The sequence below is a fragment of the Streptomyces sp. NPDC054866 genome (assembly GCF_053610745.1).
On record NZ_JBSGZA010000011.1, the window covers coordinates 56,998 to 112,406 of the forward strand.

Genomic DNA, 55,409 nt, shown 5'->3' on the forward strand with positions numbered 1-55,409 from the left:
TCTGACGTGTCGGTTCTGGTCCTCGTCCTCTCCGTGTCGGCCGCCTGCTGCCTGGGCTTCGGCTTCGTGTTCCAGCAGCACGCGGCGCAGCGCGCCCCGCTGAGCGACTTCCTCTCGCCGCGGCTGCTGCTCGATCTGGTGCGGGTGCCGGAGTGGCTGGGCGGGATCGGGCTCATGGTGTGCGGCATGGTCCTCGGCGCGCTCGCGCTCGGCCAGGGCGAGATTTCCCTGGTGGAGCCGCTCCTCGCCACGAACCTGATCTTCGCCCTCGCGCTCTCCCGCCATCGGACGAAGCAGTCCCTGGGGCGTCAGGGCTGGGCGGGCCTCGCGCTGCTCGCGGGCGGGGTCACCGCGTTCATCGTGGCGGGTGAGCCGCGGGGCGGGGACTCCGAGTCTGGTCCGCTGCGGCAGTGGCTGATCATGGGCGTGATGGTGGGCGTCGCGATGCTCCTCACGGTGTACGCGAAGGGGTCCCGGCACCGGTTCACCGCCGGGCCGGTACTCCTTGGGGTGGCGGCGGGGCTGCTGTACGGGGTGCAGGACGCGTTGACGCGGGTGAGCGGGAAGCGGCTTTCGGAGGAGGGGTGGGTCGCGCTGTTCACGGGGTGGCAGCCGTACGTGGTGCTTGTGCTGGGGGTGACCGGGCTTCTGCTGGTGCAGAGCGCCTTCGAGACGGCGCCGCTGCGGATGTCGCTGCCCGCGCTGACCGCCGCGCAGCCGCTGGCCGGGATCGTGTGCGGGGTGGGGTTCATGGGGGACCAGCTGCGGATGGACGCTGTCGCTTTGACGTGGCAGGTGGTGGGGCTTGCGGCCATCGTGGGCGGGATCGTGCTGTTGGGATTGCATCCGGCTATGCCGAGGGCTGAGGGGCGGTAATTTTCCCCAACCCCGCCCCTTCCCGAAAACCGTGCCTGCGCCCCGGACCTACCTGGGGCTCCGCCCCAGACCCCGGACAAGATGGCCTCAAACGCCGGCCGGGCTATCTCTAGCCCGTCCGCAAGGCCCCCGCGCCAGCGGGTTTTCGGGAAGGGGTGGGGTTGGGGACTGTCTCGCTTTTAATAATGGCCAGCATTAGCATGCCCCCCATGGCCAGGACCTCCGGACCCGAGACCCGGGACAAGCTGATCCGCGCAGGCGAGGAAGTCTTCGCCGCGCAAGGCGTGCACGGCGCCCAGCTGCGCGACATCGTCCGGCTCGCGGGGCAGAGCAACCCCTCCGCCGTGCAGTACCACTTCGGCAGCCGGGCAGGCCTTCTGGACGCCGTCATGGCCGAGCGGCAGAGCCGTACGGAGAAGGTCCTCACCGCCGAGCTGGAGCACACACCGGACGCGCCGGACGGACTCCGCGGCCTGCTCACCGCCCTCGTGGCCGCCGAGGCCACCGAGCTGCGCACCGAGCGAGGCCGCCGCTGCCTCCGCATCTCCACCCAGCTCAGCCACGAGAGCGGCGTACGCACTCGCACCCCGCATCCGACCCTCGACGGCACCGTCTACTGGGAGCTGATCGGCCGCGTCGAGGAGTGCCTCGCCCCGCAGCTCTCGGAGCCGGTCCGCCTGGAGCGGCTCGACCTCGCCCTCACCCTCGTCGGCGCCGCCATGGCCGACCGCGCGGGCCAGTACCTGGCCGGTACCACCCCCCTGACCGACGAGGACCTCTTCCTCGCCGACCTCGTCGAGACCACCACGGCCCTGCTGCGGGCCCCAGTCCCACGGAGAGAACCATGAGCCGAGCGCACGACCTCACCGGCAAGACCGTCGTCATCACCGGAGCCGCCCGGGGTCTCGGCGCCGAGGCCGCACGCCAGGCGGTCGCCGCCGGTGCGAACGTCGTGCTCACCGACGTGCTCGACAAGGAAGGCGAGGTCACCGCCGCCGAACTCGGCGAGCGCGCCCGCTTCGCGCACCACGACGTGACGTCGGAGGAGGACTGGCAGCGCGTCGTGGAGCTCGCGGTCAGCGAGTTCGGCGGGATCCACGGCCTGGTCAACAACGCGGGTATATCCACGGGCCAGTTCCTGGAGTCGGAGTCGGTCGAGCACTTCCGCAAGGTCCTCGACATCAACCTCACCGGCGTCTTCATCGGCATGAAGAGCGTCGTCCCGGCCATGAAGGAGGCCGGTGGCGGGTCCATCGTCAACATCTCCTCCGCGGCCGGGCTCATGGGCCTCGCGCTCACCGCCGGTTACGGCGCGTCCAAGTGGGGCGTACGCGGCCTCACCAAGATCGGCGCCGTGGAGCTCGGCACCGCCCGCATCCGCGTCAACTCCGTCCACCCGGGCATGACGTACACCCCGATGACCGCGCAGGTGGGCATCGAGAAGGGCGAGGGCAAGTACCCCAACACGCCGATGGGACGTGTCGGCGAGCCGCACGAGATCGCGGGCGCCATGGTCTTCCTGCTCTCGGACGCCGCGTCGTACGTGACCGGCGCCGAGCTCGCCGTCGACGGCGGCTGGACCGCGGGACCCACCGTGAAGTACGTCATGGGGCAGTGAACTCCCCCGCCGGGCGTTGAGATTGGATGGTCGGCATGACGACCGACAGCGTGCCCGTGCCCGACCCCCGTGAAGAGATCCTGTCCATCGTCGACGAGAACGACGAGGTCATCGGCGAGGCCCCGCGCGGTGAGGCGTACGCGCGGGGCCTGCGCCACCGCTGCGTGTTCATCCAGGCACGGGACGCCGAAGGCCGCGTCTTCGTGCACCGGCGCACGCCGGTCAAGCTGGTCTTCCCCTCGATGTACGACATGTTCGTCGGCGGCGTCGTCGGGGCCGGCGAGTCCTACGACGACGCGGCCCTGCGCGAGGCCGAGGAGGAACTGGGCGTCCACGGACTCCCGCGCCCCACACCGCTGTTCAAGTTCCTGTACGACGACGGCGCGGGGCACACCTGGTGGTCGTACCTCTATGAGGTGCGCTGCGACCTGCCCGTGAACCCTCAGGCCGAAGAGGTCGCGTGGCACGCCTTCGTCACCGAGGACGAGCTGGCGCGGCGGCTCGGCGAGTGGGACTGGGTGCCGGACGGGCTCGCCGCGTACGAGCGGCTGCGGGAGTTCCGTGCGCGTTAGTGCGCGTTAGCGCCCGTTAGGGTGCGGCGAGTGAGCAACTTCGTACAAAGCCTGCGCCTGTGGTTCGCGCCCGAGCGGATCCGCGACGAGGGCGACACCCCGGACTACCGCTTCTCGCTCGCCAACGAGCGCACCTTCCTCGCCTGGCTGCGCACCGCGCTCGCCCTCATCGGCGGCGGCTTCGCGGTGGACCAGTTCCTGCCGGACCTGCGCTGGGGGTGGCGCATCGGGCTCGCCCTGGCCCTGCTCGCCGCGGGTGTGCTCAGCTCGCTGCGCGCGGTCAACCACTGGGTGCGCTGCGAGCGGGCCATGCGGCGCGGCGAGGATCTGCCCGTCTCGCGCTTCCCGACCGTCCTGAGCCTGGCCGTCGCGGTCGTGGCTCTCGCCATGGTCGTCGTCGTGCTCTTCGGGTGGGAGGGGTGACGGACCAGGGCGAGGTGGCCGTCCCCGAGCGCGATCCGGGGCTGCAGCCTGAGCGGACGAGGCTCGCGTGGCGGCGTACGACCCTGTCCTGCACCGTCGCGGCGGTCCTCGCGGCGCGGGCCGCCCTCCAGGAGGGGACCACCCCGGTGGCCGTCATCGCCTGCGCCCTCTGCCTGCTCCTGTGGCTCGGCTTCCTGGGCGTCGCGCACCGCAGGATGACCGAACTCGCGGCCAGCAGCAGGCCGGTCAGGCTCCCGGCGCGAGCCGCGGCGACGGCAGCGCTGTGCACGATGGCGCTCGCGGCGTGCGCGAGCGCCATGGTGTTCTGAACCCTCGGCAGACGCACGCCCTCAGTGCCTGGAGGGCCCGTCCTCGGCCGTCCAGTCAACGGTGACGACGATCTTGCCCCGGGTGCGGCCCTCCGCGTTCAGGCGGTACGCGTCCGCCGCCTTCTCCAGCGGGAACGTCTCGGAGACATGGACCGTGACGACGTCCTGCTCCACGAGCTGCGTCAGGCGCTGGAGATCGTCGGCGTCCGGACGTACGAAGCAGTAGTGGCCGCCGAGGCCGATCACCGCGCCGTCCGCGATCGAGGCGAGACGGCCGTCGGGCGCGAGGAGTTCGGCGGACGCCTTGAGGGTGTCGCCGCCGATCGTGTCGAAGGCGGCGTCCACCCCCTCCGGTGCGAGGGCCCGTACGCGCTCGGCCAGGCCGTCTCCGTGGGCGACCGGTTCCGCGCCGAGTTCGCGCAGGAAGTCGTGGTTGTGCTCGCTCGCGGTGCCGATGACGCGGGCGCCCGCGTGCCGGGCCAGCTGGACGGCGATCGAGCCGACGCCGCCGGCCGCCGCGTGCACGAGGACGACGTCACCCTCCGTCACCGCGAGCGTCTTGACGATCACCTGATAGGCGGTGAGCCCGGCGAGCGGCAGGCCGGATGCCTCCTCGAAGGTGAGGTTCCGCGGCTTGCGGGCCAGGGTGCGCACGGGGGCGGCGACGTACTCGGCGAAGGTTCCGCGCGAGAGGAAGTCCTCGCGTACGTAGCCGATGACCTCGTCCCCCACCACGTACTCCGGGACGGAGGCGCCCGGCTGCACCACGACGCCCGCGACGTCCCATCCCGGGATCACCGGGAAGACGGGGTCGAGGATGCCGTCGAGGTGACCCGCCATGCACTTCCAGTCGACGGGGTTCACCGACGCGGCGCGGACTTTCACCAGGACGGAGTCGGGGCCGACCTTGGGGTCGCGCACATCTCCGTACTCGAGGACTTCGGGGCCGCCGTACCGGCGGTAGCTGATCGCCTTCATGGGGTCGGCTTCATGGGAGTGCCTTCGTGGGGTCGCCCTTGTGGGGCAAAGGTGAGGGGCTGGTCCGGTGGGGTCAGGTGGTGGAAACATCAACGAGGCTTCCATATCCCCATCAAAGGGGCATTGAGTACTAGCCTGAGAGGGTCACCCCCTCCCACAGAAGGTGCAGTCGCCATGACCACGCTCCACCGCGAACACTCCGTCCACGAGCACGTCCACGGCCCGGCCTGCGGACACCCCGAGGTGCCGCACGGCGACCACGTCGACTACGCGCACGACGGACACATGCACCGCCTGCACTCCGGCCACTGGGACGAGTGCGAGCCGGACGAGCACTCCGTCCACGAGGGCCACGACCACCGGCACGGCGAGGGCTGCGGGCACAGTTCGGTGCTGCACGGCGACCACGTCGACTACGTCCACGACGGTCACCGGCACGCGGAGCACGACGGCCACTGGGACGATCACTGAGGCCACCGGGCCACACCGCGCGGCACCGCCTCGGCCGACTTCCCCCGCACGGGCGCCAACTGGCAGTCTGTGGCGGGGGATCGGCTTGTGCGGGCGCCTTCGCGCCATAGCGATCCTGATCACGTTCTCACTGCGCTCTGGACGACATACCGACTGGTCGGCATCATGAACGTCAGCGCGACGCCGCGCGGCATTCGACGACGACCGTCCGACCAGGAGCGAAGATGAGCTCAGACCATCCACCCGGCCTCGATCTCGACCAGTTGCGCGGCCATCTGGACCGCGAGCGGCCGGGCCTCGTCGGCGGACCGCTCACCGCCCGGCTGATCGAGGGCGGCCGGTCGAACCTCACGTACGCCGTGACGGACGGCACCGCACGCTGGGTCGTACGCCGGCCACCCCTCGGGCACGTGCTCGCGACCGCGCACGACATGAAGCGCGAACACCGGGTGATCAGCGCCCTGCACCACGGGACCGACGTGCCCGTGCCCGAGCCCTTGCTGCTCTGCGAGGACGACTCCGTGATCGGCGCGCCCTTCTACGTCATGGACTTCGTGGACGGCACGCCCTACCGCACCGCCGAGGAGCTGGCACCGCTGGGCGCCGAGCGCACCCGGGCGGCGGTCATCGGCCTCGTCGACACCCTCGTCGACCTGCACTCCGTGGACCCGGAAGCGGTCGGCCTCGGTGACTTCGGGCGGCCCGACGGCTTCCTCGACCGGCAGCTGCGCCGCTGGGGCAAGCAGCTCGACGCCTCGCGGAACCGCGACCTGGCGGGGATCGACGAGCTGCACGCCGCCCTGGGACGCCAGCTGCCCGTCTCCCCCGCGCCGACCGTCGTGCACGGCGACTACCGGCTCGACAACGTCCTGATCGGCGATGACGACCGGATCAAGGCGATCCTCGACTGGGAGATGTCCACCCTCGGCGATCCGCTCACCGACCTGGGGCTGCTCGTCATGTACAGCACCCGGCTCGAACTGCCCGACTCCCCCATCAGCACCACCGCGGGCGCGCCGGGGCACCCGGAGGCCGCCGAGCTGATCGAGCGGTACGCCGCGCGCTCGGGGCGCGATGTCTCCGCGGTCGCCTGGTACACGGCGTTCGCGTGGTTCAAGCTCGCCGTGATCCTGGAGGGCATCCACTACCGGTACACGCTCGGCCAGACGGTCGGCGCGGGCTTCGACCGCATCGGGGAACTGGTCCCCGTCTTCATCGAGCACGGCCTCACCACCCTCCAAGGACGACAGGAAGGCTGAGACAGCCATGGACTTCGCATTCGACGCCCGCACCGAAGAGCTGCGCGACAGGCTCCTCACCTTCATGGACGAGCACGTCTACCCGGCGGAGAAGACCGCCGAGGAACAGCGCGCCCAGCTCGCCTCACCCTGGGACACCCCGGCGATCGTCGGCGAACTGAAGGCCGAGGCCCGCAAGCAGGGCCTGTGGAACCTCTTCCTGCCGGACGCCGAGCACGGCGCCGGGCTCACCAACCTCCAGTACGCCCCGCTCGCCGAAATCACCGGCCGCTCCCCGCACTTGGCGCCCACCGCGCTGAACTGCGCGGCCCCGGACACCGGCAACATGGAGGTCCTCGCCCAGTTCGGCAACGACGAGCAGAAGAAGCGGTGGCTGGAGCCGCTGCTCGCCGGTGAGATCCGCTCGGCGTTCGCGATGACCGAGCCCGAGGTGGCCTCGTCCGACGCCACCAACATCACGACGCTGATCGAGCGCGACGGTGACGAGTACGTGATCACCGGGCGCAAGTGGTACATCTCCGGGGCGATGAACCCGGACTGCCAGATCTTCATCCTGATGGGCAAGACGGACCCCGAGGGCTCCGACCCGCGCCGCCAGCAGTCGATGGTTCTCGTGCCGCGCGACACCCCGGGTGTCGAGGTACGGCGCGCGATGCAGGTGTACGGCTACGAGGACCACTCCCACGGAGGGCACGCGGAGGTCGTCTTCGACGGGGCCCGGGTCCCCGTGAGCAACCTGGTCGGCGAGGAGGGCGGCGGCTTCGCCATTGCCCAGGCGCGGCTCGGTCCCGGCCGCATCCACCACTGCATGCGCCTCATCGGCATGGCCGAGCGTGCGATCGAGCTGATGTGTCAGCGGGCGGTGGCGCGTACCGCCTTCGGCAAGCCGCTCGCCCAGCAGGGCGTCGTACAGGAGTGGATCGCGGACGCGCGGGTCGCGGTGGAGCAGCTGCGGCTGCTCGTCCTGAAGACGGCGTGGCTGATGGACACCGTGGGCAACAAGGGCGCGCACACGGAGATCCAGTCCATCAAGATCGCCACCCCGCGGACGGTCGTCGACATCCTCGACCAGGCCGTGCAGCTGCACGGCGCGGGTGGAGTGAGCCAGGACTTCCCGCTGGCGGAGCTCTGGGCAGCTGCTCGTACGCTGCGCTTGGCTGACGGGCCCGATGAGGTGCACCAGCGGTCGCTGGCGCGGCGGGAGCTCAAGAAGTACTTGTAAGGACCCTTCCGGGGGACTGTGCGTCGCTGCGGGTTCGTCGTGGTTGCTCGCGCAGTTCCCCGCGCCCCTTCGGGGCGCCTCCCTCGGGGCAGCTACTTCACGGTCGTAGCGCCCTCAGCAAGAGATCCGCCAAGTGGTCGGCGACCTGCTGCGGGGTGAGCGGGCCGTTCGGGCGATACCAGGTGGACAGGTGGTGGACCGAGCCGAAGTGGTAGTCCACCACCAGGTCCGCGGGCGTCGCCTTGGAGAAGACGCCGGCCTCCTGGCCCTCCTCGATCAGCGCGCGGAACCGCTCGTGGTACCGGCGGCGCTCGGACCGTACCTGCTTGTTCTTCTCCGGGCTCAGGTGGTGCATGGAGCGGAAGAAGATCGAGGCGTCGTCGAGGTTGTCGATCGTCGTGACGACCACGTCCGCCGCCGCGTCGCGCACTCGCTGCTCGACGGGGGCGTCGGCGTCCGCGAAGGCGTCCAGACGCTCCTGCTGTACGCGCAGGACGCGGGCGTAGACCTCGTGCAGGAGGTCGTCCTTCGATCCGAAGTAGTGGTAGAGCGCGCCCTTGGTGACGCCTGCCGACTCCACGATCTCCTGTACCGACGTGCGGTCGTAGCCGCGGTCGGCGAAGAGCCGCGTGGCGGCGGCGAGCAGCCGCTGAGGGACGGGCGTGCCGTCACCGTCCGTCGTCCTGGCCACTGCCGCCACCTGCCTTTCGAGGTTGCTAGCTCTCGTCGTGCCGAGAGCTCGTGTCGTTGCTCGTGCTGTGGTGGGAACGCAGTTCCCGCCGGAGGATCTTCCCACTTGTCGTCTTCGGCAGCTCCGGCAGGATCTCGACCGCGCGGGGGTATTTGTACGCCGCGAGCCGTTCCTTGCAGTACGCCGCAAGCTCGTCCGGCGCCACGTCGGCCTGCGGGCGCAGGCTGACGAAGGCCTTGACCGTCTCGCCGCGGTAGCTGTCGGGGACGCCGATGACCGCCGCCTCACGGACGGCTGCGTGACTGTAGAGGACGTCCTCCACCTCGCGCGGCCAGACCTTGAAACCGGACGCGTTGATCATGTCCTTCTTGCGGTCGACCACGTAGAGCCAGCCCTGCTCGTCCATGAAGCCGATGTCACCGGTGCGCAGCTCCCCGTCGGGGAACGCCTCGTCCGTGGCCTCGGGGCGCTTCCAGTAGCCGGGCACGACCTGCGGTCCGCGCACCGTGATCTCGCCCTGCTCCCCGAAGGGGACCTCCGTGCCGTGGTCGTCGACGATCCTGACGACCGTCTCGGGGCCGGGGACACCGACGGCCAGGGTGCCGGACACCGGGTCGACCGGCGCCTCCTGGCCCGGCGGCACGGAGGCGCAGGGCGCGGTGCACTCGGTGAGGCCGTAGCCGTTGTGGATGTAGGGGCCGAAGCCCGCGCGGAACTTCTCCACCAGGGCGGGCGGCAGCGGGGCGCCGCCCGAGGAGATCATCGCGAAGGAGTCGAAGTGCTCCCGCGTGACGGAGGGGTGGGCGGCCAGGGCCATGAAGGCCGTGGAGGGGCCCACGGTGTACGCCGGCTTGTGCTCGGCGAAGGCGTCGAGGACGACCCCGGCCTCGAAGCGGTACGCGAGCGCGAGGGTGCCCGCGTTGGTCAGACAGGCCACGACCTGCGCGACCATGCCCGTGATGTGGAAGAGCGGCGCCATCGCGAAGTAGCAGGCGCCTTCGGGGATGCCGGAGCCCGTGCGCTGCCGCTCGGCGTTGTAGGTGATGTTGCCGTGGGTGTTCATGGCGCCCTTGGGCGTGCCGCTCGTACCCGACGTGTAGCTGATCAACGCGACGTCGGAGGGGCCGAGTTGGCAGTCCCCCGGCGCCGGGATCCCCTGCCGGGCGACCGTCACCAGATCGTCGGCGTCGGCGGCCTGCGGGAGGCGTTCGAAGTCGAGGACGCGGGTGTCGTTACGGGTCTGGAGGTCGAGCTGGCACGCGGTGAGCACGATGCGTACGGGAGAGGCGGCGGCCGTCTCGCGCAGATACGTCTCCCATGCGCGGTCCGAGCAGATCAGCGCGGTCACGTCGGCGTCGTCGAGGACGTGCCCGACCTCCGCCGACTTGTACATGGGGTTCACCGGCACGACCGTGGCGCCCGCCTTCCACGCGCCGAGCAGCGCGATCACGAAGTGCGGGGTGTTCTGCAGCAGGATCGCGACCCGGTCGCCGACCGCGAGCCCGCGGGCGGCCAGGTGTCCGGCGACGGAGTCGGTGAGGGCCTCCACCTCGCGGTAGCTCAGGCGCCCGTCGAAGTAGGCGAGGGCCGTGTGCTCGGGGGCCCTGAGCACCGCGGCGCGGAAGGCGTGCACGACGGAAGCGGCGGGTTCGACCGGGCCGCGCTGGGCCTCGGTGAGGCGGGCGAGCCAGGGTTGGGCGGCGTATATGGACGCGGTGGGCGCGGCCTCGGATGCGGATGCGGTCGGGGTCGCCTCGCTCACCGCTCCGTCGCCTCCCACTTCTGCTGGATGTGGTTCATGCCGGTGAGCCATTTGTCGGGCTCGGCGGCGCGGATGCGGTAGTACTCGGCGACTTCGGGGTGCGGCAGGATCAGGAAGCGGCCCTCCTCCATCCCGGCGAAGAGCGCGTCCGCGACGTCGTCGGGCTCGATCGCGGTCGGGGTGAGCACGAGGTCGCCCGCGGTGCCGGTGGCGGCGAGCATGTCGGTGCGCACGCCCTGGGGGCAGATCGCGTGGACGTCGATGCCGCGGTGGCGGTAGGTCAGCGAGAGCCACTCGGCGAAGGCGTACGCGCCGTGCTTGGTGACGCTGTAGGGCGCGGCGCCGATCATGGTGAGCAGTCCCGCCGCCGAGACGGTGGAGACGAAGCGGCCGCTGCCGCGCTCCAGCCAGTCGGGGAGCAGCGCGTGGGCCGCGCGGACGTGGGCCATGACGTTGACGTCCCAGGCCGTGTCCCATACTTCCTCGGGCGCGGCCTCCGAGCCGCCGGAGCCGAGGCCCGCGTTGGCGCAGTACACGTCGACGGTGCCGCTGAGCGCCTCTCTGGCCTCCGGCACGATCGTGGACGCGTCGCCGGGCACGGCGATTGCGCCGATCTCGTCGGCCACCGCCTTGGCCTTGGCGGCGTCCAGGTCGTTGACCACGACGCGCGCCCCGGCTGCGGCGAACCGGCGGGCCAGCGCGGCCCCGATCCCGCCTCCGGCACCGGTGACGACAACTCCCTTGTCCTGCAAGGTCTCCACGATCAGTCTCCTTCGACTGCGGCTCCGCTGTGATCGCAGACTAACCAGTCGGTATGTACGGATGGAAGGGGGTCGGGCCGTCAGGTTCGTTCCCCGGCCGGAGTCCGCGCGCTAGCGTGCGTGGCCATGACAGCCACCGCGCTCACGGAGGTCTCTGCATGAACCTGTCCCGCCGTAGTCTGTCCAGACGGGGCCTGCTGGCCGCCACCACCGCCACGGCTCTCACCTCCGCGGCCCCCGCGGCCGCGGCCGGAGGAGGGGGCGGATCGGGCGGCGGCCGGCGGCTGCGCACCGGCTTCGAGCGCCTGGCCACCGACGGCTACGCCCTCCTGGACGGTGAGCGGGTCGGCGTCGTCACCAATCCGACCGGCGTCACCAGGGACGTACGCCACATCGTCGACGTCATGCATGCCGACGAGCGCGTGAACCTGGTCGCGGTGTTCGGCCCCGAGCACGGCTTCCGGGGGACGGCCCAGGCGGGCGGTTCCGAGGGCCGGTACGACGACCCGGCCACCGGGCTTCCCGTCTACGACACGTACCAGAAGAGCGGCAAAGCGCTGGCCGACATCTTCACGGCCTCCGGCGTCGACACGATCGTCTTCGACATCCAGGACGTGGGCGCGCGCTTCTACACGTACATCTGGACGCTCTTCGACTGCATGGAGTCGGCCGAGCTCGCGGGCAAGAGGTTCGTCGTCCTCGACCGGCCGAATCCGGTGACCGGACGCGGCGCGTACGGCCCCGTCCTGCACAAGGAGTTCGCGACGTTCGTCGGGCGGCAGCCGATCTCGCAGGCTCACGGGATGACCGTGACGGAGCTCGCGCTGCTGTTCAACGGCGAGTTCCTCGAGCGCCCGGCCGACCTGGAGACCGTACGGATGACCGGGTGGAAGCGCTCGGACTTCTACGACGCGTCCGGGCTGCCGTGGGTGCCGCCGAGCCCGAACATGCCCACGGCCGAGACCGCCCTGGTCTACAGCGGCACCTGCCTCTTCGAGGGCACGAACCTCTCCGAGGGGCGCGGCACGACCCGCCCCTTCGAGCTGCTCGGCGCGGAGGGCATCGACCGGAAGTGGGCGGCGTCGGCCAATGAACTGGGCCTGCGTGGCGTGCACTTCAGGGAGGCCTACTTCGCGCCGACGTTCTCCAAGTTCCAGGGCAAGACGATCGGCGGCGTGCAACTCCACGTGCACGACAGGGAGTCGTACGACCCGGTGCGCACCGGAATCGCTCTCCTGGTGACCGCCAAGAAGACGTGGAGCGGCTTCGCCTGGCGCTCCGACAACTGGATCGACAAGCTGACGGGCACCACGCGGGTCCGCACCATGATCGACGCGGGCGCGGACACGGACGAGGTGGTGGGCGGCTGGCAGGAGGATCTGGCGCGCTTCCGTGCGGTGCGGAGGCAGTACCTGCACTACCGGTAGGTGGGGAACGCCCCACCGGCGAAAGGGGTGCCTGTCGGATGGCAGGCACCCCTGGCGAACCGGGATCGTGATCTTTGGCTCTGTACACCCGAGTTGAGGAGATCCGCATGGTTCGCACAGCACGCCGCACGGTTCCGCTCGCACTGGCCGGGACGCTCGGTCTGGGAGTACTCATCGCTCCCCAAACCGCCCGGGCCCAGCCAGGCAGCGCCGATCCGCTACCCGCGATCGAACGCGCGGCCCACCCTCTGCGCTCGACCGATCCGGGCGGCTCCACGAAAGATCTGCGGCCGATGGGCCGGATGGTGGGCGACGCCTCGGTGGTGGGCCTGGGCGAGGCCACACACGGTTCGCACGAGTTCTTCACCATGAAGGACCGGGTGTTCCGCTATCTCGTGGAGGAGAAGGGGTTCACCACCTTCGCGCAGGAGGTCAGCTGGACGACGGGGCTGCGTTTCGACGCGTACGTGCGCGGGGGCGAGGGGGACGTGCGCGAGCTCGTCCACAAGGAGCTGGCGAAGACGCCCTGGGACACCGAGGAGTACGTCGAGCTCCTGACGTGGATGCGCGCGTACAACGACAAGCATCCTGACCGCCAGGTGCGCTTCATGGGCAATGACCTCAACTACCCGGAGATCGGCGCGGAGTTGCTCGGCGGTGTCGAGGACTACGTCCGCGCGCACAAGCCCAGCCTGCTGCCGCGGATCACCGAGCTGTACGCGCCGATCCGCCGCCTCGCGGACGGGGACACGTACATGGCGAGGCCCCTGGAGGAGCGGCAGAGGCTCGCGGGGAAAGCGCGGGAGGCGCTGAAACTGGTGGAGGACATCCAACCTGCCACGTCTAACCGGGAGTTCACGACAGCACTGCACCACGCCCGCTCCGTCTCACAGACGGCCACGATCTACGCCTTCCCCCTCGACACCCCCGAGGGCATCAGGGACGGCATGCTGTACCGCGACCGCCTCATGGCCGAGAACACCGCCTGGTGGCAGCGGCACACCGGCGGCAAGGTGCTCCTGTCGGCCCACAACGCCCATGTGGGGTACGAGAGTTACGACCCGAACTATCCGAAGATGCAGGGGGCCTTCCTGCGGGACCGGCTCGGCAAGCGGTACGTGAGCATCGGGTTCACCTTCGACCGGGGCTCGCTCATGGCACAGAGCGCGGACTCCGAGGTGTGGAAGCCGCGTTCGGTGGGCGCGGCCACGCGCGGCATGAACGAGTACACGCTCGACAAGGTGCGCCACGACGACTACTTCCTGGACATGAGGACCGCTCCGACGGCCGCCCGGAAGTGGCTGGGCAAGGCCCGGATGACCAAGAACATCGGCACGGCCTTCCCTGACGGCCCCCACAAGATCCGCCTGGCGCCCTCGCACGACATCCTCATCCATCTGAACCGCGTCACCGCAGCTCACCGCCAGTCTCAATGACCGAGACGAGCCGTCCCAGGTATTGACTGGCCCATACATCCAACGCGACAGTGCCGGTCGTGCGGAGTGAAACGACAGCAGCAGAGAAGCAGCAGGCCCAGGACGCGGACGCGAGCCCCGAGAGCATGCGCCGCGTGGCGGTGGCGTCGTTCATCGGGACGGCCATCGAGTTCTACGACTTCTACATCTACGGCACGGCGGCCGCGCTCGTCCTGAACGACGCCTTCTTCCCGACCCTGGACCCGGTCAACGCCACCCTCGCCTCCTTCTCCACCTACGCGGTGGCGTTCGCGGCGCGGCCCATCGGCTCCGTGGTCTTCGGGCATTTCGGTGACCGGGTCGGCCGCAAGTCGGTGCTCGTGGCCTCGCTGCTGCTCATGGGCCTCTCGACGGCGCTCGTCGGACTCCTGCCCGGATACGGCACGTTGGGCATCTGGGCGCCGGTCCTGCTGATCCTGCTGCGCTTCCTCCAGGGCATCGGGCTCGGCGGCGAGTGGGGCGGGGCCGCGCTCCTCGCGGTGGAGCACGCACCGAAGAAGAAGCGCGGCCTGTACGCCGCCTTCCCCCAACTCGGCCCGTCCGTGGGCTTCTTCGCGGCGACCGGAGTCTTCTGGCTGCTCTCCGCCGCCCTCTCCGACGACGCGTTCCGCACCTGGGGCTGGCGCGTGCCGTTCCTGCTCTCCTTCCTCCTTGTCGGCGTCGGACTCTTCGTGCGTCTGCGCATCAGCGAGACGCCGGTCTTCGCGAAGGTCATGGACGCGCAGGAGGCCAGCAAGGTCCCCACGCTCGACGTGCTGCGGCGCTATCCGCGCGAACTGCTGCTCGGCGCGGGCGGGATGATCGTCGCGTACGGGCTCTTCTACACGGCGACGACGTACTGCCTCGCCTACTCCACCGGCACCCTGGGCGTCTCGCGCGACACCATGCTGGGCCTGTCGCTGGTCGCCTGTCTCTTCCTCGCGGCCGGTACGTGGCTCGCCGCGACCCGCTCCGACGGTGCGGGGCGCCGCAAGCTGGTCCTCGTGGGCGCCGGGCTCGCGGTGGTGTGGGGCCTGGTGCTCTTCCCGCTCCTGGACACGGAGCAGCCGGTGCTGATGGCGCTGGCGCTCGGCGGCGCGCTGTTCTGCATGGGTGTCGTCTACGGGCCGATGGGCGCGTATCTGCCGGAGCTGTTCGGTACGAACGTGCGCTATTCGGGCGCCTCGCTCGCCTACAACCTGGGCGGTGTGCTCGGCGGCGCGGTCTCCCCTCTGGTGGCGACGCGGCTTCAGTCGGCGTTCGGTTCCTCGTCCGTTGGCTGGTACGTGAGCGCGATGGCGGTCGTGTCCCTGGTGTGTGTTCTCGCGCTGCCGGAAACCCGTGAGCGGGAACTGTCATGAGACCGGCGTGAACTCGATAAACGTAATGCGGTGCGCGCGGGGAGTTGTGGGCGAGGGAGTTGAGGGCGAGTGAATTCATCACATGTCTGGACCACATACTCCGGTCATATACGGAATGGCCAATTCACCTGCTGAGCCACCATCGTTCATTGTCCTTCGCCAATGCGTCCCAGAGCAGGTTCAACGGGTGTCCGGAATCACAGGAATCGCGGTCGCCGCGCCGCGTGAACACTCCGACGAGCACATCGGTGCGCGGGCCGGTGTCGCCGACGACATCGAGCCGCCGCAGCCCCCCGGCCTCCGGGAGGCTGCCGCTCTCGGCGGCCTCCGCGATGCCCCTGGTGACGAGCATGGCCCCGCTCACGACGCCCGAGCGAAGGAGTTCGAAGCCGTAGTGCGCGGCTTCTATCTCGGCGGCTATGGACAGCTGCTGGCGGTAGTCGGGGCCGTACCAGGAGGTCAGGAAGCGGCCGATGAGGCCGCCCGCCGAAACCACGAGCGGCAGCTCGGGCAGTTGGCTCGCGCCCACGGAAGGCCCGGGGAGCCGGTCGCCCGGGAGGTTCGTGAGCAGCGAGAGTCCGCTGCGGCGCCACTCGATGACCTCGTACGGATCGAGCTCCGCCTCCTCGCCCTCGATGACCACGACACTGCCGCAGACCAGGTCGAGTTCCTTGGACCGCAACTTGGCGAAGAGGCCGCCGGTGCGGACGTGGGTGACCTTCAGGTCGACGCCCCGTCGTTCGTAGGCGTCGCTCACGCGTTCCACGGCGTCCAGGAGAAACCCCAGCGTGTAGCGGGTCGAGCCGACGGACAGGGTGCGGCCGAGGCGCCGGCGCGCGTCGTGCAGGCCGTCGTGCCACTGGCCGAGCGTGCGCCGCGCCAGGTCGACGAGGGCCTCGCCCGTGGGGGTGAACAGGACGTCCTTGCCGCGTCCCCGCTTCAGGACGAGGGCTTCTCCGCACAGTGCGCCGAAGGTGCGGTTCATCGTGTCCAGTTGCTTCTGCACGCTGGACTGCTCACGTCCGAGCCGGCGGGCAGCGGCGAGCGCCGTGCCCGTCTCGTGCACCGAGAGCAGCGTACGCAATTGATCCATCGTGGTGTCCAGCAGCTCCGTGGGGTACTGCTGCGGACCGGATAAGGCCATGTTCGGCTACTCGCTCTCCGACTCCCTTTGCTTTTACGGCAATGGAGCATAGCCGCCACGGAAACTGCCGCAGAAACTGATCCGGAGAACACCGGAAATTATCTGGCGATTTCTTCCGGAAAAGGCTGGATGCGTTCCCGGTACCCGTGGAATGGTCGAGCCAATCCCGATCGGCCCGCCATCTCGGCGACCCGTCATCTCGGCGTCAACCCACCATCTCTGCAAGGAGACTTACGCTCGTGAGCCATTACCAGGCCGCACCCGCGCATCCGGGCCACCACCGCACGGGCCCCACCCGCCGCGCGGTCAGGCGACCCGGCACCCTCACCGCTCTGGTGTGGACCTCGGTCCTCTCCGCGGTCGCCGCGCTCATCGGCGCGGTCCTCGTCTTCGCCGGCGGCGACGACATGGCCGAGGACAACATCAACGACGTCATCCATGACCACCCGGACGTCGTCGGACTTCCCTCGGGGACCTCGGCGGCGGACATCAAGGCGCTGTCCGGGCCCATCTGGGACGAGCTGGTCAGCGACCGGGCGGGCACGCTCGCCGCCCGTGCGGGGTTCGCGGCGTTCACCGCGCTCTGCCTGCTGATATTCGCCCTCGCCGCGCGCGGGAGCGCCGCGGTCTGGGCCCGGGTGCTCGTCACCGTCTCGGCCGTCGTCGCCCTGTTCCCGCACTTCCTGATCCTCGGGGGCTACGAACCGGACTCGGTCTTCGCCCTGAGCTTCGTCTCGCTGCTCACGGCACTCGCGGTGATCGTGCTGTGCTGGCTCCCGCCCGTGAACCGCTTCGCGCGGGAACGGAAGGCCGTCGGCTGACCGACGGCGAAAGGACCGCGTTGGGGCAGGTGCCGCCGGGGGTGGGCGCCTGTCCCAACGTGTTGTGCGGGACATCTGGTCAGTACACCGGGGCCGCAGGACGATGGGCCGCGTGGAGCCCTACTGGGAACTGACCTTCGACGCCGACGGGGATGTCGACACCACGCAACGCGACCATCTCCTCGCCGAGGTGGCCGACGAGCACATCACCGATCTCCTCGTCCTCGCGCACGGCTGGAACAACGACCAAGACATGGCGACCGACCTCTACCGGCGGTTCTTCGCACCCTGCCAGGGCCTCGCCGGCCCGCGCGTACGCCTGGGATACGTGGGTGTGCTCTGGCCCGCCATCCGCTTCCCCGACGAGCCGATCCCGGACTTCGAACCCTCGCTCACGGCCACCGGGCCGGGCCCGGCACCGGGCGCGGGACCCCTGCTCGACGAGCCGACCCGGCTCCTGCTCGCGCGGACGTTCCCCGACCACGAAGACGAACTCCACCGGATCGGCACGCTGTTGGCGGAACGCTCCGAGGTCCCGACGCGCCTCTACGAGTACGGACGCCTCGTACGCAACCTGGTCGCCGTGCACCAGAACAGCGCGGCCCAGCGCTTCGCCAACGACACCTGGGCGGGCGAGCCCGCCATGCTGACCGACGACGCGGTCGAGGTCTGCCAGATGTTCGCCGCAGCGATGGAGGGCACCGGCCAGCAGGAGCTCTTCGGCAGCCTGCGCAAACGTCTCTGGAACGGGGCGCACGAACTCCTGCGCCAGGCCAGCTACTACGCCATGAAGCGCCGGGCGGGCTCCGTGGGCCAGCTGGGCCTCGGCCCCGCGATCGGACTCCTCGCCCGCGAGGCTCCGGACGTGCGGGTGCACCTCATCGGGCACAGCTTCGGCGCGCGGCTCGTGTCGTACACACTGCGCGGCATGCCGGCGTCGGTGCGCAGCGTGAAGTCCACGACGCTGCTCCAAGGGGCCTTCTCGCACTACGCGTTCTCCAAGCGCCTGCCGCACGCGCCCACGCGCAGCGGCGCGCTCAACGGCGTACAGCGGCGGATCGACGGGCCGCTGGTGTCCTGCTACTCCCGGCACGACGACGCCCTGGGCAAGATCTATCCCCTGGCGTCGAAGATCGCCGGTGACTCCTCGACCTTCCTCGGCCTGTGGGAGCGCTGGGGCGCCATCGGGTACGACGGCATCCGGGCGGTGGACGGTGCCAGGCGCGTCAAGCTGGGCCGGGCGATCCCCGCCAAAGGGTGCGTGAGCGTGGACGTCTCGTCGGTGGTGCGGCGCGGCGGTCCGCCCTCCGGCGCGCACAGCGACATCTGCCACGAGGAGCTGGCGCGTGTCGTGTTCGCCGCAGGGCGGATCGCTCTGGCGTAACTCCCGTTCGTCTAGCGGTGCTCGGGGAACTCGACGACCTGCTGGTAGGTGGGCCGGTTCTGCCATTGGATCGGCCCGTGCGTGATCCCGCCGAGCGCGCGGTGGATGATCGAGTCCGCGCACCACTGCTCGCCGGGCTTGCAGCTGTCGTCGCCGGGATAGACCTCGGTCGCGGGCTTGGCGACGGCCTGCGTCAGGGTGGCCAGGAGCACGTCACGGCAAGCGTCTAGCTTGCCCTCGCCGCAGTACGCGTCCCCGAGCTTCCCCTCCACGGGCTGCCCGAGCACGGCCCGCAGATCCTTGTCCGCGTAGCCCCACCAGCCGTACTGGAAGGCCGATCCGGCGTGCGCCCCGGTCGGGCCGTGCCCGGCGGAAGGTGACTCGTCGGTGCCGAGCTGCGCCGTCAGAGCGTCGTACAGTTCCTTGCCCATGCCCGGCTTGAACTCGGCCTCGATCAGCAGGGGCCACCAGGCGTCCATGATGCGTACGGCGTCGGGGTGTGCGTACGTCTTGGAGCCCGCCGCCGTCTGATTGCGCTGCGAGCCCGCCTTCCGCCAGGCCTCCAACTGCTGGATGGCCTTCGCCTGTTGGGGGTCGGTGACGGGCTTGCTCCGCACCACCTTGAGCAGCTCGGGAAGGACCTGTTCGCCGCGCAGGTCGGTGACCGCCGCCTCGGACATGGCCTGGGTCAGCGAGGCCCGCGTGACGCCGCCCTCCTCGGTGAGCTTCTTCACCCGTCCGTCGAGCAGGTCACCGCGGTGCACGGCGCTCAGGCCGAAGCCCGCCGCGCTGAAGTCCTTGGCCTGTTTGTTGTTCCAGGAGATGTAGTAGTCCTGGTTGACGGACTGCGGATGCTCGGCGGCCGGGGTCTGTGCGGAGGTGTTGTTCTCCGGGTCGAAATCCCGCCATTCGTACGTCTGTTGGGCCTTCACCGGCAGGGCTGGGTCGATGTCTTTGGCGCGCTCCGGGTTGGCGCCGCTGTTGTAGTACGCGGTGTCGCGCGAGTCGGCGTAGAACCAGTTGAAGGCGTAGCTGATGTTCTGGGCCGCCTTCTTGAAGGTCGAGGCGTCCTTGACGTATGTCGGGTCGTTCAGCATCTGGAAGCCGATGATCGAGTCGGCCTCGTGGCGGTAGGTGGAGCGCAGCGAGACGTACGCGACGGGCTTGCCGTCGACGCTCGCGCGGTGCGTCACGACGCCGTACTTCGTGCGGAACACCTGCATGCGGTAGGAGCCCGCCGCGGTGGAGTCGGCGAGGGTCGGCTTCCAGGCGTTCTTGCGCTCCAGCTTCTCCATGGGGGTGCAGGTGCCGTGGTGGAGATAGTGGGCGGACTGCTTCGTGGGGGCGCCGCCGCCCGGTTCGCAGAGCTCCACGGCGTACGTGTCCGTGATGTCCTGCCCGGCGGACGTCGCCGACCAGGCATAGTCCTGACCGCGCCCCAGCTGGACGTACATGCCGACGCCCGCGAAGGAGACGCCGCGCGCGCTGATGCCGGGGCCCTGGAGCTCCTGCTGCATCAGGAGTTGAGGGGCGAAGTAGCCGGTCTGCGGGCCGAAGACGGCGACCGGGTTGCCGCTCGCGGTGTGCTTGCCGGAGACGAGGAGGGCGTTCGACATGCCCTTCTTGTGGCCGTCGGCCTTGAACAGGTCCGAGGGCAGGACGCCCTTGTCGTACATGCCCTGGAGCGGCTTGAGTTTCTTCGGCGCCTTCACCGGGTCCTTGGCACCGCTCTTGGCGCCGCCCTCCCGGTCGTAGACGAGCTGTTCGCGCTCGACCGAGCCCGCGTCGGGCATCGCGGTGCCGCGCGCGTTCTCCGGCTTGCCCGCGTACGGGAAGCTCGTGCCGTCGTGGATCGTCTGGACGGCCTCGGGGTCGTTGCGGGCGCGGAAGGACTCCCAGACCTTCGTGCCCTTCTCGATGCCGTACTTCTCCTGGGACTTGAGGAGGGAGAGCGCCGAGTCGACCTCTCCCCCGCCGCCGTTGCCGAAGAGCCCGCCGACGACGGACGCGAGGGCGATCATGTCGGTGACCTTGAAGGGCTCTATCTCGCCGATGTTGGTGATCGCGTCGATCTTGCCGGTGAGGACGTACTCGCCGGGGAAGTAGCGGCCGTTCTTCGCCTTCACGCGGTAGGCGTTGAGCCCGTCGATGTAGGCCTGGGCGTCCTCCATGGCCTGCTTGCCGCGCTCGCCCTGCGTCGACTTGATGTACTCGACCTGCTTCTCCAGGTCCTTCTCCGTGTACGGGGCCTGCGGCCAGAACTGCTGCTCCAGGCCCTGGTTGGAGGGTGCGCCGCCCGCGAACGGCGTGAGCTGACCGCGGCCGATGTGCCGGAACAGGTCGATGAGCCAGAGCCGGTCCTGCCCGGCCGCGAAGCCCGCGCCGAACTCGGTGCCGTAGCGCGTGGAGCCCTTGATGTGCGGGATGCCGTACTTCTTGTCCCGGGTGATCGTCACGTCGTCGCGCGGCTTGGTGACGGAGGCGACCTGGCCGTCGCGGACGCCGAAGGAGGCGTCGTTGAAGAACTCCGTCAGCTTGTCGTCGGTGAGGGACTGATAGCCGGAGGAGAGTGCGTCGTAGGGCCCGAGTTGGTCGTTCGCGTGCTTGGGCTGGGTGCCGAGGACGCGGTGCGCGAGGATCTCGGCGAGCGTGGCGTTGCCGTTCGCGCCGGGCGGCAGCACGTCGGCGCACTGCCCCTCGCAGTGGTCCGTGGCGGTGACCGGTGGTGGCTCGTCGGCTGCCGTCCCCGGCTGCGGCGCGAGGAGAGACGCGGCGAGCGCGAGCGCCGCGGTGGCGGTGAGGGTTCTGAGCCGGACGATGCGTCGTCGCATGTGTGCTCCTCTGTGCTCCGCTTGTGCTCCTGTGGGAGGGAGTTGGGGCGGAGGTTACTGGCGGGTTGCCCAACCCGGAAGATGAGCATGCGTCGCCTTTTCAGAACCGCCACATAGCTCCAGCTCACGGCCGCCTTATGTCAGGCATCGAAAATCGAATGGAAGTCGAGGGAGCCGAATCGCGTGTCGATACGTCTACTCGGCAACGTCCGAGAACGTGCGACGGAGGTGCAGGGCGATGGCCGGATTCCGGAGTCTCGCGAGACAGGTGCGCGATCCGCTGAGCGATTTGGCACTGCGACGGTACTCACTGCGCAAGTGCCTGGAGAGGTTCGCCCCTTACGGCCACCGGGCGACCTGGGACCATTTGTGCTCCCGGGCGGGCTTCGGGCCCGAGGACCGCTCACCCGACCCGGCGCGGCTCGTGGCCGCGCTCGATGAACTGGAAGCGGCGCGTGCGGTCTGGCTCGCCTACGAGGAGGGGTTCGCGGAGCGCCGCCGCAAGGAGAAGCACGACGGTCTGCGAAGTCCCGGCAGCGTGGACGACTGGCACCGGTGCACCTGGGGAGGGTTCGGGGTCGCCTGGTGCGACGACCCCTGCGTGTATCCCTCCGGACCGCTCGCCGAGGTGCTGCGGCGGCTGATCGCGGCGCTGGAGCGGGAGCCGGGCACGGACTGCCCGGTGTGCGACAGTTCCGACCTCGTCTGGACCCACGGCCTGGCGCACGAGCCCTCCGCGGGCGCCGTCTGCACGGGCTGCGGGATCGTCGTGCCGGCCCCGGTGCTCACGCCCGCCGCGATGGCGAGGGCGCGGGCACGACGGGCACGGCCGCTGGTCTCGGCATGAGGTCCGGCCGGACGGGATCGCGGTGTACGGCGGCTACGGCGGCTAGGGCGTCGCCACGTCGGACTGTATGGCCAGCTTGAACTCGGCGAACATGAGCGGCGCGGCGATCTTCACGTCGCCGGGGCCGCGCGCCGATATCTTCAGGCCGACCGGTGTCTGCGGGTGGACGAACATCTGCCAGATGTGTGTCCGGTACTGCCCGCCCCTGGTGGGAGCCCAGTCGGTGGTGGCCGTCGAGTCGTACCCGGTGGAGAGGCCGAGCGGATCGCGCACATAGCGCGCGCGGTACTCGGTGGGCCGGTCGTCCGGCTCCCAGAAGATCATCGCCGACAGGGTGCCCCAGCCGTCGTGGCTCGGCCAGATCAGCGCGGACCGGGCATCCGGGAACTTCGACGGGCTCGTGCCCCCCTTGCCGGGGTGGTGCATGTGCCACGGGTCGTACGACTCCTCGGCGTCCTCGTACGGGAACCGCACGAGGTGGTAGCCGTCGCTGTCGTACCTGATCTTCTGCGGCCCTGAGTGCGCGGAACTCCACAGCAACGAGCAGATGGCGATTCCCATCGGGCTTTCCCCCTGTGTGTCGTCGTCTGTACTGTCCTGTCGTGATGCAGGTATGTGTGAACGGCGCCCGCGGCGCGAGCGATGGTGCGGTGATCCCGTTGTCGCCCGGGGCGATGGCCGAGTCCGTGGCGGAAGCCGTCGCGGCCGGTGCTCGGGATGTTCATGTACACCCCAAGTCCCCTTGTGGGCAAGACACGTTGGCGCCACGTGCGGTTGCGGCCGCGCTGGAAGCGGTCCGTTCCGTGACCTCCGTACCGGTCGGCGTGACCACGGGCGCCTGGGCCGACCCGGACCCCGAACAGCGGGTGGCGCACATCCGCGCGTGGACGGTACTGCCCGATCACGCGTCGGTGAACTGGCACGAACCGGGCGCGGAGGCGGTGGCCGAGGCGCTCCTGGACCGGGGCGTGGGCGTGGAGGCGGGCATCTGGTCCGGCACGGACGCGGCGGAGCAGTTCGCGGCGTCCCCGCTCGGCCCGCGCGTCCTGCGGGTCCTCGCGGAGGTGACGGACCCCGACCCGGCCACGGCACGCGACTCGGCCCGCGCCCTTCTCGCCGCGATCGGCCGGGCGCACGGCCGCCCCGTCCTGCTGCACGGCGAGGAGGGCGGCACCTGGCCCGTACTGCGCCTCGCGGGACGCCTGGGTCTCGCGACCCGCATCGGCCTCGAGGACACGCTGGCCCTGCCGGACGGTGAACCGGCCACGTCCAACGCCCAGTTGGTCCGGGCGGCGCTGTCCGCGTCTACCTAAGAACAGCCCGAGGTCACGTCCGGGGTCGGCGCTCGACCAACAGACGGGAGCCGGTGAGGCGTTCACCGAAGACGTCGTCGGGGTTGGAGAGCACGCACGTCTCCAGGGAGAGGCAGCCGCAGCCGATGCAGTCCGTGAGGTGATCGCGCAGCCGGCCCAACTGCTGGATGCGCTTGTCCAGTTCCGAGCGCCAGGTCTCCGAGAGGCGTGCCCAGTCCTCGCGGGTGGGGGTGCGCTCCTCGGGGAGCGAGTCGAGCGCCTCGCGGATCGTGGCCAGCGGGATACCGACGCGCTGGGCGGCGCGGACGAAGGCGACGCGGCGCAGCGCGTCACGGTGGTAGCGGCGCTGATTGCCCGAGGTGCGGCGGCTGGTGATCAGGCCCTTGGACTCGTAGAAGTGCAGGGCGGAGACGGCTGCGCCGCTACGGGCCGAGAGCTGGCCGACCGTGAGCTCGTGGATCTTCTCTGGGATCTGGGGCACCCCTCCAACCCTAATGGCAGATCCGCCGGCCCTGGCGCCTGTCCGTTGACACACGTCGGCGCACACAGCATGCTGAGCAAGCGCTTAGTTCGAATACTTTGAGGAGGCCAGGGACATGGCAGAGCCGAGGATCTTCGCGTCGGCCGACGACCTGCGTGCCGGAGTCGGCGAGCAGCTCGGGCACAGCGAATGGCTGGAGGTCGACCAGAAGCGGATCGACCTGTTCGCCGACGCCACGGGCGACCACCAGTGGATCCACGTGGACGCGGAGAAGGCGGCGCAGGGCCCCTTCAAGACGACCATCGCGCACGGCTATCTGACGCTGTCGCTGCTGCCCAGCCTGGTGCCCCAGGTCATGCGGGTCGAGGGCATGAAGATGGGTGTCAACTACGGCACCAACAAGGTCCGCTTCCCCTCGCCGGTGCCCTCGGGCTCCCGGGTGCGGGCGACCGCCGTACTCAAGGAGGTCGAGCAGACCAAGGACGGCGGCGTGCAGGTGACGGCCGTGGTCACCGTCGAGCGCGAGGGCGCCGAGAAGCCCGCCTGCGTCGCGGAGTCGGTGTCCCGCTACTACTTCTGAGGCGGGCAGGCATACGGGCCCGGGGCTCTGGGCTCAGGAGGCCTGCTGCCGGGCCCCCACCATGCGCAGCACGAGGTCGGCGTAGAGCGCGCCGACCTCGTCGGGCGTCCGGGTGCCCGCGACGTTGAACCAGCGGGCCACGTCGATGCAGAGCGAGAGCACGGCCAGCGTGGTGCCCGGCACGTCGGGGACGTCGAACTCCCCGTCCCGGACCCCGTCGTTGATCATGTCCCGCACCGCCGCGTCCGACTGGCGGCGCAGCGCGACGATCTCCGTGCGGTGCTCTTCGCCGAGCGCGTCCAGCTCGTACTGGACCACGCGGGCGGTGGTGTGATGGTCGGCGTGCCAGCGGACGAAGGACCGTACGGCGTCGGCGAGCCGCTCCGCCGCGGTGCCCGGACCGTCGGCCGCGTCGCGCAGGAGCCGCAGGGCCTTGTCGTGGCCGATCCGGCTGATGCGGTGGAGCAGCTCTTCCTTGGTCTTGTAGTGGATGTAGAGCGCCGCCGGGCTCATGCCGGCGCGGCCCGCGATGTCGCGGGTCGTCGTCGCGTGGTACCCACGCTCGGCGAAGGCCTCGACGGCGGCGATCAGCAGCCGCCGCGCTGCATCAGGCGTGACCTCGCCCCATGGCAGGTCCTCGCCCTCGGTCTTCTCCGCCGTGCTCATCGCCCACTCCTTCCGCCGGTCGGGAGGGACACCATACCCCTGACGGTGAGCAAGCGCTTAGGACGCGGTCAGGCCACCGGCTTGAACGGGTCGTGTTCGGCGAGGATCTTCTCCAGGCGGGCCTGGTCGACGCGGCTGACGAGCTGACCCGCCTCCTGTCTGTCCCTGATCACCTTGGCGAGGGTGAACGCGGACGTCGTCAGGTACAGGACGGAGATGGCGAGGAAGGCGCGGATCCAGCCGCTGACGTCGAGGCTGTAGATGCCGATCGCCGTCGCGGCGAGCGCCACGGCGAAGGACGCGACCGCCTGACCGTAGTAGGCGGTGGTGTTCTGCTGCTTGACCGGTGTCTCACTCATGGTCAGAGCCTCACCCGGGAGCGGCGGCGCCACATCCGCTCCCGTACTCAGTTCGCGTACTCAACTCGTCCGCGTGCCACCCGCGTTCAGAACGCGGAGACCCCCGTCAGCGCGCGCCCGATGACCAGCTTCTGGATCTGGCTCGTGCCTTCGTAGAGCGTCATGACGCGCGCGTCGCGCAGCAGCTTGCCCGCGGGGTACTCGTCGATGTAGCCGTAGCCGCCGAAGACCTGGAGCGCGTTGTTGGCGGCGCGCACCGCGGCCTCCGAGGCGAACAGCTTGGCCTTGGAGGACTCCGTGGTGAAGGGCTGGCCGCGGTCGATGAGGTCGGCGACCCGCCAGGTCAGCAGGCGCGCGGCGTCCACGTCCACCGCGATGTCGCTGATCAGCTCCTGCACCAGTTGGTGTCCCGCGATGGGCTTGCCGAACTGCTCGCGCTCGGTCGCGTACGTCACGGCCGCGTCGAGGGCGGCCTGGGCTATGCCCACGCAGCCCGCGGCGACCGACATCCGTCCCTTGGCGAGCGCCGACATGGCGACCGAGAAGCCCTTGCCCTCGGGCGCGATCATGGCCGATGCCGGGACGCGGACGTCCTCGAGGACCAGCTCGGCGGTGGCCTGGCCGCGCAGGCCGAGCTTGCCGTGGATCGTGCGGCGGCTCAGGCCTGGGGTGTCGGTCGGCACGAGGAAGGCGGAGACGCCCTTGTGTCCGGGGGCGTCGTTCGTCCGCGCGAAGAGCAGCACGACATCGGCCCACGTGCCGTTCGTGATGAACATCTTGGAGCCGTTGACGACGAAGTCGCCGCCGTCGCGCACGGCCTTCGTCGAGAGGCTCCCCGCGTCGGACCCGGTGCCCGGCTCGGTGAGCCCGAAGCAGCCGACGTACTCACCTGAGGTGAGCCCCGGCAGCCACTGCCGCTTCTGCTCCTCGCTCCCCCAGTACGCGATGGTCTTGGCCACGAGCCCCAGCGAGACCGACACGATGCCGCGCACGGAGGAGTCGCCGCGGCCCAGCTCCTCGGTCACCAGGCAGTAGGCGAGGTGGTCGCCGCCCGAGCCGCCGTACTCCTCGTCGACGGTGAGCCCGAGGAAGCCGACCTCGCCGAGCTTCTTCACAATGCCCCGGTCCACGCTCTCGGCGCGGTCCCACTCGATGACATGGGGCGCGATCTCGCGGGCCACGAAGTCCTTGGCGAGCTGCCGGACGGCGGACTGCTCCTCGCTGAGCTCCAGATTCATCGCGTGGCACCTCTTCGGGTCGGATCTTCGGTCGGATCTTCGGGCGGGATTTAAATTAGCACTGCTAGTTTCTTACGGCAGCCCTACTATGTGCCGCATGGCCCGACCGCGCAAGCCCCTCCTCAGCAGAGAACGCATCGTCGAGACGGCGCGCGCACTCGTGGACTCCGAGGGCCTCGCCGCCGTCTCGACGCGCCGCCTCGCCGCCGAGCTCGGGGTCAGCGGGCCCTCGCTCTACAACCACTTCCGCACGAAGGACGAGATCCTGGAGGCGGTCGCGGACTCGGTGAGCGCGCAGGTCGACCTGTCGATGTTCGAGGCCGCCGACGAGCGCGACTGGCGCACGGCGCTGCACGACTGGGCCGTCTCGTACCGCGCGGCGCTCACCCTGCACCCCAACATCGTTCCGGTGCTCGCGAGCGGCCCCGGCCGCCGCCCGGCCGGACTGCGGCTCGCGGACGCGGTGTTCGGGGCGATGGTCGACGCGGGCTGGCCCGCCGCGCAGGCCACGTCGATCGGCGCGCTGATGCGGTACTTCATCATGGGCTCGGCGCTCGGCTCCTTCGCCGGCGGCTTCGTGGACGACGAGACCGCATACGATCCGGCCGACTATCCACACCTGGGCCAGGCGCACCTCCTGGCCGAGCGCCAGCAGCAGATCGACGAGCGGGCCTTCGAGGCGGGCCTTCGCGCCCTGCTCGACGGGCTCGCGCTCCAGTACGCGCAGGTGGCGGCGCCCACGCGGTGACGCTTCGGCGTGGGGCAGTTGCACCTCGGTATGGCGCACCTCGGTATCGCGGACTCGGCAGGTAGATGTAAAGTCCATCCGTCTTGCCGGGCGAAACATGGATGTAACACGGGAGTGAGCCGTGCGGCACTCAACAGCTGCCAGTCACCTGCCTTTCGGCGCGCCGGCCTTCGCCGCCCAAGTCCTGCGCGGCCAGGCGCAGGTCACCTTCCTGCCCAGCGCGGCGGCGGGCGCGGTCTTCTGTGCGGCGCTCTTCGCGGCGGGCTGGGAGTACGGGCTCTACGGCCTCGCGGGAACGGCCGTCGGCACGGCCACGGCGCGGCTCCTCGGGGCAGCGCGGGACCGCGTGACGACCGGGCTCGAAGGCTTCAACGCCTGCCTCACCGCGCTGTGTTTCGCGGTGTTCCTCGGTGCCGGTCACCTGTCCACGGCCGTGCTCGCTCTCGCGGGCTGCGTGGTGGTCACGGTCGTGACAGCTGCGGCCACCAACCTCCTGACCGTCTGGGGCCTGCCCTCGCTCACACTCCCGTACTGCCTGCTCGCGAGCGTGACGACCATGGCGGCACCCGGCTTCGAGCGGGTCTGGCACCACAGGGTCGACCCGGCGGCGCTGACGCAGGCGGCGAGCGGTCCGACAGCGCTCCAACTCACCGATCTTGCGCGCGCGTTCTTCGCGGGATTCGCCCAGATCTTCTTCATGCCGCAGTGGTACGTCGGTGCGCTGGTACTCCTCGGCCTCTTCGTCGCGAGCCATCGCGCGGGGGCCGTGGCCTGCCTCGGCAGCCTGACCGGAATCGGCACCGCGGTCGCGCTCGGGGCGCCGGCCGCACGGATCGCGGACGGCACGATGGGATACAACGCGGTGCTCGTGGCGCTCGCGCTGTGCGGCGTCTTCCTGCCCGTCCGGGGCGTGACGCTCGCGTACGCGCTCGTCGGCGCCGCCACGGCGACCATCGCGGGCTCGGCCATGACGGCGCTTCTGGCGCCGTCCGGCGGGCACGCGTTCACGTGGCCGTTCGTGCTGACGACGCTCGGGTTCCTGGCGGCGGCGAAGTCCTTCTCGCGCCTGGGCGAAACGGCCGCGGCGCCATCGGTGGAGACGGAGCCGCAGCCGGTCACGAGTGGTGCCGTCAGCGGGAACTCGCCCGTCCCGCAAGCACCTTGATGGAGATCAGGGCGATCACCGCGAGGCCGATGATGTACGCGGCGACGGCCATCGACGTGCCCGTCGCCTCCAGGAGCAGCACCATCACGAACGGCGCGAGCCCGCCGCCGAAGACGGCCGCGATCTGGTAGCCGAGCGAGGCTCCCGTGTAGCGCATCTCGGCCGTGAACAACTCCGCGAACAGCGCGGCCTGCGGCCCGTACATGATGCTGAGGAAGCAGCTGGTGACGAAGGTGCCGACGGCCAGCCACAGCAGTGAGCCGGTGTCGATGAGCAGGAACATCGGCACGGCCCAGACCGCGAGCCCGGCGGCGCCCAGGGCGTAGATCCTCAGCCGTCCGATGCGGTCGGAGAGCGCGGCGGACGCCGGGATCAGGGCGAGTTGGGTGAGGCTGACGCAGAGCGAGACGGTGAGGACCGCGCTGCGTTTCATGTCGAGTTCGCGGGTGGTGTAGTCGAGGACGCCGGTGATGATGATGTAGAAGGTCGCGGTGTTCACCGCGAAGGAACCACCGGCCAGGAACACGGTGCCGAGGTGGTGGCGGAGGATGGTGCGCAGGGGCGAGTTGCCCCCTTCGCCGCCGGCGCCCTTCTGCGCCTTCTCCTTCTCCGCGAGGGCCCTCTCCGCCTCGCGGAACTCCGGGGTCTCCTCCACGCGCGTGTGGATGTACCAGGCGAGTACGAGCACGAGGATCCCGACCATGAAGGGCACCCTCCAGCCCCACGCCTCGAAGGTGCTCTCGCTGGTGACGGCCCCGGCGACCAGGAAGACCGTATTGGCGGTCACCACGCCGATGGGGACGCCCAGTTGGACCAGGCTGCCGTAGAGGCCGCGCTTGCCCTCGGGGGCGTACTCGGTGGCCATCAGCATCGCGCCGCCCCACTGCGCACCGACCGCGATGCCCTGGAACACGCGGAGGGTGACGAGGAGGATCGGCGCGGCGATGCCGACCGTCTCGTACGTGGGGAGCAGGCCGATGCCCGTGGTGGAGAGGCCCATCAGGGTCAGCGCGAGGACCAGCATGGGCTTGCGGCCGCGCTTGTCGCCGAGGTGCCCGGCGATGATGCCGCCGATGGGGCGGGCCAGGAAGCCGACGGCGAAGGTGGCGAACGCGGCGAGCACCCCGGCGGACGAGCTGCCGGAGGGGAAGTACAGGTCGCCCAGGACGAGGGCGGCGGCGATGCCGAAGACGAAGTAGTCGTACCACTCGACGGCGGAGGCGAGGGCGGCGGCGGTGGCCACTTTGCGGCGGTGGGGATCCGCCGGTGACGCGGGAGCGGAGGGGGGTGCGGTGGAGATCGGTGCGGGGTCCATGCGGGTGCACACTCCGGTGGGTCCGGGGACGGGACAGGGGGTGGGCGTGTGATTGCAGGGACCGTACCGACCAGTGGGTATGTGGTCAACGGTTCGCACAGAGGGTTCTTTTCCCGCTGCTCAAACGCCGGACAGGCTGGATATCCAGCCTGTCCGGCGTTTGAGGACGAACTCGGCGAAGCCGGTGACTAGAACACCACCAGCGCCCGGCCCCCCTTCCCCGCGACCATGTTCTCGAAGGCCGCCGGGATGCCGTCCAGTTCAATCCGGTCCGTGACCAGAGCACTCAGGTCAAAACGCCCCGCCCGGATGTGGTCGGCCAGGACCGGCAGGTCCACCGCCGGGTCCGAATTCCCGTACACGCACCCCGACAGCGTCCGCCCCCAGTGGAAGATCTCCAGGGCGTTGAAGGTGACCTGCTGGTCCTTGCCGCCGATGCCGACCACCGTCGTACGCCCGCCGCGCCGCGTCGACTCCCAGGCCGTACGGATCGTCACCGCTCGCCCCACGCACTCCACCGCCACGTCCACGCCCTGGCCACCCGTCAGCTTGCGGATGTCCTTCGCCGTCGTCTCGGAGGCGACCACGTACTCCGTCGCTCCCGCCGACCGGGCCAACTCCTCCTTCTCCGGGGAGACATCGACCGCGATGATCTTCGAGGCACCGGCGATCCGTGCCGCCTGGAGCGTGGCGAGGCCCACTCCCCCGACGCCGTAGACCGCCACCGTCTCACCCTCGCGGACCTTCGCGGAGTGGTGCACGGCGCCGTACCCGGTGAGTACGGCGCAGCCGAGGAGCGCCGCGTCCGCCAGCGGGACGCCGTCCGGGGCGGGCAGCACGCAGTTGCCCGCGACGACCGTCTCCTCGGCGAACGCGGCGACGTTCAGGCCGGGGTGGAGGTCCGCGCCGTCCGAGGCGCGGCGGGCGTACACGTCGGCCGCACCGGCAAGGGCGTTCACGCACAGCCACACCTCGGCGAGCGAGCAGGCGTGACAACTTCCGCAGGAGGGCGCCCAGTTGAGGACGACTCCATCACCCGGCGCGACATGCGTGACCCCCTCGCCCACGGACACGACCGTCCCCGCGCCCTCGTGCCCGAGCACGGCGGGCACGGGCACCCGCATCGTGCCGTTGGTCAGGGACAGGTCGGAGTGGCAGACCCCGGCGGCGGCGAGGCGTACACGTACCTGGCCGGGGCCCGGCTCGGGCAGGTCGATCTCGGTGATCTCCAGGGGAGAACCGACGGCGGGCAGAACAGCGGCGCGGACCACGGTGACGTACTCCTCAGAAGGTGCGGAACAGAGGCTCAGAACTGGTCAGAACTGCTCAGAACTGGAGGGACTTCGTCTGGAGGTACTCGGTGAGCCCGTGCGGGCCCAGCTCGCGCCCCACCCCCGACTGCTTGTAACCGCCGAACGGGGCAAGGGGGTTGAAGCTGCCGCCGTTGATGTCGACCTGACCCGTGTCCATACGGCGGGCGAACGCGATCGCCTCCGCGTCGTCGGCCGCCCAGACCGCGCCCGCGAGCCCGTACACGGTCCCGTTCGCGATCCGCAGGGCTTCGTCCTCGTCCTCGTACCTGATGATCGAGACGACCGGGCCGAAGATCTCCTCCTGGGCGATGGTCATCTCGGGGGTGACGTCGGCGAAGACCGTCGGCTGGACGAAGTAGCCCTGCTCGCGCGGCGCCTCGGAACCGCCGGCCACCACGCGCGCGCCTTCCTCGACGCCCTTGTCGATGTAACCCCGCACGCGCGCCTGCTGCTTGGCGTTGACGACGGGGCCGATGCGGGAGCCGTACTTGGCGGCGGCCTCCGCCGCGAGCGAGACCGCCTCGTCGTACCGCGCGGAGTCCACCAGCATGCGGGTCCACGCGCTGCACGTCTGGCCGGAGTTGGACATGACGTTCGCGACGCCCACGTTGACCGCCTTGGCCAGGTCGGCGCTTGGCAGGATGACGTTGGCGGACTTGCCGCCGAGCTCCAGGGCGACGCGCTTGACCGCGGCGCCCGCGGTGGCGCCGATCTGCTTGCCGACCGCCGTCGAGCCGGTGAAGGAGACCAGGTCGACGCCCTCGTGCTCGGCGAGGGCCTGTCCCGCGACCGGACCGAGGCCCGTGACGAGGTTGAAGACACCGGCGGGGATGCCCGCCTCGTGTACGGCCTCCGCGAAGAGCTGGGCGGTGAGCGGAGTGTCCTCCGCGGGCTTCAGGACCACCGTGCAGCCCGCCGCGAGCGCGGGGGCCACCTTGTTGACGATCTGGTGGAGGGGGTAGTTCCAGGGCGTGATCGCGCCGACCACGCCGACCGGCTCCATGTAGACGGTGGAGTTGCCGATCTTCTCCTCGAAGGCGTACGTCGCCGCGAGATCGGCATACGAACCGGCGACCAGGATCGGCACGCCCGCGTGCACCATCTGCGAGAACGGGAGCGGGGAGCCGAGCTCCGCCGTCACCGTCTCGGCGATCTCGTCCTTGCGGGCGACCAGTTGGGCACGGAGCGCCCCGATGAGCGCGCCGCGCTCGGCGGGCGGGGTCGCCGCCCAGGCGGGGAAGGCCTCGCGGGCGGCGCGCACCGCCGCGTCGATGTCCTGCGCCGTGCCGGCGGGGACCTGACCGACCGGCTGCTCGTCGGCCGGGTTCAGGACCGTGATCGTGTCCGTGCCGACGGCGGGCCGCCAGGCACCGCCGATGTAGATGCCGTCGTGGGCCTTCATCGCACTCCTCTGTTGGTCGTCGTTGGTCGTCCGCATAGTCGTCCGCGCTCGTCCGCACCCCAAACTAGCGCTGATAGTTTTTTGGCACCAGGGGTGTCAGAAGGGGCGCCCACTCCGGGGACATTCACCCCGGCTCGACACCTACCCCCACGTGTTGCTCAGCATTTCGATTTCGTGCATGTGACAGACACATGTCAAGGCGTCAACTCCCTTGATCTACGCCTGTAGAGCCGACATTCTGCTGATCGCGCCGGGAGCGGAACGCACCGCTCCCGGCTGTGTGTGCGATCACGCACACGCCCCCACAGTTGCGCCGCCCGAACCGGGGCGCGCGCCGCCTATGAGGAGGACTCCCTCGTAATGGCAATGCTGCGTAGCAAGAAGACTGTGATCGCCGCGGCGATCTCGACCGCCACCGCCGCCACGCTGTTCGGTGCGGTCACCGCCCTTCCGGCCCAGGCCGCTCCCGCCGAAGGCACCGTGATCGGGGCCGGTTCGGCCGACGCCGTCAAGGGCAGCTACATCGTCACGCTGAAGAAGAACTCGGGCTTCAAGGCCGCGTCGGCCCAGGGCAAGGGTCTGATATCCGAGTACGGCGGATCGGTGAAGAAGACCTTCAAGTCCGCGCTCGACGGATACACCGTCGAACTGAGCGCGGGTGAGGCGAGACGCCTCGCCGCCGATCCCTCGGTCGCCTCGGTCGAGCAGAACCGGACCGTCCGCGCGGACGCGACCCAGAGCAACGCGCCTTGGGGTCTTGACCGCATCGACCAGACGAGCCTGCCGCTGTCCGGCACCTACACCTACCCGGACACCGCGGGCTCGGGCGTCACCGCGTACGTGATCGACACGGGCGTGCGCATCACGCACTCCGAGATCAGCGGGCGCGCGGTGAACGGCTACGACGCCGTGGACCGCGACAACACCGCCCAGGACGGCAACGGCCACGGCACGCACGTGGCCACCACCATCGCGGGCAAGACGTACGGCGTCGCCAAGAAGGCCAAGATCGTGGCCGTCCGCGTGCTCGACAACAACGGCTCCGGCACGACCGCCGGTGTCATCGCGGGCATCGACTGGGTGACGAGCAACCACGCGGCGGGCGCCCCCGCCGTGGCCAACATGTCACTCGGCGGCGGCGCCTCCACCTCGCTGGACAACGCGGTGAAGAACTCCATCGCCGACGGTGTCAGCTACGCGGTCGCCGCGGGCAACGAGGGCGTCAACGCCTCCTCGTCGTCCCCGGCTCGGGTCCCCGCCGCCATCACGGTGGGCGCCACCAGCAACACGGACGCCAAGGCCAGCTGGTCCAACTACGGCTCGGTCCTCGACATCTTCGCGCCCGGCGTCTCGATCAAGGCGGGCTGGCACACCGGCGACACGGCCACGAACACCATCTCCGGTACGTCGATGGCCACTCCGCATGTCGCGGGTGCGGCGGCGGTGTACCTGGCGGGCCACTCCTCGGCCACGCCTGCCCAGGTCTCATCGGCCCTGGTGAACGGAGCGACCTCGGGCAAGGTCACGAGCCCGGGCAGCGGCTCGCCGAACAGGCTGCTCAAGCTCGTCCCGTAGTAGCCCGCGACCCGGGGTCGGTACACCGTCCATCACCGGCTCCGCCGCGTTCGTCCTCAATCGCCGGACGGGCTTTTCCCAGCTCGTCCGGCGGTTGAGGCCCCGCAGGGCTACGCCTCAGCCCCAACCCGGCCGCCACCAGCAACAGCCCGCCCAGCATCACGAACGGCGCGGCGACCCCCGCCACCCCGGCGATGAGCCCGGCCCCGGCAGGCGCGGCGACCTGCCCCAGCCGATTCCCCGTGAGCCGCAACGCGAGGGCAGTGGACCGCGCCCCCTCAGGAGCAGCCTGCACCACAGTCGTCATCGACAGCGGCTGCCCGACCCCCAGACAGAAGCCCAGCAGCACCAGCATCACCGCCAGCCCCCACACAGGCACCGGCAGCGCAACTCCCGCGCACAGCACGGCGGCCAGCAGACACGTGACGACGATCAGCACCGTACGCCCGAGCAGGTTGATCAGCGGTGTCATCACGAGCCGGCAGGCGATCGTCGCGGCGGCCCGCAGCGAGAGGAGCACGCCGACCGTCGCGGGCGCGATGCCCCGGTGCTCGCCGACCACCGGCAGATAGGCCGTGAGGATGTCCGTGGCGGACAGCACCGCGAGGCTGATGAAGATCCCGGCGGGAACGCCACGGGTGCGCAGGATGCCGAGCACCGGCACCTTGTCCCCCCGCTTCGGCGAGGCACCGGAGGGCCGCACATGCTCGATGCGCCAGAGCGAGGTGAGTGAGACGGCAGCGACCCCCGCGGAGACCAGCAGCGCGAAGGCGCTCGTGCGGCCCATGTCCCCGCCGATGAGGGAGCCCGCGGCGATCGGCCCGATCAGCTGCCCGAGCGAGGCACCGATCGTGAAGTGCCCGAAGTTGCGGTCCTGTTCGTCGGGGGCGGACTGCCGGGCGACGATCGACTGGGCGCCGATCACGAAGCAGAGATGGCCGAGGCCCATCACACCGCTCCAGGCGGCGAGCGCGCCGAGCGACCCGGCCGTGCCGCTGAGCGCGCACCCTCCGGCGATCAGGACGACGCCGACCGGCAGGAGCGGCGCGCACCGCCCGTGGTCCGTCCTGCGCCCGAGCGGCACGGCCGCGAAGAGCGGGAGCAGGGCGTACACACCGGCGATGACACCGATCGCCCGCTCGTCGGCGCCCAGGGAGAGGGCCCGGTAGGAGACGGCCGGACGCGCCATCGACACCGCCCCCTGCGCGAAGCTGAAGGCGATGACGAGGCGCAGCAACCAGGCACGGCCCGGTGTCGATGGCATCAGATGATGCCGAAGAGGATTCCGGAGCCGAGCACCACCAGCGAGGTGAGCACGGCCCATTTGACGGTGAACTTGGTGTGGTCGCCGAACTCGACCTTGGCCATGCCGACGAGGACGTACACGGCGGGGACCAGCGGGCTCGACATGTGCAGGGCCTGGCCCGCGATCGAGGCGCGGGCGATCTCCAGGGTGCCGACGCCGTGCGCCTGGCCCGCTTCGGCGAGGACCGGCAGGACACCGAAGTAGAAGCCGTCGTTCGACATGAAGTAGGTGAGCGGCAGCGACAGGAGACCGGTGACCAGGCCCATCTGCGGGCCCATGCCCTCCGGGATCGCGTCGACGAGCCACTTGGCCATGCTGTCGACCATGCCGGTGCCCTGGAGGACGCCGGTGAAGACGGCGGCCGCGAAGACCATGCCGGTGACGTTGAGGACGTTCTCGGCGTGGGCGCCGATGCGGGCCTTCTGGTCGGGCATGTGCGGGAAGTTGACCGTCAGGGCGAGCGCGGCACCGAGCAGGAAGAGGACCGGGATCGGCAGCCACTCCATGATCATGGCGGTGAGCAGGACCACGGTGAGACCGGCGTTGAACCAGTAGAGCTTGGGGCGCAGGGTGGAGCGGTTCGGGTCGAGCCCCTGGAAGCCGTCGTCCTCCTCGTCGGCCTCACCAGAAGCGGCAGCGGCATCAGAGGAGTCCGCGTCCGTTCCGGAGCCCGTTCCCCCGGTGGTCTTCTTCGTGAGCGACGTACGCCCGGTCCCCGCGGCGCCACCGGCACCCACCAGGACCGTCTCGCCCGCCGTCTCCTTCTCCAGGACCTCGTCCAGGGAGAGCATGCCGAGCCGCTTGCGCTCCCGCAGACCCAGTGCGTAGGAGAGCAGGAAGACGGCGACGAGGCCCATCGCGAGCGCCGGGATCATCGGCACGAAGATGTCGGCCGCGTCGACCTTGAGCGCGGTCGCGGCGCGGGCCGTGGGGCCGCCCCAGGGCAGGGTGTTCATGACGCCGTTGGCGGTGGCCGCGACGCCCGTCATGACGACGAGGCTCATCTTGAGGCGTTTGTAGAGCGGATACATCGCCGAGACCGTGATCATGAAGGTCGTCGAGCCGTCGCCGTCGAGCGAGACGATCGCGGCGAGCAGCGCGGTGCCCACCACGATGCGCACCGGGTCCGCCTTGCAGAAGCGCAGGATGCCCCGGACGATCGGGTCGAAGAGGCCGACGTCAATCATGACGCCGAAGTACACGATGGCGAACATGAGCATGGCCGCCGTGGGCGCCAGATTCCCGACGCCTTCGAGGACGTAGTCCCCGAGATGGGCTCCCTTTCCTACGAACACGCAGAAGAGCGCGGGGATCAGCACCAGTGCCGCGATCGGCGACATCTTCTTCATCATGATCAGCACCAGGAAGGTGGCGATCATGACGAATCCGAGGATTGTCAGCATGGGGGCTACCTAACGTTCACCATCGAACTCCCACCAGGTCTGGCGGTCCGGTTGACGTTAGGACCCGTTCTCAAGCGTTAACAAGATGTTGACGTGTGAGCAATAAGCGCAAAACTCCAGGTCAACGAGTTGCTGGCACCAGAGGCAGCACGGACACCGGGAAGCCGTTGAGTACGGACGTCCCGGAGAGCGGGTCGAGGAGAGTGCCGTCCAGAAGCTGGTTCACGTTGGCCCCGGGGTTCTCGGCGGCGACGGTCAGGCGGGTGCCGGGGCGGTTGTGACCCCAGCCGTGCGGCAGGCTGACCACTCCGGGGCGCACGGCGTCGGTCACCTCTACGGGGACGGTGATCCGGCCGCCGGCGGCCTCCACGCGCGCGTGGCCGCCGTTGTCGAGGCCGATGCGGGCCGCGTCCTCGGGGTGGACGTGCAGGGTGCAGCGGTTGGAGCCGCCGGTGAGGGTGCGTACGTTGTGCATCCAGCTGTTGTTGGAGCGCAGATGACGGCGTCCTACGAGGACGAGCTCGTCCGGGGCGGCGCGCAGCGCGTCCGTCAGGCGGGGCAGGTCGTCCGCGATGGGTCCCGGGAGGAGTTCCACGCGTCCGCTGCGGGTCCTGAGGACCTGCGGGAGGCGGGGCTCCAGCGGTCCGAGGTCGATGCCGTGGGGGTGGGCGATCAGCCGGTCGAGGGTGAGCCCGTCCTCGCGTGCGCCGAATCCGTCGCCGTAGGGGCCAAGGCGCAGCATCAGGTCGAGCCGCCGCTCGGGGCCGCTGTCGCCGGTGAGGAGGGCGGCCAGTTCCTTGGGGTCACGGCCGTGCACGGCCGAGTGGCGCTCGGTGACAGCCTTGCCGAGGGTCTGGTCGATGACCATGGCGTCGACGGCTGCCGGATCGGCGCCGTGCATCCCGCTCGCAGCCAGGACGAGCCTCGCGAGGATCTCCGTCTCGGGCATCCTGCCGCCCGCCAGGGACAGCGCGGCGCGGGTGTAGCGGACCTGGTTGCGCACGGCGAAGCCGTTGAAGGCGAAGTCGAAGTGGGCGCTCTGGGAGGGCGGGGGCGGGGGCAGGACCACGTGGGCGTGGCAGGAGGTCTCGTTCAGATACGGGTCGACGCTGACCATGAAGTCCAGTGAGGCCAGGGCCTTGTCGAGGCGGTCGCCGTCGGGCGCCGAGAGGACGGGGTTGGCCGCGACGGCGACGACCGCGCGGATCGCGCCGTCGCCGGGGGTGTCGATCTCCTCGGCGAGCGCGGCGATCGGCAGCTCGCCCTTGGCCTCGGGGTGCCCGCTGACGCGGCTGTGCCAGCGGCCGAGCGCGAATCCCTTGCCGGGGCCTGCCGGGCGGGGCGCGCGGTCGGTGGCCGAGAGGGGGAACAGGGCGCCGCCGGGCCGGTCGAGGTTGCCGGTCAGGACGTTCAGGACGTCGACCAGCCAGTTGGTGAGCGTGCCGTAGGCGACGGTGCTCGCGCCCACGCGGGCGTAGACGGCGGCGGTGGGCGCGGCGGCCAGCTCGCGGGCGAGGGCGCGGATGGTGTCGGCGGGCACGTCGCAGGCCGCGGACACGGCGTCGGGGGTGAAGTGGCGTACGGCATCGCGCACGTCGTCGACGCCCTCCACCTGGTTCTCCAGCGCGCCGATGTCGGTGAGTTTCTCCTCGAAGAGGACCTGGGCCATGGCCGCGAGCAGCAGCGCGTCCGTGCCGGGCCGGATCGCGAGGTGCCGGTCGGCGAGCTTCGCGGTGCGGGTGCGGCGCGGGTCGACGACGGTGAGCGTGCCTCCCCGGGCGCGCAGCGCCTTCAGCTTGCCCGGGAAGTCGGGGGCGGTGCACAGGCTCCCGTTCGAGTCCAGGGGGTTGGCGCCGAGCAGGAGCAGATGGTCGGTGCGGTCCAGGTCGGGCACCGGGATGGCGAACGCGTCACCGAAGAGGAGCCCGCTGGACACGTGCTTGGGCATCTGGTCGACGGTGCTCGCGGAAAAGATGTTGCGGGTGCCGAGCGAGCGCAGCAGGACGGGCGGGTAGAGGCCGCCCGCCATGGTGTGCACGTTCGGGTTGCCGAGCACGACGCCGATCGCCTGCGGACCGTAGCGCTCGATCAAGGGGCGAAGCCCTGCGGCGACGGCGTCGAACGCCTCGTCCCAGCTTGCCTCTTGGAGTACACCGTCCTTGCGTACGAGGGGCCCTTTCAGGCGGTCGGGGTCGGAGTCGGCCTCTCCGAAGGAGGCGCCTTTGGGGCAGATGAAGCCGTGGCTGAACACATCGTCCCGGTCCCCGCGCGCACCGGTCACGCGCGCGGCGTCGGCGGTCCCTTCGATGGTGAGCGTGAGCCCGCAGGTGGCTTCGCAGAGGGGGCAGATACGCAGGGCGGTGCTGGGCATGGAGGACCCTCCAGGGCGGCGGCTACGGCGCACGTGCGCTCTCACCATACCGACCGGTATGCATGGCGTCAGGACCCGCGAGGGGTCCCGTCGCGAAACTGCCGTCCGCGAGGTTCGGTCAGGTTCAGTCCAGCGAGCCCGCGAAGTAGGAGTGCAGTAGGGTCCGCGTCTCGTCGATCAGGTCGGGATCGCCCGACGGGTGCGCGCGGAAGGCAAGTTGGAGGACGGCGTCCACCGCTTCGACGCCGACGAGTACCGTGCGGCGCAGCTTCTTGTCGAGCGGCCGGTCGATGTGGGCGGCGAGCAGCCCCGCGACCCGTTCGGCGACATCCGAGTTGGCGTCCGGCATCGCGTCGGGGGCCGAGGGGATGCCGAAGTCGACCAGGCCGAAGCCGGGGACGCTGCGTTTCATGGCGAGGTACTCGTCGAAGGCCGCGTCGACGGCGCCGCGCCAGTCACCGCGCTCCACGTCGGCCATGCGGGCCGCCACGCGCTCTCCGTACGCGTCGAGATTGCGGTGGGCCAGGGCGTCGGCCATGGCCCGCTTGTTGCCGAAGAAGCGGTAGACCGAGCCGATCGGGACGCCCGCGCGGGCGGCGACGGCGCGGGTGCTCAGATCTTCGTATCCGACCTCGTCCAGGAGGTCGGCGCAGGCGTCGAGGATGCGGGTCAGGCGCTCGGCGCTGCGTTCCTGCACGGGCACGCGGCGCAGGGTTTTCGGGGGTGGCGGCGGCTTGTGCTGATCACGGCGGGGCATCCCCGGGAGAGTAGAGCATTGTTCACATCCATGGACCCCCCTTGCGGAAGGAAAACCTGAATCCTACGGTGACCCATAGGAATCGTTGACGAGGGAGCGATGATGAGCCGGGAACACACCAGCGACGCCGGACGTGCGGACGCGAACGACCCGCGCAAGACGGCGGAGGCACTGACGTACCTCTCCGGCTTCGGCAACGAACACAGCTCCGAAGCGGTGCCCGGCGCCCTGCCGCACGGCCGAAACTCGCCCCAGCGCGCACCCCTCGGCCTGTACGCGGAGCAGCTGAGCGGCACCGCCTTCACCGAGCCCCGCGCGCACAACCGCCGCTCGTGGCTCTACCGCATCCGCCCTTCGGCCGCGCACCCGGCGTTCACCCGCGTCGACAACGGCGCCCTGCGGACCGCGCCCTTCACCGAGACGCCCGACCCCAACCGGCTGCGCTGGAACCCGCTCCCGGTGCCCGCGCCCGGCACGGACTTCCTCGCGGGCCTGTGGACGCTGGGCGGCAATGGCGACGCCACCCAGCGCACCGGCATGGCCGTGCACCTCTACCACGCCAACTCCTCCATGACGGACAGGGTGTTCAGCGACTCGGACGGTGAACTCCTCGTCGTGCCCGAGCAGGGCGGTCTGCTGCTTCGCACCGAGTTCGGCCTGCTGCGGGCCGAACCGGGCGAGGTGGCGTTGATCCCGCGCGGGGTGCGCTTTCGCGTCGAGCTCCTGGACGAGACAGCCCGCGGGTACGTGTGCGAGAACTACGGGGCGGCCTTCCAGCTCCCCGACCTGGGTCCGATCGGCGCGAACGGCCTTGCCAACGCACGGGACTTCAGGGCTCCGGTCGCGGCGTACGAGGACGACGACCGGCCGGTGGAGGTCGTGAACAAGTTCTGCGGGAACCTGTGGCGGGCGACCTACGACCACTCGCCGCTCGACGTCGTCGCCTGGCACGGCAACCACGTTCCGTACGTGTACGACCTGCGCCGCTTCAACGTCATCGGCACCATCAGCTACGACCACCCGGACCCGTCGATCTTCACGGTCCTCACCTCGCCGTCCGATACGCCGGGCCTCGCGGGCGTCGACTTCGTGGTCTTCGCGCCGCGCTGGCTGGTCGGCGAGGACACCTTCCGGCCGCCGTACTTCCACCGGAACGTGATGAGCGAGTACATGGGCCTGATCGAGGGCGCGTACGACGCGAAGGCGGAGGGATTCGTGCCCGGCGGCGGCTCGCTGCACAACATGATGTCGGCGCACGGACCCGACCGCGACACCTTCGAGAAGGCGTCGGCCGCCGAGCTGAAGCCGCAGAAGATCGACGACGGGCTTGCCTTCATGTTCGAGACGCGCTGGCCGGTGACGGCGACCGAACAAGCAGCTCAGGCCGCCCATCTGCAGCGCGGGTACGACGATGTGTGGGAGGGTCTGGAGCGCCATTTTCGAAACTGATCCGATACCCGCCGGGTAGCCGACCCCGTTTCGATGCCGATGCGGACTGATTCGGAGAGACCGTGACCGCTTTCGCCCCGGACTCGATCGTCCTGAATCGCAAGCTGCCGCTCTGGTATCAGGTGTCGCAGTCCCTGCGCGCCTCGATACTCGGCCGCACGCCCGACGCCCCGCTCCGGCTGCCCACCGAGGAGCAGCTCGCGGGGCACTACGGGGTGAGCGTCCTGACCATGCGCCAGGCGCTCAAGGAGCTGGAGGACGAGGGGCTTATCACCCGCCACCGGCGGCGCGGCACGTTCATCGAGCCCAGCGCCCAGCGCGGCTCACCGGTCCGGCTGCTCGGCTCGGTCGACGCGATCGTGGCCCAGCAGTCGGGCATGAGCACCCGGCTGCTCGCGCACGGCACGGCTCCGGTCTCCGCCGAACTCGCCGAGCACTTCCCGGATCTGGCCGAGGTGGCGACGTACCACCGGCTGCGCAGCGACGAGAAGACGGGCGAACCGACCAATCACGCCCATAACTTCATCCGCCCCGAGCTCGCGGAGCGTGTCGACCTCGACGACCTGACGCGCTGGCCCATGACGAAGGTCCTGCGCGATGTGGTGGGCGTCCGCATCAGCCGCATCACGGACACCGTCGAGGCCACGCTCGCCGACCCGGAGACGGCCCGTCTCCTCGAAGTGCCGCTGCTCAGCCCGATCCTGCACTACACGGGCATCACGTACGACGAGGACGGCCGCGCCCTGGACGTGGCGCGCATCCACTACCGCGGCGACCGCTTCTCCTTCACGGTCACCCTCGACGCGACGTAAGGGTCTCGACGTACGATGCCGGGCGTGACGCACGACGAAGCGGCGCTGCTCGCCGACCTGATGCCGTGGTCCGTCGCACCGCTCCGGCCGGGCCGCGGGTGGCCGATGGGACCGGACGCCGCGACGCTCAGAGCCCGTTGGGCGGCGTTCGTCCGAGCGGATCCGGCGGAGCGCGAGAAGCTGCTCGCCCCCTCGCGCTCGCGCACCCTGCACACCGCGGTCGCCCAACTCCCGGGCCACCAGGTCGCGACGGTCCCGCTGGCCGCCGAGTCGGGTCCCTGCCCCGAGCCGGTGCGCGTCCTGCACGGCCCCTTCGACGAGCAGTGGCTGATCCCGGACCACCGGCTCATCGACGCCGCGCGCCCCGAGTTGTGGCGGGTCGCGGGCAAGGGGCAGCTGTTCCTCGTCGAGCAGGGGTACGTCACCGGTTCCGCGGGGCCTGCGGTGCTCGCCTCCGCCGTGCTGCCGGACGGCCGCTCCCCCGCCGGGCGGCCGGGGCGCATCCGGCCGCTGTTCCGCCGCCCCGGAGGCCTCGAACCCAATGTGGCGCCGGGCCTGCTGGCGTATCTCGCCGATGCGCTCGGCCAGGACGTCGACGACGCCGGGGACCTGCTGGCCTGGACGCTCGCCGTCGCGGAGGCGTCACCGTCCGGGTGCCGGGTCCCGCTGACGTCCGACGCCGGGCTCTGGGAGCGGGGCACGGAGTTGGGGCGCCGCATCCTCGCGCTCCAGGCACGCGGTGACGGCGCGCGGCCGAAGCTCCCCGGTGGCCGGCGGCCCTACGTCCGCGCGCCGCTCCCCGCCCGGCCCGCGGAGATCTCGTACGACGCCGACGAGGAGGCCCTGTGCGTGGACGCGGGCCGCATCTCGCCGGTGCCGCGGGAGGCGTGGGACTTCGAGGTGAGTGGGGTGCGAGTCCTCGATCTGTGGTTCGAGCGGCGGATGGCGGCAGGTGAGGCGGGCTCCCTGGAGGCGATCCGCCCGACGGAGTGGCCCCAGACCTGGACGTCGGAACTCCTTGAGCTGATCACGGTGCTGGCACTGCTGGCGGAACTCCGCCCGCTGCAACGGGAGTTGGCCGCCGGCCTCGACTCCCGCATCACGACGGACGAGCTGCACCGGGCGGGCATACTCCCCGCCCCGGCCGCCACACGACGCCCCGCATCGGTCCTCGACCACCACGAGGAAGGCCCTGGCGGCCAGTTCGCCCTACTCTGAGCGGTGCGGCCCCCTCGGCCGGGGAGCCACCAGGCCCCGGGCGCCACCCGACCCGCCAGGGCACCCAGTCACTCAACCGCACCTCGATCGTGGCTGAGCGCGCAGTTCCCCGCGCCCCTTCGGGGCGCTCTCCCGCGGCCGAGTCAGCAGGCCCCAGGCGCCACCCGACCCGCCAGGGCACCCAGTCGCCCATCCGCGGCTCGATCGTGGCTGAGCGCGCCGTTCCCCGCGCCCCTTTGGGGCGCCCCCCCAGCCGACTCCGCCGAGGCCGCCTCTCAGGCGAACGAGTCCAGGAGCCTGTTCAGCATTCTGTCGAAGAGTTCGTCGGCGTCTCCGGGGGACGGACCCTCCGTTAACGCTGCCGCTAGCCGTGGATAGGCGCCGCCCGCGACCTGGCCTGCCAGGTACGCGAACCGCACCTTCTGTTCCTGCTCCTCCGACCACGGCAGTGCCCGCGCCCGCTCCGCCATGGCGAGCTCGTTGACGACGTACGTCATGACCGAGCCGTTGATCATTCCGATGAGTTCCATCTTGGTGCCGTAGGGCGCGTCGAGGCCCTCCAGGGCGCCGAGGCAGTGCTCCAGGTACCGCAGGGCGTTCGGGCTGAAGCCGTAGAGCGCCGACATGATCCGCGGCAGCCACGGGTGGCGTCGCATGATCCCGCGCGTCTGGCGGCCGAGCGCCAGCATCTCCGCGCGCCAGTCGCCGCCCGGCGGTCCGGCCGGCAGCTCGTACTCGCCGCTCACCGCGTCGACCATCAGCTCGTTCAGGTCTTCCTTGCGCGGCACGTAGTTGTACAGGGACATCGTGCCGCAGCCCAGCTCGGCCGCGACCCTGCGCATGGAGACCGCGTCGATGCCGTCCGCGTCGGCGATGCGGACGGCTGCCGCCGCGATGTCCGCCCTGCTGTACGCGGGCTTCGGGCCACGGCCCGCACGCTCGGGGCGCGCCCAGATCACTTCCGGTTCGGCCGCTCGGCCCGCCATTGATCATCACCTCGCTCACCATGTTAGTTACGTACAGCGTACGTAGTGAGGTACCGTGCGGATATGACTTCTACGTACGCTGTACTTAGTGAGGGTCTGGAGAAGCGCTTCGGCGACGTCCATGCCCTGCGTGGCCTCGATCTCGCCGTCCCCGAGGGCGCCGTCTGCGGGCTGCTCGGTCCCAACGGGGCGGGCAAGACGACCGCGGTGCGCCTGCTCACCACGCTCCAGACGCCGGATGCCGGGCGGGCCCTGGTCGCCGGGTACGACGTGGTGCGGGAGGCCGCCGCGGTGCGGCGGCTCATCGGGGTGACCGGGCAGTACGCCTCCGTCGACGGGGATCTGACGGGGCGGGAGAATCTGCGGCTCTTCGCCCGGCTGCTGCGGGCTCCGCGGGCGCGGGGCGACGAGCTGCTCGAACGGTTCGGCCTCACGGACGCGGCCGACCGCCCCGCGCGGACGTACTCCGGCGGCATGCGGCGGCGGCTCGACCTCGCCGCGAGCCTTCTGGTGCGGCCGAGAGTCCTCTTCCTCGACGAGCCCACCACCGGGCTCGATCCGCACAGCCGGGGCGGCATCTGGGACGCCGTAAGGGAACTGGCCGCCGAGGGGACGACCGTGCTGCTGACCACGCAGTATCTGGAGGAGGCCGATCAGCTCGCCGATGAGATCGTCCTCATCGACGGGGGGCTTGCCGCGCATCGCGGTACGCCTGCCTCGCTGAAGGCGCAGATCGGGAGTTACGTCGAGGTGGTACTCCCGCTGGACTCGGCCGAGCAGGCGCTGGCCGCTGCCGCGGTCGTTCTGGATCAGCTCACCGGGGGCGAGCCGGTCCTCGATGCCGAGCGGCGTACCGCCGGGGTTGTCGCCCTGGACTCGGATCTCACGCTTCCGCGTGTCGTACGGGAGCTTGATGCTGCCGGGGTGCCCGTCATCGACGCGACGCTTCGGGCGCCGACTCTGGATGAGGTCTTCCTGCGGCTCGTCTCCCGCGTTTCCTGAACCGCCGCTTCGCGGCGGATTTTTCCCGCCCACCCACCCGATTACCCCGCAGTGCACGGGTGGGGCCCAACCATGGAGGTCCCCTTGAGCGCCATCCTCTACGACGGCACCGCCGTCCTCGGCCGGCATCTGCAGCGCATCAAGCACGCGCCCGCCATCCTCGTCATGACGCAGACGATGCCCATCGTCTTCCTGCTCTTCTTCGGCTACGTCTTCGGCAGCGCCCTCGCCATGCCCGGCGCCGACTACCGCGCCTTCCTCGTCCCGGGCATGCTCGTCGCGACCGCCGCGAACGGCATCATGACCGGCATGTTCACCGCCGCCCAGGACTCCCACCGGGGCGTCATGGACCGGTTCCGTACGATGCCCATGAGCCGCTCCGCCGTGCCGCTCGGGCAGGCCGTCGCCGATCTGCTGACCACCGCCGTGGGGCTCGTGCCGCTGATGCTCGTCGGGCTCGCGATGGGGTGGCGGATCGAGGGCGGCCCGCTCCAAGCCCTGGCCGCCTTCGGCCTGTTGCTGCTCTTCCGGTTCGCGACGACCTGGGTCGGCATCCTGTTCGGGCTCGTCTCGCAGAGCGAGGAGGCGGCGGGACAGCTGGGCAGCGCGACGTTCATGCTGCCGCTGCTCTCGAACGCGTACCTCCCCACCGACGGGCTTCCCGGGTGGCTGCGCACCATCGCCGAGTGGAACCCGATCAGCGCGGTCGCCACGGCGGTGCGTGACCTGTTCGGCAACGCGCCCGTGCCGACGGACGCGGCCTGGCCGGTGACGCATCCCGTGGCCGGGGCGGTCCTCTGGTCGCTGGTGCTGCTCGCCGTGTGCGTGCCGCTCGCCGTCCGCCGGTACACGCACGGGGGACGGTGAGCGGAGGGCCGCGCCCTACTTCTGAGGGGCGAGCTCGGGTCCCAGCGAGGAGAACTTCTCCTGGGACACCACACGCTTCGGCGGCCAGGTGATGTTCGACGGCGGCCACTTCTGGCCCGTCTTCTTCAGGAACCACGCCGGAGGTTCGTACATCGGCGGCTCATAGCCGTCCGGCAGCGCGGTCTTCCAACTGACGTCCTTCGTACGCTCCTTGAACTCGTCCTTGACCGCCTTCAGGCGCTCGGGCTGCGTGATCAGGTCGACCGCCGTCGCCGCGAGGTACTTCGCCGCCGCGATCACCGCGGCCTGGCCGGGAGCCGCCGCCGCGCAGGCGGCGGTGGACCAGGTGTGCATCTTGGTGCCGATGGGAGCAAGGGCGGCGCCCATCGAGACGGTGGGGACGTTCCAGCTGATGTCGGCGACGTCCGTCGAGCCGCCGCCCATGAACACCGGGTTGGGCGGGGTCAGTTCACCGATCTTGTCGTGCATGCCCTTCTGCGGCAGACCGAGGGACTCCTGAAGCTCCTTGGCCAACTCATGTGCCCGGTCGGAGAATTCGGGCGGGCCTATCTCCCGCATGTTCGCGTGCAGGAGCTCGGCGAAGGCCTTGGCCGGGAGCTGGTTCCAGCAGGCCGATGTGACGCGGTGGCGGACGCTCGTCTGGGACGCCTTCGCCGCCGCCTCGGAGACCGCGATCACCTTGTCCAGGAGGACCTGGACGCGGGCGGGGCTCCCCTCGCGTACGTAGTACGAGATCTCGGCGATCTCCGGGGTGACGTTCGGGATGTCGCCGCCGTTGTTGATCACCCAGTGCAGTCGGCCGCTCGGCGCGAGGTTCTCCTCGCGCAGGAACTCCGACATCGTCGCCATCATCACGGCGGCGTCGAGCGCGGACTTGTTGCCCAGCGGGGTGCCGCCGTGGCCTGCCACGCCGAGGAAGGTGAAGGTGACGGCGGTCATCGCGGTGGTGGAGCCCCAGCCGGTCGCGTTGGCCGTCGAGGGGTGCCAGTCGAGGAACGCGTCGAGCCCGTCGTACACGCCCTTGCTCACGGCGTACGTCTTGCCGATCAGCGCTTCCTCGGCCGTGGAGCCGAAGAACTTCACGGTGACGGGGAGCCTGTGCTTCTTCGCCGCCTGCGCCACGGCCGCCGCCGCGGCAGCTGCCGCCGTACCGAGCGCGCTGTGTCCGCAGCCGTGGCCGGGGCCGTAGCCGGGCGCGAAGGGGTCGTGGATGTACTCGCGCGGATCGTGGTGGCCCACGCCCTTGTTCTGCGAGAGGCCGGGCAGCGCGTCGTACTCGCCGCTGAAGCCGAGGACCGGGCCGCCCCTGCCGTGCGTGAACGTCGCGGTGAACGCCGTCGGGAAGCCCGCGGTGCCGAACTTCACGTCGAATCCGGCCTGTTCGAGGAAATCGGCCTCGGCGATGGAGGACTTCCACTCGCGCAGGGACAGCTCGGCGTTGTCCCAGATCTCGGCGTTCAGGCCGGTGATCCGGTCGTCGTGGGAGGTGATCCAGTCGAGCGCCGCGCGCTTGGCGGGGGTGTCGGCAGCGAGGCCTTCGGGAGCTTCATAGGCGGCGGGGCTGTCGTCGGCGCCGGCGGCCATCGCCGGGTCCGCGTCGGCGCTCATGACGCCGGCGGTGACACCGGCCGCGCCGAGGAGCTGCATGATGTGGCGGCGGCTCAGGGACGGGCCGCTCGCGGGGAGTGCTTCATGCTCATGCTGATCGTGCAGGTCACACACGCGCACCTCCGGGGGTGAGGTTGGGTGTATCGGCCAATCGACCAGCCACACTGGGGCCGGAAAGTTGCGGCGTCAACAGGTGCGCATGACACGGGTGTTACGAGGGGTGCGTGATGAGGCGTGATGAGTGACGTGTACGGAGAGGGAAGGGGCGGGTGGGTGGAGGCAATCCGCCGCTGAGCGGCGGCCGAACCCCCGACCACCCGTGGTCAGCGACCCCCAAAGAGCGACCGCCGCAGCCTGCGCAAGGGAGCGAAGAGGGAAACCCTCCGCACACGTGCACCGCGGCCACTGTGGTCATGCGCACCCCGTGAGGTCAGCTCACGCATCAGCAATGTCGCTTCCGCCGTCTCACGCTGCGGAACGGCGGGGCCGCCCAGCACTGCGAGATGGCGGTCGAGACGCGAGCTGGTCGCGCTGCTCCCGCAGGTGATCGCAGGGACACGCGCCCTGCTGCGCACCGTTATCTGTTCCATGTCACTCCCCACCCGTACGAGGGCACCCGGCCCAGGGCAGGTTAACCCTATCGCCCCGCCACGACACTCGTGTATCCCGGTCACAGGATTCACCTACCCCGTAAGGAGGTTGACGATTACTCTCCGAATACAACTGATTCCAGGGCGAGTTGGACAAGCGGGGCGGAAGTGGGCCTCTCTGAGCCACCGTCGGGTTCGACGGTTACGGCCAGTGACGCGGCGGACGCGCTCAGGCCCGTGGCGATCACGGGCGTTTCGCCGTCAAGGAGGCCCACGGATCGGGGCGCCGAGGCGGGCCGCAGCAGCCACAGTTGGTGCGCACGGCCCTCAGGCGGCGCCCTGAGCCCCGCGACGCTCACCACGGCGCGCCGCCTGGACTCCGACGCCACGACGTTGATGCCGCGCCCCCAGGCGTCCCTCTTCCCGCTCGCGCGGGCGTCCGGAGCGGCCAGGACGTGGGCGATCTCACGTGCTTCGGCGCGCTCGCGGTCGAGCCGGGCGTCTGAACGGACCAGCTGGACGGCGAGGATCGCGGAGGCGGCCACCGCGAGGGCGGTGAGGACGCCGACGAGGCCGACGGGAACAAGAAGCGCGGGGGTGCGAGGGGGCGCGCTCGGAGTGACGGGCGCCCGCTGGGGCGGCTCCTGCTCCGTCGTGCGTACGGCGTTCAGCACCCGCTCGCGCAGGGCGGGCGGAGGAGGGGCCGCCGCCGCTCCCGCCAGCCGTACCGTGTCCTCGCCCAGCTCCCTGGTCTCCGTACGGCAGCGTGCGCAGCGGGCCAGATGCCGTTCGAAGCGGCGCAGTTCGCGAGGGCCGAGGGCGTCCAGGGCGTAGGGAACGGTCAGGGAGTGGACGCGTCGCCGGGGCCACGGCCGCCCGGCTGCGGGCCTCTCGAGGCCCCCGCTCATGTCGCGGCGCCCAGGCAGTCGCGCAGCCGCAGCAGTCCGGCCCGCATCCGCGTCTTGACGGTGCCGAGGGGCACGGAGAGGCGCAGGGCCACTTCCCGGTACGTATAGCCGTCGTAGTAGGCGAGCGTGACGGCCTGGCGCTGGAGGTCGGTGAGGCGCCGGAGGCAGCGGCGCACCCATTCGCGCTCCAGGCTGCCCTCGACCGCCTCGGAGACCTGGTCGAAGGCGGGTCCTTCGCCCCGCTCGGCCATGCGCCGCTCGCGGTCGCTCGCCGCGCGGGCGCTGCGTACCCGGTCGACCGCCCTGCGGTGGGCGAGCGTGAGGATCCAGGCGAGGGCGCTGCCGCGCGCCGGATCGAACCGGCCCGCCGTCCGCCAGAGTTCGAGCAGTACCTCCTGGACCACTTCCTCGGACTGTGCCGGGTCGCGCAGCACGCGGCGGACCATGCCGTACACCGGCCCGCAGACCAGGCCGTACAGCTTCTCGAAGGCCCGCTGGTCGCCCTCGGCGATCAGCGGCAGCAGCTCGTCGGGCTCCATGCGCGTCCCTCTCCCCCTCTTCCCGGCCCGGGGGCTCACGTCCTCCCGGGCCGGGTGCGTCGATGTCCGGTCGCACCGGGATTCGGGACGGGAGAAGGCAGCGGATTGGGAACGAGGGCAATCCGCCGGGCCCTTCGCCCCGAATGGCGTGCGTCAGGCGGCTTGCGCGCAGCGCGGGGTCGCGCGAGGACGCGAGGAACAGTAAGGACGGACGCGATGACAGCTATCGCCAAGAGCCGAGCGGGGCGGCGCGGCAAGCGCGGCCTCGCGGCGCTCGTCTGTGGCGCGCTGGCCGCCGGGGGGCTCGCAGCCGCCGGCGTGACGGCACTGCGACCGGAGACGGCCGACGCCTCCAGCCACCGGGAGGCCCCGCTGATCTCGGGGCAGCCTCAGTACGACAACACGGACGTGTACGCGTTCGTGAGCCCGGACAAGCCCGACTCCACGACCATCGTGGCGAACTGGCTGCCCTTCGAGGAGCCCGCGGGCGGTCCCAACTTCTATCCGTGGGCCGACGACGCCCAGTACGACGTCCACATCGACAGCGACGGGGACGCGCAGGGCGACCTCCTCTACCGGTGGACGTTCGACACGAAGACCAAGAACGGCGACACGTTCCTCTACAACACCGGGCCCGTGACGAGCCTCGACGATCCCGATCTGAACGTGACGCAGACGTACGACCTGGAGCTGATCAAGCTCAAGGACCAGAAGGCCGTCTCGACCACGAAGGTCGCCGACGACGTGCCCGCGGCGCCGTCGCACGTCGGCAAGGCGTCCATGCCGAACTACAAGAAGCTGCGTGATCAGGCCGTGCGCCCGGTCAAGGGCGGTGGCTCGACGTTCGCGGGGCAGGCCGACGATCCGTTCTTCCTGGATCTGCGGGTGTTCGACCTGCTGTACGGCGGTGATCTGTCGGAGGTCGGTAACGACACCCTCAAGGGCTACAACGTGAACTCCCTTGCCCTTCAGGTGCCGACGGCCCAGATACGGCAGTCGGAGAAGCAGCCCACCGTCGGCATCTGGTCGACGACGCAGCGCAAGAACGCCAACGGCAAGTGGACTCAGGTGTCGCGCCTCGGCAACCCGCTGGTCAACGAGGTGGTCGTGCCGCAGAAGGACAAGGACAAGTTCAACGCGTCCTCGCCCTGGAACGACGCGGACTTCCTGAAGTACGTGACCAAGCCGGAGCTGCCGAAGCTCCTGGAGAAGATCTACAAGCTGAAGGCGCCCGCCGAGCCGCGCAACGATCTCGTGTCGGTGTTCCTGACGGGCGTGAAGGGCCTCAACCAGCCGCCGGGCGTCCGGCCCGCCGAGGCCCTGCGGCTCAACACGTCCGTCAAGCCCGCGGATTCACCCAAGCGGCTCGGGGTGCTCGACGGCGACAACGCCGGGTTCCCGAACGGGCGGCGGCTCACCGACGACGTCGTCGACATCGAGCTGCAAGCGGTCGAGGGCGAACTCACCGGAAACAAGAACGACTTGGGCGACGCGGTGGACGTCAACGACCAGAAGTTCGGCGACACCTTCCCGTACGTGGCGCTGCCCACCTCCGGTTCCCGAGGGCCGCTGGCCAAGGGCGGCGGGGGCAGCGACAGCTCGGCGCGCGATGCGCTGAGCGGCGGCGGCGCGGTGCCCGGACGTCCGGGATCCGGCGGGAGCGGTGGCGGCGATGACACCGATGCCGTGCTGATCGCCTCCGGGGCGGCGGGAGCGGCAGGGGTGCTGCTTGTCGGACTCGGGCTCGCGTGGTGGCGCAGGCGGGCCGCCGGGGGCGGCGCTCTGACCGGCTGAGCTCCTCTCCCCCGTTGACCGGCGCGGCCCGCACTCATCCCCCTGCGGGCCGCGCCATCTCCCTCCTCATACGGAAGCTTCGGAAGGTCCAGTGATCCAGTGATGGCAGTACCCGCATTACCTCGTCCTGGCGGCCGGTCCGTGGTGGCGGCTGTCGTTCTTGCGCTCGCGATCACCGGGGGCGCCGTGGTGACCGGCGGTGGGAGCGGGCCGGACCGGCCGCCTTCGTCGTCCGTAGCCGTGGCGCCGGGTGCTCTGCGGGGTGGTGACCTGGATCGTGGCGTCGAGGCGCTACAGGCTCATCTGCGGGACCAGCCGCGGGACTTCGGGGCGTGGGCCTCGCTGGGGACGGCCTATGTCGAGCAGGCCCGCACCCGGGGTGACCCGTCGCGGTACCGCGAGGCGGAACGCGCTCTCGACCGCTCCCTGGAGCTGCGGCCCCGCAACGACGCGGGGCTCGCGGGACGGGCGGCGCTGGCCGCTGCCCGCCATGACTTCACCGGGGCGCTGCGCCATGCGGAGGCGGCGCTCGACGTGAACCCTTACAGCGAGGGCGCGTTGGCGTCGCGGATCGACGCGCTGGTAGAGCTGGGGCGGTACGGGGCAGCGGCGCGGGCCGCGGACGAGGCGGACGCGCGGCGGCCCGGGGTGCCGGTGTTCACGCGGTACGCGTACGTGCGGGAGCTCCGTGGCGATGCGGCGGGGGCCCGGCGGGCGCTGACGCAGGCCGTGGGGCCGGGGTCCGGCAGCGGGGACGTGGCGTACGTCGCCACCGCACTGGGGGAGCTCGCGTGGCGGCAGGGCCGGTACGGGGAGGCGCTGAAGCAGTGCGGGAAGGCGCTGCGGGCGGACGCCTCCTATCTCCCGGCGCTGGAGTGCAGGGCTCGGGCGTGGGCCGGGCAGGGCGACACGGGGCGGGCGATACGGGGGCTTCGGGATGTGGTGGCGCGGGCGCCGCTGCCGGGACCGTTGGTCGCGCTCGGCGAGTTGTACGAGGCGCGGGGCGAGCGGGGTGACGCGGCGAGGGCCCGGGAACAGTACGCGCTGGTGTCCGCGTGGGTGTCGCTGGCTCGGGCGAACGGGGTGAACGCCGACCTGGACGCGGCGATCGCGTTGACGGATCACGGGACCAGGGCCGAGCGGAAGGAGGCGCTGCGGGCGGCGGAGGCGGAGTGGGGACGACGGCACACGGTCCACACGGCGGACGCACTGGCCTGGGCCCTGCACGTCAACGGCCACGCCGAGAAGGCTCTCCCGTACGCGCGCCGAGCCACGGCTACGGGGTTCCGTGAGCCGTCGTTCGAGTACCACCGGGCTGCGATCGAGCGGGCGGTGGGAGCGTCGTGAGGCCGCCTGCACACCGTTGCGGGGGCGGGGCCGCCTCGGTATGTCCGTCCTCGCCATCGTCCGGTGGTCGCGGGGTTGCTTCGGCACCAGAGCGCCGCGAACCGTGCTCCGGGCGGACATACCGAACCGTCCCCTCGGGCCGTGACGGCGTCTGCGGCCCGTCGCCAATGCCACTTCGGGGTAATCGGGCGGGTGGGCGGGAGAGCTTGTTCGTTGAGGTGGGGCTTCGGGGTAATCGGGCGGGTGGGCGGGAAAGGCCTGTTCGGGCGACAAGCATTGCGGGGCACCCATGAAGCGCCGCGCCCTCGGCTACTGGGGCGCCCTGGCCGCGGGGCTAGCGATAGCCCTGCTGCCCCCAGGCGAAGCCGCCGCCCACCCCTTGGGAAACTTCACCGTCAATCAGTACGACGGCCTCGTGGTGGGCCAGGAGCACCTCCGCGTGGACCACATCGAGGACCTCGCCGAGATCCCGGCCACCCAGGCCATGCCCCGCATCAAGCGTGAGGGCATGGAGAGTTGGGCCGAGGAGCGGTGTCAGGACGCCGCCCGCGGCTCCCGGCTAAGGGTGGACGGGCGGACGGCGGGACTCCGCGTGGAGGAGGCCCGCGCGGTCACCCGGGAGGGCCAGGCAGGGCTGCCCACCCTCCGCGTGGAGTGCGAGCTCGGTGCCCCGCTCCCCCGGGGCACCGAGTTCGCGGCCCGCTTCACGGCTGCCGGACAGCCGGGCCCCGGGTGGCGGGAGGTCACCGCGCGGGGCGACCGGATGACCCTGAGCGCATCGGACGTACCGGAGGCGTCCGTATCGAAGCGCCTGACCCGCTACCCGGAGCGGCTGCTCGACTCGCCGCCCGGCGATGACTCCGCCACGCTGCGGATCACCCCCGGCGGCCCCGCCCTCGACGAGGAGCGGCCGGAGGCTCCGGCCTCCGTGCTGCCACGCGGCGCGGACCGCTGGACGCAGGCCCTGACGGGACTCGTGGCGCGCCACGACCTCACCCCCGGCTTCGCCGGACTCGCCCTGGCCATCGCCCTGTTGCTGGGGGCGTTGCACGCCGTCGCGCCGGGGCACGGCAAGACGCTGATGGCGGCGAGCGCCGCCGCGAGGGGACAGGCGTCCCTGCGTGACGTCCTCCCCCTCGCCGCATCGGTGACCGTCACGCACACCCTCGGCGTGACCGCCCTGGGGCTGCTCGTGGCGGGAGGCTCCGCCGCCGCCCCGTCGGTCATCGCCTGGCTGGGAGTGGTCAGCGGCGTGCTCGTCACCGGAGCGGGGGCCCTGCTCCTGCGGCGGGCCTGGCGGCGGCGCGGGCACAGCCACCATCACCACGCCGATCACCACCACACGCATGAGGCGCCACCCACCATCCGCGGCGCCCTCTTCCTCGGCTTCGCGGGCGGCCTCGTACCGAGCCCGTCCGCAGTCGTCGTGCTCGTCGGCGCCGCCGCCCTGGGCGAGGCCTGGTTCGGGTTGCTGCTCGTCCTCGCGTACGGGGTGGGGCTCGCCGTCACGCTGACGGCCGCGGGGTTCCTCGTGGTGCGGGTCGGGTCCCTCGCCGGGCGGCGGGTCCACGGTCCCCGGTGGCTGCGTCGGACCACGCATCGTTTCCTGCCGTTGGGCTCCGCGTTCGTCGTACTCGCCCTGGGGTGTGGATTGGTGTTCAAAGGGGCGGCAACCGCGCTCGGTTGAGGTAGTTTCGTGGAGAAATCGCACGGCTGCGGATGGGGGACGCCCGTGAGCGAGAACGAGCGTGTGATCGCGGGGCGCTACCGCCTGCTCGCCCCCTTGGGCGAGGGCGGCATGGGCACGGTCTGGCGGGCCCGCGACGAAGTCCTGGGCCGCGAGGTCGCGGTCAAGGAGGTACGTGCGCCCGCCGGGCTCCCGGCCGGCGAGGTCGACCGGCTGTACGCCCGTCTGGAGCGCGAGGCGTGGGCCGCCGCCCGTATCCCGCACCGCAATGTGGTGACGGTCTATGACGTGGCGAGCCAGGACGGGCGCCCGTGGATCGTCATGGAGATCGTGCGGGGTCTTTCGCTGTCCGACGTCC

52 protein-coding genes (1 of these 52 running past the window's edge) are annotated in these 55,409 nt (G+C 70.7%); 29 read left to right on the forward strand and 23 right to left on the reverse strand.

Translation table 11 applies throughout. The features are described from left to right. Positions 1-6: 6 nt before the first annotated feature. The 6 genes from ACWGI2_RS38110 (at position 7) to ACWGI2_RS38135 (ending at position 3,818) form a co-directional block, all read left to right on the forward strand. Positions 7-876 carry a DMT family transporter gene (locus ACWGI2_RS38110; protein WP_453700447.1) on the forward strand — a complete coding sequence of 290 codons (870 nt, stop codon included), beginning with the start codon at positions 7-9 and terminating at the stop codon, positions 874-876. Positions 877-1,085: 209 nt separating this feature from the next. Further along, positions 1,086-1,724 carry a TetR family transcriptional regulator gene (locus tag ACWGI2_RS38115; protein WP_453700448.1) on the forward strand — a complete coding sequence of 213 codons (639 nt, stop codon included), beginning with the start codon at positions 1,086-1,088 and terminating at the stop codon, positions 1,722-1,724. Further along, positions 1,721-2,494: a glucose 1-dehydrogenase gene (locus ACWGI2_RS38120; RefSeq protein ID WP_453700450.1), complete on the forward strand. Its 774-nt coding sequence runs from the start codon at positions 1,721-1,723 to the stop codon at positions 2,492-2,494. Before ACWGI2_RS38115 ends, ACWGI2_RS38120 begins: the two co-directional genes overlap by 4 nt. Positions 2,495-2,529: 35 nt before the next feature. Further along, positions 2,530-3,066: an NUDIX hydrolase gene (locus tag ACWGI2_RS38125; RefSeq protein WP_453700452.1), complete on the forward strand. Its 537-nt coding sequence runs from the start codon at positions 2,530-2,532 to the stop codon at positions 3,064-3,066. A gap of 30 nt (positions 3,067-3,096) precedes the next feature. Beyond that, on the forward strand, positions 3,097-3,489 hold the full coding sequence (locus ACWGI2_RS38130) for a YidH family protein (protein WP_190082673.1): 393 nt from the start codon (positions 3,097-3,099) through the stop codon (positions 3,487-3,489). Next, complete coding sequence (locus ACWGI2_RS38135) at positions 3,477-3,818, forward strand: DUF202 domain-containing protein (RefSeq protein WP_453700453.1); 342 nt, start codon at positions 3,477-3,479, stop codon at positions 3,816-3,818. Before ACWGI2_RS38130 ends, ACWGI2_RS38135 begins: the two co-directional genes overlap by 13 nt. 21 nt (positions 3,819-3,839) lie before the next feature. Here the strand turns inward: ACWGI2_RS38135 and ACWGI2_RS38140 are convergent, their stop codons facing one another. Then, entirely contained in the window at positions 3,840-4,796 is a 957-nt protein-coding gene (locus tag ACWGI2_RS38140) for an NADP-dependent oxidoreductase (RefSeq protein ID WP_453700455.1), read from the reverse strand. 174 nt (positions 4,797-4,970) lie between these two features. Between ACWGI2_RS38140 and ACWGI2_RS38145 the strand changes: the two genes are divergently transcribed. From ACWGI2_RS38145 to ACWGI2_RS38155, 3 genes are all read left to right on the forward strand, one after another. Continuing rightward, positions 4,971-5,267 (forward strand): hypothetical protein, encoded by a 297-nt coding sequence (locus tag ACWGI2_RS38145; RefSeq protein WP_453399349.1) that lies wholly within the window; start codon positions 4,971-4,973, stop codon positions 5,265-5,267. Between the two features lie 224 nt (positions 5,268-5,491). Then, positions 5,492-6,526, forward strand: coding sequence for a phosphotransferase family protein (locus ACWGI2_RS38150; protein WP_453399348.1), 1,035 nt, complete (start codon positions 5,492-5,494; stop codon positions 6,524-6,526). 7 nt (positions 6,527-6,533) lie between these two features. Then, entirely contained in the window at positions 6,534-7,748 is a 1,215-nt protein-coding gene (locus ACWGI2_RS38155; protein ID WP_453700456.1) for an acyl-CoA dehydrogenase family protein, read from the forward strand. A gap of 97 nt (positions 7,749-7,845) precedes the next feature. On the opposite strand, the gene ACWGI2_RS38160 is transcribed toward ACWGI2_RS38155, so the two are convergent. From ACWGI2_RS38160 to ACWGI2_RS38170, 3 genes are read right to left on the reverse strand one after another with little or no spacing between them, the layout of a single operon-like run. Further along, entirely contained in the window at positions 7,846-8,439 is a 594-nt protein-coding gene (locus ACWGI2_RS38160) for a TetR/AcrR family transcriptional regulator (protein WP_453399346.1), read from the reverse strand. A gap of 25 nt (positions 8,440-8,464) precedes the next feature. Then, positions 8,465-10,252 (reverse strand): class I adenylate-forming enzyme family protein, encoded by a 1,788-nt coding sequence (locus ACWGI2_RS38165; RefSeq protein ID WP_453700458.1) that lies wholly within the window; start codon positions 10,250-10,252, stop codon positions 8,465-8,467. Further along, positions 10,198-10,965: an SDR family NAD(P)-dependent oxidoreductase gene (locus tag ACWGI2_RS38170; RefSeq protein ID WP_453700612.1), complete on the reverse strand. Its 768-nt coding sequence runs from the start codon at positions 10,963-10,965 to the stop codon at positions 10,198-10,200. Before ACWGI2_RS38170 ends, ACWGI2_RS38165 begins: the two co-directional genes overlap by 55 nt. Positions 10,966-11,120: 155 nt before the next feature. Here ACWGI2_RS38170 and ACWGI2_RS38175 point away from each other — a divergent pair, with 155 nt between their 5' ends. From ACWGI2_RS38175 to ACWGI2_RS38185, 3 genes are all read left to right on the forward strand, one after another. Further along, positions 11,121-12,389 (forward strand): exo-beta-N-acetylmuramidase NamZ family protein, encoded by a 1,269-nt coding sequence (locus ACWGI2_RS38175; protein WP_453700460.1) that lies wholly within the window; start codon positions 11,121-11,123, stop codon positions 12,387-12,389. Positions 12,390-12,496: 107 nt separating this feature from the next. After that, positions 12,497-13,825, forward strand: a complete 1,329-nt coding sequence (locus ACWGI2_RS38180; protein ID WP_453700462.1) for an erythromycin esterase family protein — start codon at positions 12,497-12,499, stop codon at positions 13,823-13,825. A 125-nt stretch (positions 13,826-13,950) separates the two neighbouring features. Next, the gene (locus ACWGI2_RS38185) at positions 13,951-15,204 is read left to right on the forward strand and encodes an MFS transporter (protein ID WP_453700614.1); all 1,254 of its coding nucleotides are present in this window, start codon (positions 13,951-13,953) and stop codon (positions 15,202-15,204) included. Between the two features lie 124 nt (positions 15,205-15,328). Here ACWGI2_RS38185 and ACWGI2_RS38190 read toward each other — a convergent pair whose 3' ends face one another. After that, positions 15,329-16,348, reverse strand: coding sequence for a LysR family transcriptional regulator (locus tag ACWGI2_RS38190; RefSeq protein ID WP_453700464.1), 1,020 nt, complete (start codon positions 16,346-16,348; stop codon positions 15,329-15,331). Between the two features lie 239 nt (positions 16,349-16,587). Here ACWGI2_RS38190 and ACWGI2_RS38195 point away from each other — a divergent pair, with 239 nt between their 5' ends. Both ACWGI2_RS38195 and ACWGI2_RS38200 read left to right on the forward strand, forming a co-directional pair. Next, positions 16,588-17,169, forward strand: coding sequence for a hypothetical protein (locus ACWGI2_RS38195; protein ID WP_453700466.1), 582 nt, complete (start codon positions 16,588-16,590; stop codon positions 17,167-17,169). Positions 17,170-17,272: 103 nt separating this feature from the next. Next, positions 17,273-18,553, forward strand: coding sequence for a serine-threonine protein kinase (locus tag ACWGI2_RS38200; RefSeq protein WP_453700467.1), 1,281 nt, complete (start codon positions 17,273-17,275; stop codon positions 18,551-18,553). Positions 18,554-18,564: 11 nt separating this feature from the next. Here ACWGI2_RS38200 and ACWGI2_RS38205 read toward each other — a convergent pair whose 3' ends face one another. Beyond that, a complete protein-coding gene (locus tag ACWGI2_RS38205; RefSeq protein WP_453700469.1) occupies positions 18,565-21,384 on the reverse strand; it encodes a penicillin acylase family protein in 2,820 nt (939 codons plus the stop codon). Between the two features lie 238 nt (positions 21,385-21,622). Between ACWGI2_RS38205 and ACWGI2_RS38210 the strand changes: the two genes are divergently transcribed. After that, positions 21,623-22,231: a hypothetical protein gene (locus ACWGI2_RS38210; RefSeq protein WP_453399338.1), complete on the forward strand. Its 609-nt coding sequence runs from the start codon at positions 21,623-21,625 to the stop codon at positions 22,229-22,231. A gap of 42 nt (positions 22,232-22,273) precedes the next feature. Here the strand turns inward: ACWGI2_RS38210 and ACWGI2_RS38215 are convergent, their stop codons facing one another. After that, positions 22,274-22,792, reverse strand: a complete 519-nt coding sequence (locus tag ACWGI2_RS38215; protein WP_453399337.1) for a hypothetical protein — start codon at positions 22,790-22,792, stop codon at positions 22,274-22,276. Positions 22,793-22,833: 41 nt separating this feature from the next. Between ACWGI2_RS38215 and ACWGI2_RS38220 the strand changes: the two genes are divergently transcribed. Then, positions 22,834-23,544, forward strand: coding sequence for a 3-keto-5-aminohexanoate cleavage protein (locus tag ACWGI2_RS38220; RefSeq protein WP_453700470.1), 711 nt, complete (start codon positions 22,834-22,836; stop codon positions 23,542-23,544). A 13-nt stretch (positions 23,545-23,557) separates the two neighbouring features. Here the strand turns inward: ACWGI2_RS38220 and soxR are convergent, their stop codons facing one another. After that, the gene (soxR, locus tag ACWGI2_RS38225; protein ID WP_453399335.1) at positions 23,558-24,025 is read right to left on the reverse strand and encodes a redox-sensitive transcriptional activator SoxR; all 468 of its coding nucleotides are present in this window, start codon (positions 24,023-24,025) and stop codon (positions 23,558-23,560) included. A gap of 115 nt (positions 24,026-24,140) precedes the next feature. Here soxR and ACWGI2_RS38230 point away from each other — a divergent pair, with 115 nt between their 5' ends. Further along, positions 24,141-24,605, forward strand: coding sequence for a MaoC family dehydratase (locus tag ACWGI2_RS38230; protein WP_160504115.1), 465 nt, complete (start codon positions 24,141-24,143; stop codon positions 24,603-24,605). 33 nt (positions 24,606-24,638) lie between these two features. Here ACWGI2_RS38230 and ACWGI2_RS38235 read toward each other — a convergent pair whose 3' ends face one another. The 3 genes from ACWGI2_RS38235 to ACWGI2_RS38245 all read right to left on the reverse strand — a co-directional run bounded on the left by ACWGI2_RS38235 (position 24,639) and on the right by ACWGI2_RS38245 (position 26,868). Beyond that, entirely contained in the window at positions 24,639-25,271 is a 633-nt protein-coding gene (locus tag ACWGI2_RS38235) for a TetR/AcrR family transcriptional regulator (protein WP_453399334.1), read from the reverse strand. Positions 25,272-25,339: 68 nt separating this feature from the next. Continuing rightward, positions 25,340-25,630 carry a YiaA/YiaB family inner membrane protein gene (locus ACWGI2_RS38240; protein ID WP_453399333.1) on the reverse strand — a complete coding sequence of 97 codons (291 nt, stop codon included), beginning with the start codon at positions 25,628-25,630 and terminating at the stop codon, positions 25,340-25,342. Between the two features lie 86 nt (positions 25,631-25,716). Continuing rightward, positions 25,717-26,868 (reverse strand): acyl-CoA dehydrogenase family protein, encoded by a 1,152-nt coding sequence (locus tag ACWGI2_RS38245; protein WP_453700472.1) that lies wholly within the window; start codon positions 26,866-26,868, stop codon positions 25,717-25,719. Between the two features lie 97 nt (positions 26,869-26,965). On the opposite strand from ACWGI2_RS38245, the gene ACWGI2_RS38250 reads away from it, so the two are divergent. Then, positions 26,966-27,616: a TetR/AcrR family transcriptional regulator gene (locus ACWGI2_RS38250; RefSeq protein ID WP_453700474.1), complete on the forward strand. Its 651-nt coding sequence runs from the start codon at positions 26,966-26,968 to the stop codon at positions 27,614-27,616. Between the two features lie 121 nt (positions 27,617-27,737). Next, positions 27,738-28,781, forward strand: a complete 1,044-nt coding sequence (locus ACWGI2_RS38255) for an urea transporter (RefSeq protein WP_453700475.1) — start codon at positions 27,738-27,740, stop codon at positions 28,779-28,781. On the opposite strand, the gene ACWGI2_RS38260 is transcribed toward ACWGI2_RS38255, so the two are convergent. From ACWGI2_RS38260 to ACWGI2_RS38270, 3 genes are all read right to left on the reverse strand, one after another. Continuing rightward, a complete protein-coding gene (locus ACWGI2_RS38260; RefSeq protein WP_453700476.1) occupies positions 28,747-30,096 on the reverse strand; it encodes an MFS transporter in 1,350 nt (449 codons plus the stop codon). The two genes, ACWGI2_RS38255 and ACWGI2_RS38260, sit on opposite strands and share 35 nt — an antisense overlap. Before the next feature lie 188 nt (positions 30,097-30,284). Continuing rightward, a complete protein-coding gene (locus ACWGI2_RS38265; protein WP_453700477.1) occupies positions 30,285-31,367 on the reverse strand; it encodes a Zn-dependent alcohol dehydrogenase in 1,083 nt (360 codons plus the stop codon). Between the two features lie 55 nt (positions 31,368-31,422). Then, positions 31,423-32,811, reverse strand: a complete 1,389-nt coding sequence (locus ACWGI2_RS38270) for an aldehyde dehydrogenase family protein (RefSeq protein WP_453700478.1) — start codon at positions 32,809-32,811, stop codon at positions 31,423-31,425. A gap of 360 nt (positions 32,812-33,171) precedes the next feature. On the opposite strand from ACWGI2_RS38270, the gene ACWGI2_RS38275 reads away from it, so the two are divergent. Beyond that, entirely contained in the window at positions 33,172-34,386 is a 1,215-nt protein-coding gene (locus tag ACWGI2_RS38275; RefSeq protein ID WP_453700479.1) for a S8 family peptidase, read from the forward strand. On the opposite strand, the gene ACWGI2_RS38280 is transcribed toward ACWGI2_RS38275, so the two are convergent. From ACWGI2_RS38280 to ACWGI2_RS38295, 4 genes are all read right to left on the reverse strand, one after another. After that, a complete protein-coding gene (locus ACWGI2_RS38280) occupies positions 34,370-35,650 on the reverse strand; it encodes an MFS transporter (protein ID WP_453700481.1) in 1,281 nt (426 codons plus the stop codon). The two genes, ACWGI2_RS38275 and ACWGI2_RS38280, sit on opposite strands and share 17 nt — an antisense overlap. Further along, positions 35,650-37,095, reverse strand: a complete 1,446-nt coding sequence (locus ACWGI2_RS38285) for a CitMHS family transporter (protein WP_453700483.1) — start codon at positions 37,093-37,095, stop codon at positions 35,650-35,652. Before ACWGI2_RS38285 ends, ACWGI2_RS38280 begins: the two co-directional genes overlap by 1 nt. Positions 37,096-37,216: 121 nt before the next feature. Then, entirely contained in the window at positions 37,217-39,466 is a 2,250-nt protein-coding gene (locus tag ACWGI2_RS38290) for a molybdopterin-dependent oxidoreductase (RefSeq protein WP_453700485.1), read from the reverse strand. Positions 39,467-39,590: 124 nt separating this feature from the next. Further along, positions 39,591-40,223, reverse strand: a complete 633-nt coding sequence (locus ACWGI2_RS38295) for a TetR/AcrR family transcriptional regulator (RefSeq protein ID WP_453700486.1) — start codon at positions 40,221-40,223, stop codon at positions 39,591-39,593. 102 nt (positions 40,224-40,325) lie between these two features. Between ACWGI2_RS38295 and hmgA the strand changes: the two genes are divergently transcribed. The 3 genes from hmgA (at position 40,326) to ACWGI2_RS38310 (ending at position 43,702) form a co-directional block, all read left to right on the forward strand. Continuing rightward, complete coding sequence (gene hmgA / locus ACWGI2_RS38300; RefSeq protein ID WP_453399321.1) at positions 40,326-41,672, forward strand: homogentisate 1,2-dioxygenase; 1,347 nt, start codon at positions 40,326-40,328, stop codon at positions 41,670-41,672. 62 nt (positions 41,673-41,734) lie between these two features. Continuing rightward, positions 41,735-42,484, forward strand: coding sequence for a GntR family transcriptional regulator (locus ACWGI2_RS38305; RefSeq protein WP_453399320.1), 750 nt, complete (start codon positions 41,735-41,737; stop codon positions 42,482-42,484). 15 nt (positions 42,485-42,499) lie between these two features. Next, positions 42,500-43,702, forward strand: coding sequence for a type ISP restriction/modification enzyme (locus ACWGI2_RS38310; RefSeq protein WP_453700487.1), 1,203 nt, complete (start codon positions 42,500-42,502; stop codon positions 43,700-43,702). 275 nt (positions 43,703-43,977) lie between these two features. Here ACWGI2_RS38310 and ACWGI2_RS38315 read toward each other — a convergent pair whose 3' ends face one another. Next, positions 43,978-44,688, reverse strand: a complete 711-nt coding sequence (locus ACWGI2_RS38315; RefSeq protein ID WP_453399318.1) for a TetR/AcrR family transcriptional regulator — start codon at positions 44,686-44,688, stop codon at positions 43,978-43,980. Between the two features lie 63 nt (positions 44,689-44,751). Between ACWGI2_RS38315 and ACWGI2_RS38320 the strand changes: the two genes are divergently transcribed. Next, on the forward strand, positions 44,752-45,690 hold the full coding sequence (locus ACWGI2_RS38320) for an ATP-binding cassette domain-containing protein (RefSeq protein WP_453700489.1): 939 nt from the start codon (positions 44,752-44,754) through the stop codon (positions 45,688-45,690). A gap of 72 nt (positions 45,691-45,762) precedes the next feature. After that, a complete protein-coding gene (locus tag ACWGI2_RS38325) occupies positions 45,763-46,557 on the forward strand; it encodes an ABC transporter permease (RefSeq protein WP_453700490.1) in 795 nt (264 codons plus the stop codon). A 15-nt stretch (positions 46,558-46,572) separates the two neighbouring features. Here ACWGI2_RS38325 and ACWGI2_RS38330 read toward each other — a convergent pair whose 3' ends face one another. The 4 genes from ACWGI2_RS38330 to ACWGI2_RS38345 all read right to left on the reverse strand — a co-directional run bounded on the left by ACWGI2_RS38330 (position 46,573) and on the right by ACWGI2_RS38345 (position 50,223). After that, positions 46,573-48,300, reverse strand: a complete 1,728-nt coding sequence (locus ACWGI2_RS38330; protein WP_453700491.1) for an amidohydrolase — start codon at positions 48,298-48,300, stop codon at positions 46,573-46,575. Positions 48,301-48,509: 209 nt separating this feature from the next. Continuing rightward, positions 48,510-48,776, reverse strand: a complete 267-nt coding sequence (locus ACWGI2_RS38335) for a hypothetical protein (RefSeq protein ID WP_160504136.1) — start codon at positions 48,774-48,776, stop codon at positions 48,510-48,512. 116 nt (positions 48,777-48,892) lie between these two features. Continuing rightward, on the reverse strand, positions 48,893-49,684 hold the full coding sequence (locus tag ACWGI2_RS38340; protein WP_453700493.1) for an anti-sigma factor: 792 nt from the start codon (positions 49,682-49,684) through the stop codon (positions 48,893-48,895). After that, positions 49,681-50,223, reverse strand: coding sequence for a sigma-70 family RNA polymerase sigma factor (locus ACWGI2_RS38345; RefSeq protein WP_453700495.1), 543 nt, complete (start codon positions 50,221-50,223; stop codon positions 49,681-49,683). Before ACWGI2_RS38345 ends, ACWGI2_RS38340 begins: the two co-directional genes overlap by 4 nt. A gap of 216 nt (positions 50,224-50,439) precedes the next feature. Here ACWGI2_RS38345 and ACWGI2_RS38350 point away from each other — a divergent pair, with 216 nt between their 5' ends. From ACWGI2_RS38350 to ACWGI2_RS38365, 4 genes are all read left to right on the forward strand, one after another. Continuing rightward, positions 50,440-52,017, forward strand: a complete 1,578-nt coding sequence (locus ACWGI2_RS38350) for a DUF4331 domain-containing protein (RefSeq protein WP_453700497.1) — start codon at positions 50,440-50,442, stop codon at positions 52,015-52,017. Positions 52,018-52,119: 102 nt separating this feature from the next. Then, complete coding sequence (locus ACWGI2_RS38355; protein ID WP_453700499.1) at positions 52,120-53,364, forward strand: tetratricopeptide repeat protein; 1,245 nt, start codon at positions 52,120-52,122, stop codon at positions 53,362-53,364. Positions 53,365-53,653: 289 nt separating this feature from the next. Beyond that, a complete protein-coding gene (locus tag ACWGI2_RS38360) occupies positions 53,654-55,051 on the forward strand; it encodes an urease accessory protein UreH domain-containing protein (protein WP_453700501.1) in 1,398 nt (465 codons plus the stop codon). Between the two features lie 111 nt (positions 55,052-55,162). Next, positions 55,163-55,409, forward strand: partial view of a serine/threonine-protein kinase gene (locus tag ACWGI2_RS38365; RefSeq protein ID WP_453700616.1) — the start only. Its footprint extends 1,382 nt past the window's final position; the window shows 247 of its 1,629 coding nt (coding positions 1-247); it begins with the start codon at positions 55,163-55,165; the stop codon falls past the right edge of the window.

Excerpts from the sequence above, each read along its gene's own strand:
- ACWGI2_RS38115 (WP_453700448.1), top strand. The coding sequence starts at position 1,086 with ATGGCCAGGACCTCCGGACCCGAGACCCGGGACAAGCTGATCCGCGCA.
- ACWGI2_RS38120 (WP_453700450.1), top strand. The coding sequence starts at position 1,721 with ATGAGCCGAGCGCACGACCTCACCGGCAAGACCGTCGTCATCACCGGA.
- ACWGI2_RS38125 (WP_453700452.1), top strand. The coding sequence starts at position 2,530 with ATGACGACCGACAGCGTGCCCGTGCCCGACCCCCGTGAAGAGATCCTG.
- ACWGI2_RS38140 (WP_453700455.1), bottom strand. The coding sequence starts at position 4,796 with ATGAAGGCGATCAGCTACCGCCGGTACGGCGGCCCCGAAGTCCTCGAG.
- ACWGI2_RS38145 (WP_453399349.1), top strand. The coding sequence starts at position 4,971 with ATGACCACGCTCCACCGCGAACACTCCGTCCACGAGCACGTCCACGGC.
- ACWGI2_RS38150 (WP_453399348.1), top strand. The coding sequence starts at position 5,492 with ATGAGCTCAGACCATCCACCCGGCCTCGATCTCGACCAGTTGCGCGGC.
- ACWGI2_RS38155 (WP_453700456.1), top strand. The coding sequence starts at position 6,534 with ATGGACTTCGCATTCGACGCCCGCACCGAAGAGCTGCGCGACAGGCTC.
- ACWGI2_RS38165 (WP_453700458.1), bottom strand. The coding sequence starts at position 10,252 with ATGGCTCACCGGCATGAACCACATCCAGCAGAAGTGGGAGGCGACGGA.
- ACWGI2_RS38175 (WP_453700460.1), top strand. The coding sequence starts at position 11,121 with ATGAACCTGTCCCGCCGTAGTCTGTCCAGACGGGGCCTGCTGGCCGCC.
- ACWGI2_RS38180 (WP_453700462.1), top strand. The coding sequence starts at position 12,497 with ATGGTTCGCACAGCACGCCGCACGGTTCCGCTCGCACTGGCCGGGACG.
- ACWGI2_RS38185 (WP_453700614.1), top strand. The coding sequence starts at position 13,951 with ATGCGCCGCGTGGCGGTGGCGTCGTTCATCGGGACGGCCATCGAGTTC.
- ACWGI2_RS38190 (WP_453700464.1), bottom strand. The coding sequence starts at position 16,348 with ATGGCCTTATCCGGTCCGCAGCAGTACCCCACGGAGCTGCTGGACACC.
- ACWGI2_RS38200 (WP_453700467.1), top strand. The coding sequence starts at position 17,273 with ATGGGCCGCGTGGAGCCCTACTGGGAACTGACCTTCGACGCCGACGGG.
- ACWGI2_RS38205 (WP_453700469.1), bottom strand. The coding sequence starts at position 21,384 with ATGCGACGACGCATCGTCCGGCTCAGAACCCTCACCGCCACCGCGGCG.
- ACWGI2_RS38210 (WP_453399338.1), top strand. The coding sequence starts at position 21,623 with ATGGCCGGATTCCGGAGTCTCGCGAGACAGGTGCGCGATCCGCTGAGC.
- ACWGI2_RS38215 (WP_453399337.1), bottom strand. The coding sequence starts at position 22,792 with ATGGGAATCGCCATCTGCTCGTTGCTGTGGAGTTCCGCGCACTCAGGG.
- ACWGI2_RS38230 (WP_160504115.1), top strand. The coding sequence starts at position 24,141 with ATGGCAGAGCCGAGGATCTTCGCGTCGGCCGACGACCTGCGTGCCGGA.
- ACWGI2_RS38235 (WP_453399334.1), bottom strand. The coding sequence starts at position 25,271 with ATGAGCACGGCGGAGAAGACCGAGGGCGAGGACCTGCCATGGGGCGAG.
- ACWGI2_RS38240 (WP_453399333.1), bottom strand. The coding sequence starts at position 25,630 with ATGAGTGAGACACCGGTCAAGCAGCAGAACACCACCGCCTACTACGGT.
- ACWGI2_RS38245 (WP_453700472.1), bottom strand. The coding sequence starts at position 26,868 with ATGAATCTGGAGCTCAGCGAGGAGCAGTCCGCCGTCCGGCAGCTCGCC.
- ACWGI2_RS38250 (WP_453700474.1), top strand. The coding sequence starts at position 26,966 with ATGGCCCGACCGCGCAAGCCCCTCCTCAGCAGAGAACGCATCGTCGAG.
- ACWGI2_RS38260 (WP_453700476.1), bottom strand. The coding sequence starts at position 30,096 with ATGGACCCCGCACCGATCTCCACCGCACCCCCCTCCGCTCCCGCGTCA.
- ACWGI2_RS38270 (WP_453700478.1), bottom strand. The coding sequence starts at position 32,811 with ATGAAGGCCCACGACGGCATCTACATCGGCGGTGCCTGGCGGCCCGCC.
- ACWGI2_RS38275 (WP_453700479.1), top strand. The coding sequence starts at position 33,172 with ATGGCAATGCTGCGTAGCAAGAAGACTGTGATCGCCGCGGCGATCTCG.
- ACWGI2_RS38280 (WP_453700481.1), bottom strand. The coding sequence starts at position 35,650 with ATGCCATCGACACCGGGCCGTGCCTGGTTGCTGCGCCTCGTCATCGCC.
- ACWGI2_RS38285 (WP_453700483.1), bottom strand. The coding sequence starts at position 37,095 with ATGCTGACAATCCTCGGATTCGTCATGATCGCCACCTTCCTGGTGCTG.
- ACWGI2_RS38290 (WP_453700485.1), bottom strand. The coding sequence starts at position 39,466 with ATGCCCAGCACCGCCCTGCGTATCTGCCCCCTCTGCGAAGCCACCTGC.
- ACWGI2_RS38295 (WP_453700486.1), bottom strand. The coding sequence starts at position 40,223 with ATGCCCCGCCGTGATCAGCACAAGCCGCCGCCACCCCCGAAAACCCTG.
- hmgA (WP_453399321.1), top strand. The coding sequence starts at position 40,326 with ATGAGCCGGGAACACACCAGCGACGCCGGACGTGCGGACGCGAACGAC.
- ACWGI2_RS38310 (WP_453700487.1), top strand. The coding sequence starts at position 42,500 with ATGCCGGGCGTGACGCACGACGAAGCGGCGCTGCTCGCCGACCTGATG.
- ACWGI2_RS38315 (WP_453399318.1), bottom strand. The coding sequence starts at position 44,688 with ATGGCGGGCCGAGCGGCCGAACCGGAAGTGATCTGGGCGCGCCCCGAG.
- ACWGI2_RS38320 (WP_453700489.1), top strand. The coding sequence starts at position 44,752 with ATGACTTCTACGTACGCTGTACTTAGTGAGGGTCTGGAGAAGCGCTTC.
- ACWGI2_RS38325 (WP_453700490.1), top strand. The coding sequence starts at position 45,763 with ATGGAGGTCCCCTTGAGCGCCATCCTCTACGACGGCACCGCCGTCCTC.
- ACWGI2_RS38335 (WP_160504136.1), bottom strand. The coding sequence starts at position 48,776 with ATGGAACAGATAACGGTGCGCAGCAGGGCGCGTGTCCCTGCGATCACC.
- ACWGI2_RS38340 (WP_453700493.1), bottom strand. The coding sequence starts at position 49,684 with ATGAGCGGGGGCCTCGAGAGGCCCGCAGCCGGGCGGCCGTGGCCCCGG.
- ACWGI2_RS38345 (WP_453700495.1), bottom strand. The coding sequence starts at position 50,223 with ATGGAGCCCGACGAGCTGCTGCCGCTGATCGCCGAGGGCGACCAGCGG.
- ACWGI2_RS38350 (WP_453700497.1), top strand. The coding sequence starts at position 50,440 with ATGACAGCTATCGCCAAGAGCCGAGCGGGGCGGCGCGGCAAGCGCGGC.
- ACWGI2_RS38355 (WP_453700499.1), top strand. The coding sequence starts at position 52,120 with ATGGCAGTACCCGCATTACCTCGTCCTGGCGGCCGGTCCGTGGTGGCG.
- ACWGI2_RS38360 (WP_453700501.1), top strand. The coding sequence starts at position 53,654 with ATGAAGCGCCGCGCCCTCGGCTACTGGGGCGCCCTGGCCGCGGGGCTA.